The organism is Nitrospirota bacterium (assembly GCA_040757335.1).
GTDB lineage: Bacteria > Nitrospirota > Nitrospiria > 2-01-FULL-66-17 > 2-01-FULL-66-17 > JBFLXB01.
Genome location: JBFLXB010000001.1, coordinates 345686 through 403356, shown reverse-complemented (window position 1 = coordinate 403356; position 57671 = coordinate 345686). Strand labels below are relative to the sequence as shown.

The window sequence follows — 57671 nt, the reverse complement described above, 5'->3', positions numbered from 1 at the left end:
CGTCACCCTTTTTCTCCAGGAAGGTGTTCTCGACCTCCAACGCCCGAACGCGGTTCGCGTTCGTGACCCGCACGCGGCGGGGCGAGGACAAGAACCTGAACCGCATCATAGTTCCGCTGACGGCGGGATCGCATTTTTTGAATTCTCCGACCATGTCGGTCAGGATCTGATCGGGATGCTGGCCCACCGCTTCCAAGCGCGCGCGGATCCGCGAGAACTCGCGGGCCAGGGCGTCTTTGTCGATGTTGGCGCAGACGGAGTGCATTTCTTTGGGGTTGTACTTTCGCTCGGCCGGGCCTCGGCGGACGACGGCGGTGACTTCCCGCACCTTCTTGTAACGGATCAACCAGTGCGCAATGTCGACCATCACGTCCCCGATTCCGATCACGCAGACCCGCTCGCCCACGTCGAAGGGACGTTGGGAGAAACCCGGAAGCTGATTGTAATGGTAGACGAGGTCTTTTGCGTGGAAGACGCCTGCGGCGCCGTCACCGTCGACGCCGATGGTCTTGGTCCCCTGGGCGCCGGTGGCGAACACGATGGCGTCGGGACCGAGCGCGAGCAGTTCGTCCACTGTCAGGTCTTTGTCTCGGCCCACGCTGGCGTTGCCGAAATAGACCACGTTGGGCCGAGAGAGGATCTCTCGGTAGGTTTTCTGAAGACCGGTACGGAGACGGTGTTTGCTGGGGAAAATGCCGTATTCCGCGAGGCCGCCAACCTTGCAGTCTCGGTTCAGGATCACGACTTGGGAGCCGTTTTTGGAAAATTGGGCCGCCGCCGACATCCCGGCCGGTCCGGCCCCGACGACGACAATACAATACCCGTGTTGGGGGTGACTCATGGAAACGCTCCGCTGGCACAATCAGGACAACGACAGAGTGCCCATCGTATCTGAGGGGCCTTCGGGAAGTCAACGGGAAACATCCTGCACCGGGCTAGAAGACCCGGTGAGTCAGAGGGCAGATGGGCCTTTCGGCCTAGCGCGAAGCGATTTCAGGGGCCGGTGTACCGGCTGACGCCGCCGTACGTGCCGAACCACTTGGCCCCGGTTCCGTCGACGGCGACCGCGTACACCGCGTCGTGATAAAGTCCGTCCAACGTGGTGAAGGTGGTGAAACGGCACGTCAGCGACGGCCTCGATCCGGGTGAACGGCTCTCGCGCTTGGCCGCTGAACAGTCGCGGGGATCCACGCGACTCACGCCCGCGTCGGTGCCGATCCACAGGACGCCGCGGCGGTCGAACGCGAGCGCGTTGACCACGTTGCCCGCGAGGCCGTCGGTGGCGGTAAAGGTCACCCATTGCGCGCCGTCGAAGCGCGAGAGTCCGCCGCCCCACGTCCCGAACCATTTGTTCTGGGCGCCGTCGATCGCCGTCGCCAGCACGTAGTTGGGGTTGTAGTCGGAGATCGCTTTTTCGGATTGTCCGTGGTGCGGGCTCGGCGCATATGGTCCGGGACCGTCCGCAGCGCGCGGAATCTCCGCGCCCAACCCGTCGCGGTGCGTCCAACTGGTCCACTTGCGTCCGTCGTACATCGTGACTCCGCCCTCGGTCCCGAACCAGAACCGCCCGTCCCGGTCGACCGCCATGGAGTACACCCACTTGTCGACCAACCCGTCGCCGGTCGAGTAGGTGGTGAACGTCTTTCCGTTAAAGCGGCTGGCGCCTTTCCAGGTGGCCGCCCACATCGTTCCGTTCGGTAGAAACAAGGTCTGATACACCCACAGGTCCCCCAACCCGTCGCCGGGTTTGTACCGGACGTACGAGGATCGGTAGTCGCCGGTCGCGCCGACGCCGTAGGGCGTGTACGTGGTCCACCGGTCCTTGCCGTCGAAGCGGGTCAGTCCCCCGCCGTACGTGCCGATCCAGGTTGCGTTGTCGGGCGCGATCGTGATCCCGAGGACGACATTGCTCAGCAGTCCGTGCTTGGTGGTGTAGACCGTGTGGCGCTCGGTGGGGATGTGAAACTTCATCACGCCGTTGGTGGTGCCGATCCAGATCGATTCGCCTTGGACCGCGAGCGCGCGCACCAACGCACCAACCCGCCAACTCGTCCACAGGGTATCGGGCTGGGCGAAAGCGGGAAGGGCGGCAGCGGCACACGCGACAGCCCCGAGCGCCGTCGCGAGGTAAGTCAGCCTTCTCCCCACTTCAATTTTTCCCGGAGGATCGCGTAGAAGTTCTTTTCCGGCGCGCGGATCAGCGTGATCTTGTGTTCCGCGGCCTTGATTTCGATGACGTCGTCGGGCCGCAGCGTGAAGGCCACTTGGCCGTCGAACGTCACCATCGCGCCGTCTTCCCGGCTCTTGACGGTGACGTTGACGGTGGCGCTGCTCGGGATCACGATCGGCCGGTTGGTCAAGGTGTGGGGGCAGATCGGCGTGAACACGATGGCGTCCACGCTCGGGTTGATGATCGGCCCGCCGGCCGACAGTGAATACGCCGTGGAGCCGGTCGGGGTCGAGAGGATCAACCCGTCCCCCCGCAACCCGGTCACAAACTGGCCGTTGATCGCGACCTCCAGCCGGATCATTCGCGCCATCACACCCTTGCTGATCACCGTGTCGTTGAGACAATACGACGACACCACGCGCTCGCCCTGGCGGAACACTTGGGCCCGGATCATGAGCCGGTTATCGGGCGTGAATTCGGCCTTGAAGATCTTTTCGAGTGTGACGAACAACTCGTCGAGCGTGACCTCGGTCAGAAACCCAAGCCCTCCCAGGTTCACGCCCAAGATCGGCACGTCGCGGTTTTCAATGAGTCGTGCCACGCTCAACAGCGTGCCATCGCCCCCGAGCACGATCATGAGGTCCACCATCGGCGGGATTTTGGGTTTGGGCAGGCCCGTCTTCGCGCCGACCAAGCTCGCGGTATCGGTGTCCAGGTACACTTCTTTGTTGTGTTGAGTCAGCCAGGAAATGATCTGCTCGACGATGGGTTTTGCGTCGTTGTGGTGGTGTTTGGCGATGATGCCGACGGTTTTCACGAGGGTTGACGTTCCAACGTGGGACCTCATTGCTGCGCCATGTGCACAGAGGCCTTCGGCGCTATTGCCAGCGCAAATGACGCGGAGCACATTGCTGCGCCATGTGCGCGGAGGCCTTCGGCGCTATTGCCAGCGCAAATGACGCGGAGCACATTGTAATTCCGTGGAGTAGGCCTGTCAATTCAGGGCGGTCCGTGCGGCGCCTACGTGGTCAGGCGTTTGTACAGACGAGGCAGACGCTCGGGCAGCGCCTCTATATTGTCGATGACCGTGTACCGGACGTCGCCGTACAGACGCTCGATATAGCGGTCCGCCGCGGTGTCCACGGTCACACAAAAGGCATGGATCCCGGCGTTCCGGGCTTCCCGCAGGGCAGCGCGCGTGTCGTCGATCGCGTAGTCTCCTGCGTAATCATCGTCCAGGGGCCGGCCGTCCGACAGCAAGATCAGGAGCTTGACCGCGGCTTCCCGGGCCTGCAGACGCCGGCTTACGTGCCGGATCGCTGCGCCGTCCCGGTTCTGGCCGGCGGGTGCCAGGCCGCTGATCCGCGCGAGCACCGGGGGGCCGAAACGTTCGTCGAACGCCTTCACCACCCGGCAATTTACGTTGTTCCGCGACTGCCCCGAAAATGCGTACAGGGCGAACTGATCGCCCAGCGCGTCCAGCGAAGAGCCGAGCAAGGCGAGGCTCTCCCGCGCGATGTCGATCACGCGACGGACCCGTCGGGAAGGCCCGCCGATCTGGCGTCCGGTGGACCCGCTCGTGTCGATGAGCAGGGCAACGGCCACGTCGCGGACGCGCTTGTCCCGCCGAACATAGAGGCGATCGGACGGCGTCAGTCGGGCTCTGCGGTCGACCGCCGCCGCGGTGGCGGCGTCGAGGTCGATCTCGTCGCCTTCGGGTTGGCGTTTGGCTTTGCGAAAGGCTTCCGGGCGAATTACCGCGAAATAGCGTCGCAACGAGGCTCCGATGCCGCGGGTTTCCGCCAGCAGGGCCTCGACTTCATCGGGCGAACCGGGCGCAACCGGTTGTTCCTGGACGCGGCACCAGCGCGGGCGGTACTCCAACGCGGTGTGGTCCCACTCGTCGTACCAGAAGGATCCGTCCGCGGCGGGTGCCCCCTGCGCGGCTGCGCCGCCACCCTCGGGTTCAGGGCGGGGGGCTCCGGCCTCCCGGGGTTCAACGGCTTCCCGGCGTGTGGTGGTTTCCGGCGGGGTTGGGCCTTGCGGCCCGCCGTGTTGCCCCATGGTCACCTGCGGGGCCTGGAGCGCGTCGCGAAACGCGAACGACCCGATCAGGCCGTGGCCCATGGCGAGTTGGTCGAACTCGGATCTGGGTTCAGGGATGGGCTCCGCCTTCGAGGCGGGCGCCGGCCCCTCTTCAAAGCCTTCCGCCACGATCGGGTAGAGATCCACCACGGCGTGCAGAACGTCGAGCACTGTGGCGTCCGATCGTCGAAGCCGCTTGATCACTTCGTATCCCTGTGTCACCGACTCCAATACCGGCAGTGGGACATCGGCGGAGTCCGCGACCGAGAGTTGAAGTAATGCTTCAAGGATGGATTCGCGGCGCTGCAACGTCTCTATCTTGGGCCGCCCCCGCAACTGCTCGAAGAGCACGCGGTCCATGTCGGCGCGAAGCCCGGGATAGCGGTGCCGGAGCAGAAAGTCGATGCGCGCCTCCTCCGCGATAGTCCACAGGTTCTGAGCGAGGCCAGGGTCCGGGAAACGTCCCATCCACGAGGTCGCCCCTTCCGGAGCCCTCGTTGCACCGGAAGCCCCGAACCAACCAGCGACCTCTTCGGGCAGCGGCTCATAGGTCCCGAACTCCAAGTGGCCAGCCTCGTGGTAGGTGAGCACGCGGTAGAAGCGGAGGTTGTCCTCCGGCGTGGGATAGACCGTGATCTTCTCGGGGAGCGTGATGACCCCTCCGCGCTCCGTCAGCGCGCTCGACGCGCCGGGGCCGGGCCTGATCTCGACGGCGCGGCCGCACAATGCCTCGGCCACGTACGTCAGCGTGGCTTTGATGTCGCGAAGAAAGATCCCCCTGGACAGCCGCTGCGCCACCTCGACCGCCTGTTTGGAACGCAGCGAAAAGTACGCTTCCGCGCGCTCGCGGTGCGTGTCGGCGATCCCAAGGCCTTCCGCGACCCATTCCTGGAATCGGCCGACCGATCCCTCGACCAGTCGGACCACGTCGGGCGCGTGACGGAGGAACGTTTCAATCAGCGCGGGCGCGCGTTCCGCCACGCTCATTCCCGAGGCCAAAAACGCGTGCCGGGTCTCGGCGGACGGCAGGGCGTCGAGCAGCGTGGACAGATACTGCAGGACATCGAGCGCCACCTGGCCAGGGCGACGCGACGTCCCTGATGGGAAGTCGGCCGCCGCGACACGGCCGGCCAGGGCGAGGGCAGGCGGGCGAAGGCCGGGGTCGGTGATCGCGCGGAGCCAGTCGGCGCTCGATCGAAAATAGTTCAAGGCCAGGAAGTCCTTGACCGACCGATCCGCTCTCGACAAGAGCACTCCGACGTCGCCCCACAGGGAGAACACATCCGTGGGGATCACGCCCGCGAGGGCGGGGCTCTCTTTCACGTACTCGATCGCCGTATCATAGTCCTGTTCCGCGATCGTCGCGCCGATTCGACCCCACTGGGCGAGCTCGACGTCGTCGAGTCGTTCGACCAGCGGGACGGAGTGCCGCAAGAACTCCAGCGCCGTGTTGGGTTCACGCCGCGCGAGGGATCGAGCGACCTGCAGGACCCCCGGCCGCCGCTCGGCGGGCAGACGCTCCAGCAGCGACGGGCTTTCACGGAAGAATTTCACGGCGGCGACGGCCGATCCGATGGCGATCGCGCAACCGAGATCGACCCACGCGGTCAGATCGTCGGTGGTGAGGAGCCGTTCGACGGAGGCCACCGCGTCGTCGAACGCCGACGCGGCTTTGGAGGAGACCGTGTCGATGCGCATCCGCAGGGCGAGTCGGTCAGGTGAGGACGGCCTCTCGCTGTCCGGGTCCGCGGACGATTCCGAAGACACGCTCATGTGCGCTTGATCCTGTACAACGCGAGGAAATATCCTCCGCCGGAAAGCGGCTGGACAGCGACAAGCTCGAGGGACATTGGCGGCGTTCCAGGCTCCAAGAGCCTCGCTTGCTCCGACCGAGAGTCGGCATAGACGCTTCGGTCAACGACGAGGTAATCGACGTGCCGTTCGCGGGCCAGGCTGAGCACACCGTCGATGGTGGCGGGCGTGTAATACCAAGTCGCACGCGCGAAATACGGCACATAGGGTTTGCGGGACATCACCGAGAGCGGGCCGCGAAGTTGGTCGTGCATCCACAGCCCAAGAAGCCGCTGGGGAGAGGGGGGCGTCGGTCGCCACACCGCGAAGAAATATAGTCCGGGAACTGAAGATATCTGGACCCAGAAGGAAAAAACCAAGGCGCACACGGCACCGCCGATCACCAAGCCTCGTGCCCGACCGACTCGTTCGGCGATGTAGGCGATCCCTCCGCAAGCCAAGATGAGGATGAATGGCACCACTGGAGCCGAATACCGAGCCATCTCTCCGCGATACGACACGGTTCCCACCAGCAGGAGCGCGATCAAGTAAGTGCCGACGACCGTGGCCAGATAGAAGCGCCCGTATGCAGGGAGGGTTGCGTTTCGTGGCGGCGCCAGGACGGACACGACGGCGAACGCAAGGCTGATCGAGGAGAGCGTCCATACCATGGAGGCGTAGCCGCCGAGATCAAGGAAGAAATTGCTCGCGGTCGCAAAAAGCCCCCGGTGTGCCGCTCGCCCCGCTTCGCCCGACACCGGAATTCCGCCGCGAACAAGTTGTTCGACGATGCTCCCGTAAGAACCTGTTACGGACCAGACTCCAAGGTTCAAGCGGAGATACGCCCAGTAGGGGATGGAGACGGCCAGAAACCCGGCGATGAACAACGAAACCGTCAGCATCCGCCGGGAGTCCGGCTGCGCATCGAGGCGGGCAGCTCCGGTCGGCCGTATCATCCACAACCCGATGGCGGGAATCAAAATGAGACCGATAACCCGGGTGAGGTATGCAAGCCCGCAGAGGAGTCCGGCCACCAAGGCCCAAGACGGCCGCTGTGTCTGGGTCGCGCGCCACCCGGCTGCGACGGCGGCCACGGCGATGGAGATAAATAGCGCCTCGGTGAGCATGTGCCCCGACCAGTGGACAAGTATTGGACTGGTGGCGACAAGGCACCCGGCGAGCCAAGCAGCGCCTGCCCCAAAGATCGTTCGAGCCAGCCACCATGCCGGCACCACGATCGCTGCCCCGGAGACGGCCGAGACCAGGACTGCTGCCCATTCGTAGGCGGCTCCGGTGAATCGCCCCACTACGCCGGAAACGACGGCCGTCAGTCCTGGGTAGAGTGGAGGCAGGAATGTCTCTCCCCCTTCACGGAACGTTGTCGACAATTTGCCCTCTTCGACCACTGCACGGCTTATTGAGAGATAGGTGGATGAATCCGGGAAAATGGGTTCCGGCTGGACGAACGCCAGCCGAAGCGCGAGCGCGCCGACGGTCAAGGCGAGTACTCCTGAGTAGGTGCCGATCCATTCCCTTGCGGGGTACATGGCGGGACGCTCCAGGCGTTAAACAAAAACCCGTCTCCGTGTGATGAGATAGACCGTAATCAGGGTCAGCGACACGATGAAGATCATCCGAATCCGGCCGAACCCGAACGTGGCCAGGTTCACCAGCGCGCTGGACAATCCGAACGCGGCGTACGCCATATACAGCCAGTATCCCCAGCGTTGCCGCCGGAGAAACCCGTACCCGAGCAGGCCGTGCAGAATGGGTGACTGGATTTTGGCGATCCATCCCCAGATGCCGGTGAAGGTCGCGCCGAACAGGGGCAACGCGTACTGCGGGTTCTGAACGATCAACCAGGTATCCATCGCCACGTTCAACACGAAGATGACGCCGATCGCATAGATGTCGTAGGGCGGTCTCGCGTCGGTCGCCGAAGGGGCCGCTAGTCGCGAAGCGGCTGACACGTGGTCGAGCGGGGCATCCATTACCAGGCCGCGAAGGGTGACGCTATTGTAGGGATTTCGCGTCGTGAAGACAACGCACCGGACGTGCGCGTGCTACGGCAGGACGGGCAACGCGGTTGTCGGGGGCGGGGGATACGGCAGCGCGGTGATGACCGGGAGTCCGGGCCACGTGAACGTGTACGTCACAGTGTCTGCGGACGCCGGAGCTGGATGGCCGCAATTCAAGCAGGACAAGAGATATCCCTCGACCTCCTGCTCATACAGGAACGTGAATCCCGTTTCGTGCCCCACACCGGATTCGCGGCACGCCTCGTCGCACGGCTGCCCGTCAAAGAACTCGAACCCCTGGCCAAAGTCTAAAGTGAACGATCCGTCGGAGCTCAGAGTCAGGTCCGGGTCCAGCACGCCGTCACCGTTCAAGTCGACCCCTGTTCTGACGATGGCTTTGCCCCAGAACGGGTCCACGGTCGGGTTGGTCATGCCGTCGCAGGTCACGCCTCCGAGTGGAGGTATACACTCGTCAACGGGAACCGCAGGGTCTTGGGTAAAGCCGCGACGTCTGGCCTCGGCGGTGTGCTGGATGAGGAAGGTGTAGGGATAGGTGTCGGTACCCGAGTCGCTCTGCGCCATGCGCCACTCGTTCTGGTAAATGGCTTCTCCGAGATCATCGGTGTCGGGCGCGGCCTTGAACCCGTACGTCACCAGCCAGCTTTGCGCAAAGTCCTGCTCCGGTGTGACCGACGCGGTGTACTTGACCACGCGTTGGTCGATCCACGAGTCGCGACGCGCGAACGGATCGGTGAGCGGATCGAGTCCCTCGCCATCGGGGCGGAGTTGGCTGTGCAAGGGGTCGAAACTTCCGGGGCTGGGCGCTGTCACCGGAAACGACGCGTAGAACCAGAGGCAGTTATCGAGGGCCCGCTGCGCCGCGACAGGGTCGAGGCCGGAATAGAGAGGGTCGAGGCCGGCAAACCGGTCGGGATCACATTTCCCAAAGATCGCCGCATCGTCGCCCGGACCCGGAACGGTGATAGCGGCGTCAAGGCACGCCGGATTCGCGACGTCCCCGTCGCACTCCGCCGCCGGGTCAAGAGCAGCGTCGCCGAGCGCCAATCGCACGCGCATACGTGAAATGCCGGGAGGCGAGACATTGCCTTGAACCAAGCTCAGGTCCGCGAGTTCCCTCATGACGGAGGTCAGGCCCCACGCGAACTGTTCGGCCCGCGTTCGATCCACCTCGCCGTTCTCAACGACTCCATTGAAGTTTGAGTCGATCCAGGTATCGTCCCACACGCCATCGCCGTTTTCGTCGATGTGGGAGATCACGTCACCGCGAAGCAGATTCCCGCACCATGGACGGTTGCACGATGCGGGGATCCAACTCGCGCCGATGTTCGTGTTGATGGCGGCGGCCATGTCGCCGGGTCCGATGGGGTCCGCGGTTCCGTTGAGCAGGATGCGTTGGGCTCCGCTGGGAAGAACGGCTTCCGCCTCCACGGCATCGCTCCAACGGGCGCCGTCGTAGTAACCTTGCGCCCAATCCAGCGCGGCTTGGGCGGCGCGCAGCGAACAGTCGCCGACTGCACCGGCGCCGGCTGGGCCGGGAACGCCGGTACAGGTCCCCGGCGGAGTGGCGAGCAAGGTACCGGATACCCCTTGGCCGTCCGAGCTATTGACCGTGAAAAGATTCGCCGCGTGGGCAGGCAGGCACCAACTACCGAGTACAAACAGAACGACTACGGGTCCTCGTCGGAACCACATGAGCGCTGCAACCCCTCCTGGGAGAGCGTTCCGGATCGATTGGCTGAGATCGAGTCCGTGCTCTCAGATCTGCAATTGCCATTGAAATTAGAGCAATTTCTGTGCCGCTAAGATTGCAAATATCTGACATGAGTTCGACCCCCCAAAAGGCAAAGCCGGACCAAATCAATGGGGACATCATCCTCATGTGAGGAGAATTGAGAAAACTTGTCGCTGTAAAGACCACCCTCGGGCTGGACTTTCTAAGAAGTCCGCGCTCGCGTTTGGGTGGTTGTGGTGTGTCTACGACGAGACGAGAATGGTGGATGCCAGTTCCAGAATCGCCCGCTGCATGTCCCGGTCGTCGGTGAGTGGTTGGGCGATGGCGACTTGGCACGCGGTGGCGGGCTCGACGCCGTCGCGAATCAGCGTGCCCGCGTACACGAGCAGGCGGGTGCTCACGCCTTCGTCCAGCCCGTGGTGTTTGAGGTTCCGGATTTTCTCGGCAAGCTTCACGAGCGCGGTGGCGGTGGCTTCCCCCACGCCGGCCTCGTGTTGCACGATGTGGCGCTCGGTCTCGGCGGGAGGATAATCAAATTCGAGCGCTAAAAACCGCTGTTTCGTGCTGGGCTTTAATTCCTTCAGGAGACTTTGGTAGCCGGGGTTGTAAGATATCACCAATTGAAAATCGTCGTGAGCGCGAACGACTTCCCCCGTCTTCTCGATCGGGAGGATGCGTCGCGTATCGCACAGAGGGTGGATGACCACGGTGGTGTCCTTGCGGGCTTCGACCACCTCGTCGAGATAACAGATCGCGCCGTGCCGGACCGCCAGTGAGAGCGGCCCGTCGACCCAGAGAGTCTCTTCGCCCTTCAAGAGATAGCGGCCGACCAAGTCCGAGGCCGTGAGGTCCTCGTGACACGCCACGGTGACGAGCGGCCGTTGGAGGCGATACGCCATGTGTTCCACGAACCGGGTCTTGCCGCAGCCGGTGGGGCCCTTGAGCATCACGGGCGTGTGCGTGCGCGCCGCGAGGTCAAACAGCCGCACTTCATCTCGAACCGGCACGTAATACGGCTCTTTGGCGATAAGATACTGTTCGATCGAAGGTCCCGTCATCCCTGGCCTGGCTCCGTGATCAGTGGCGGCATGGCTTCGCCATGTGCAAGGGACCGAGCACACTGGCTTGTGCCTGCGGCGCGATGCACATTGTAACGGGTCGGAAGAGGGGGCGCAACGCCTACTTGGCGGGACGTGACGGGTCTCTTATAATGACCGAGCGTTTCTCGTATTCCGAGGAGAGATGAGGATGGCCGTTGCCCGCCTGCTGGTGTCTTGCCCTGATCGGCCCGGAATCGTGGCCGCGATCGCGCAGGCGATCTTCAAGCTGGGCGGCAACATCACGCAGTCGGATCAGCACACGACCGATCCCGCGGGCGGGTTGTTCTTCATGCGGGTGGAATTCACGCTGCCGGATCCGGCCGACCGCGCCGCGCTGGCCGCCACGGTGGACCGGCTCACGCACGAGTTCGGCATGCAGATCATCGTCAGATTCGCCGAGGAGCAGAAGCGGGTCGCGATTTTCGTCTCACGCCTCGAGCACTGCATGGTGGATCTGCTCTGGCGCTGGAAGACCGGCGAGCTTCCCATGACCATCACCGCGGTGGTGAGCAACCACCCCGACCTTGCCTCGATCGTTGAACCGTTTGGGTTGCCGTTCGCGGTCTTTCCCGTCACCCCCGACACCAAACACGAACAGGAACGGGAGATCCTCGCGTGTCTTGACGGCCAGGCGGACCTCATCATCCTCGCCAGATACATGCAGATTCTCACCCCGACCTTTGTCTCGGCGTACCCGTCACGCATCATCAACATCCACCACAGCTTCCTGCCGGCGTTCGTCGGTGGGCGTCCCTACGAGCAGGCGGCCAAACGCGGGGTCAAGATCATCGGCGCCACTGCGCACTACGTGACCGAAGGACTCGACGAAGGCCCGATTATCGAGCAGGACATCGTCCGCGTCAGTCATCGCGACGGAGTGGCTGATTTGATCCGGAAGGGGAAAGACATCGAGAAAGCCGTGTTGTCGCGGGCTGTTCGATGGCACCTAGAGGATCGCGTGCTGGTGTGGGGCAACCGCACGGTCGTGTTCGCGTGACCGGACGACTCGGTCGGGGAGTCGTCATCGCGGCGGCACTGGCGTGGGCCGCGGTGGCGTCGGCGGCAGACCCGAGCGACGAAGACCGCGCCTATGCCCTGAATCGAGAGGGGATGATCGCGATGTCGGAGGCCCGGTTCGAAGACGCGATCGCGGCGTTTGCACGCGCCGCCCAGGTGGCCGATGACTACGCCATCTCGGGAAAGCCCTTGATGTATACACCCGTCTTCATGACCGGATGGGCGTCGGAAAAGATCGGTCGCACGCGCGAGGCCTGCGCCGCGTACCGCCACTACCTCCGCCTCGCCGTCGAACATCCCGTCGAACCGACCAAAGTCGACCACGCCAGCGCCTACGTCTCAACCAATTGCCGAGACGCCAACCGACAGGAACCTTAAACGCTTGTCCCGGTTACGGACAAGCGAGCCCGCTCAGAAGCGGATCAGATGCCCCCTTCGGGACTTCCGAGATTGCGATTTTTGAAGGTGGGTCGCAAGGCGGAGCGAGCACCGCAGCCGTAGGGGCGTATTGCAATACGCCCCTACCAAGACGTGAGGAGCGGACGCGCAGCGACAATCCGCATTGCTCCGGAGGAGCAACTGGAAATCTCCCTCCCTGCGGATGGCGAAGCAACGCCGCAGATGGCCACTTCTCAGCGGGCTCTACGGGTTACTCTTCGGCGGGAGGCGGAGGCGGCGGCGTCAACTGATACTGAATACCCTGAAACAAATCCGCCGCACTGACTCCCGCGTGTTCTTTCGACGGATCGCCGTCCACCCAGCCCTTGGCCTTCTTGTCGAACCTCTCGAACTTTCGCTCGACTCTGACCTTGGTCAGGTCTACCGGCTTGTCGGGAGGAAGCGGAGCCACGCCGGGAACCGGCGGGTTGGGGGGTGGCGGACCCTTGGGCAGGCCGGTCACGGTTACGGTGTAGGTGTCCCGGTAGTCCTGCTGGCGCGGGGGAAAGGTGGCGGAGGAGATCTTGAAATAGCGATGGGGCAGTGTGGCGATCACACCCTTGGGAGCGTCTTTGGCCGCCTCGGGATCCTTTTCCGCGCTACCGATGGGGATCGGCAGCGGACGGGTCTTCAAGAACGTCTGCGCCGCGGACCAGACCTCGTCGAACTTGGCCGCGAAGACGTGTTCCGCGGCCGCGGGCGCGGCATCCTGCGCGCCTGCCGCGGACGGAAGACCGAGGCTGATCGCGAACACCGCGAACGCCGCCCACTGCCTCAAACCGATTATACGAATCATCGAACTCCTTCCGGCTCGGACACGCGATTGTCGAGGAGCCAGGGCCTGACCCGCTTGGCGGGGCGGTCCGGGCGGAGGACAGCCGGCGGCCGTCCTCAAGACAGCCTAACATAGCCCATCCCCTTCCGGCGTGTCAAGGCACCGGACGGCTCTGCAAGCCGAATGCATTGACCGCGCCGGGCCGCGCAGGTAGGATGGCTCCGGCCTTTGGCCGAGCGGAAGGACGGGAGACCTGCCGGCAACTTGGGGGTGATGCCCACTCGACTGTTCACGGACCTGCTGTTTTGCGCTCATCGCGTGGCTCTGGTGCGCCTCCGTCGGCCCGATGAGCACCCGTGGGCGATCGACGCGGCGTTCGACGGGCTTGAAGAGGCGTTGACCGCGGCGGGGCGCGTAGTGGTGTATCGGGTGTGGCAACGCCGTCGGGCTCCTGCTGCGGCCACGTATCTCGGACGGGGCAAGGCGCTGCAACTTCGGGCCTTGTGCGACCTGGGCGGGGTCGAGGCGGTGGTGCTGGACGGGACACCCACGCGCGCGCAGCGGACCAAGCTCGAAGGCCTGTTGGATCGCCCGGTGGTGGATCGTTCGGTGTGGGCGCCGTCCGGCGTGACGGCTCAGGCCATCTCGCGGACCCGGACGTTGCACCGACGAGCCCGGCGGGTTCGCGGCACGCGTACCGTGGTGCTGGTCGGGTGCGCACGTGCGGGGAAATCCATGTTGTTCGGCGCGCTGACCCGCGCCCCCCGGCCCGCAGCCGCCTCCTGGCCGGCCTGCCCGGATCCAGGCCAGCCGGTCGTGATCACCAGGCGGCTGCGCGGCGCGCCGGGGAGTCGTTCGGTGCTGGTGACTGATACCCCGGGCCTTGTGTGGAATCCGGAGCGAGGATCGTGGAGCGTCCCCGCCGAGGCGCAGACGGAATGGCGCGAGGCGGATCTCGTGCTTCACGTGATCGACGCGTCCCACCCCGAGGCCGCGCGGCGGGCGTCCCAGGTCGCGCGGCTGTTGGCGGCCCATGGCGCGGCGCGAGCCGCGAGGGTCATTCCGGTCTGGACCCAGGCCGATCGGGCTGCGGATCCCTTCCGCGACGACCGGGCGCCGTGGATCGTGTCGGGTCGGACCGGGGCGGGGTGCGAAGAGTTGATCGCGTATCTGAGAAGCGCGGCATCGTCGTGAGCGAGGCGTCGAGCCGCTCTGCGCGGGCGCGTGCGGCCACAGGAACGGTCCCGGCCACGGTCCGACACCGGTATTTGTGATATAGTGTGGTCCGCGCGCCCGGAATGACGAGACGGATGGCTGTTCGGTGGATGGCATGGAGAACCCTCCCGCTCTGGGTGGGAATCGTCGGGGCGCTGGCCGTGCTGGGCTTCATCTTGGCAACGGAATTGCGCATTCAGGGGAAAGCCAGAACCGCTCCGCCGTCCAGAGTGGAGGGAGATCACATCCTCACGGGTTTCCGGTTGTCCACGCTCCGCGACGGCGAGCAGGAGTGGGAAGTTTCGGCCGTTCGGGCCCGGTTGTTTGAACGCGACCATCATGCATTGCTCGACACCGTGCGCGGCACCGTGCGGATGGACGACGGGTCGACCGTGGAATTCGAAGGGGAGACCGCGCTGTTCGATACCGTCAGCCGCGATCTCCGCATCACGGGCGAGCGCGGCGGCGCGGTGGTCCGGCTGCCCAGCGGGTACGTGCTCCGAACCGACCGGCTGGATTGGGTGCAGTCGCGGGGCGAGTTGGTGTCGGACGACGCGGTGTTGTTGAACGGTCCGCGTCTGGCCATCCAGGGCGTCGGGGTGCGTATCCGGCCCGCAACGCAGGAACTGACGATTCTCAACGGTGTACGAGCCGATGTGTCGTAGCGTGTGGACCGCGTTGGGCGGGGTGGCGGTTGCGCTGTCGTGGCTCGCGTGGGCTGCGGCGAGCGAACCCGCGGTCGCGCCGGAGCAGCCGCCCAAACCCATGTCCATCACCTCCCGCAGCATGACGGTCAAGAATCTCGAACAACGGGTGGTATTCGATCAGGACGTGACCATCAGCAACGGCGATATGGATCTCAGCGCCGATCGCGTCGAGGTGATTCTCGTGCGGTCGGCCGATGCCGGGAAGAGCATGCCGCCGTTTGCGGGAGGAGCGGGACCGAATCTCTTGGCCGAGGAGAACATCGAACGGATCGAGGCGGAGGGTCGGGTCAAGGTCGTGCAAGGCAAGAAGACCGCGACCGCGGATCACGCCGTGTACCGGCGGGCCGACGAGACGGTGGTGCTGACCGGAAATCCGGAGACCTGGGAGGAAGGCGTCAGGATCCAGGGGGCCAAGATCACGATCCTGCTCAAAGAGCAGCGCAGCATCGTGGAAGAGAGCCGCGTGGTCATTTATCCCGAGGCGCAGGGCGACGCCGCCACGCCACCGACGCCGCAAGCCGATGGCGGGTAAGCCGAACAACGGCATGTCGGATTCAACAACCGGCGGCGCGCTCGCGGCGGTCGGCGTGGAAAAGACGTTCCGCCGACGCCGGGTGGTCAAGGGCGTGACGGTGAACATCAAGCCCGGCGAGGTGGTCGGGCTGCTGGGCCCCAACGGCGCGGGAAAAACCACGGTCTTCAACATGATCGTGGGGCTGCTGGCTCCCGACCGGGGGGAGATCTTCCTCAACGGTCGCGCGATCACGTCGTTGCCGATGCACGGTCGAGCGCGCCTGGGCATCAGCTACCTGCCCCAGGAAGCCTCGGTGTTCCGCAAACTCAGCGTGGCCGACAACGTGATGGCCATTCTGGAGACCCTTCCGCTCTCGAAAGAAGAGCGACAAGCACGGCTCTGGCAACTGCTGGAGGAACTGGGCGTGGCCCACCTGGCTGGCCAAATGGCGTACACGCTCTCCGGCGGCGAACGGCGGCGGCTGGAGATCGCCCGCGCGTTGGTGCTCTCGCCCCAGTTCATCCTGTTGGACGAACCCTTCGCCGGGATCGATCCGTTGGCGGTGATCGACGTGCAAAAGGTGGTGGCCCATTTGCGCGCCCGCGGCATCGGCGTGCTCATCACCGATCACAACGTGCAGGAGACGCTGGCCATTACCCAGCGAGCCTATATCATTAACCAAGGTGAGATTTTGCAAGAGGGCACGCCGATGGCCATCGCCAACAGCCCGATCGTGAAAACGCTCTATCTGGGCGAACATTTTGCGTGGCAGGGGCAACCGGCATCGCAGGAGACCACTCCATGAAGCCGCGCCTGGAGCTACGGCTCCAGCAAAAGCTGATCATGACCCCGCAGTTGCAGCAGGCGATCCGTTTGCTGCAGCTCTCGCGCCTGGAGTTGAGTCAAACCATCAGCGGTGAGCTCATGGAGAACCCGGTCCTGGAAGAAGAGGTTTCCCCCGAAACCTCGGAGGACGAGGGGGCCACCGGCGACGAGGTTCCGGCGCCGAAGGCGACAACGGACGCCGAGGCGGAATCGATCGAACCCGGGGAGGCGGCCGAGGGATCGCTCGACAAACTGGAGTTCAACTGGGACAACTACTTCGATCAAGACGATTTCGGGCGGTCGGGCGAATCGGAATACGCGAAGGCGTCGTCCGAAGAGCTCCCTTCGTACGAACAGACCCTCACCAAACCCGTTTCGCTGGAAGAACACCTGTTGTGGCAACTGCGCTTGTCCAATGTCGCCGAAGATGACCGGAAGGTGGGCGAGGTCATCATCGGCAACCTCGACGACGACGGATACCTTCGTCTCGATCTCGACGAGCTGGCCCGCATCGCGGAATGTCCTCGGGCCAAGGTCGAACAAGTCCTGGGGTTCATCCAAGGGTTCGACCCGGTGGGCGTGGGAGCGCGCGACCTCCGCGAGTGTCTGATGATCCAGATCCGCCAACTCGGACTGCAGGGGTCCCTGGTGGAGTCAATCATCACCCAGCACCTGCCGGATCTCGAGAAGAAGCGGTACGCGACGATCGCCAAGGCCCTGAACGTTCCGGCGGAAGAGGTGTTCCAGGCGGCCAAGGTCATCGAACATCTCGAACCCAAACCCGGACGGCCCTTCGGAGCCACGGACAACGTCTACATCATCCCGGACGTGTTCGTGGTGAAGATCGAGGGGAAATACGCCGTGCTGCTGAACGACGACGGCCTGCCGCGGCTGAGGATCAACCAATACTACCGGCGCCTCCTCAAGGCCAAGACCGCCGGGGTGGATCCCACCAAGACGTATTTGGAAGACAAGCTGCGGTCCGCGTTGTGGTTGATTCGGAGCATCGAGCAGCGGAACCGCACGATCGTGCGGGTGGCCGACAGCATCGTCAGGTTCCAATACGATTTTGTGGAGAAGGGCATCAACTATCTCAAGCCCTTGATCCTCAAACAGGTCGCCGAAGACATCGGCATGCACGAGTCCACCATCAGCCGGGTCACGACCAACAAGTACATGTATACGCCGCAAGGCATCTTTGAGCTCAAGTTTTTCTTCAACAGCGGGATCAGTCGCGTCAACGGCGCCGGGGAAGACTTGTCGTCCGTGACGGTGCGCGAGCGGATCAGGTTATTGGTAGCGGGCGAAGACCCTCGACATCCCTTGACCGACCACGAGCTCGTCGAGCGGTTGTCGACGGAGCAGATCGCCATCGCGCGCCGAACCGTCGCCAAATACCGAGGGTGGTTGCGCATTCCGCCGGCGAACAAACGCAAGCGCGCGTTCTGAAGCACCAGGAGGCGGCTCACACGATGAAAACCACGGTCACGGGGCGGCACGTCGAGATCACTCCGGCCCTTCGGGCGCACGTTGAAGAGCGCTTGGACCATCTCGCGCGGTACTCGGGTCGCCCGACCGAGGCGTCGGTGGTCCTGACCGTGGAAAAGTACCGCCATCAGGCGGAGGTGACATTGAACATGGACGGGGTCCTGATCCAAGCCAAGGATGAAACGTCGGAAATGTACGCGTCGATCGACCAAGCCGTCGCCAAGATCGAACGACAGATCAAGAAGTACAAAGATCGTCAGCACGGTCGCCGCCAACGCCTCTCGCCCCCACCCCTGAACGGCGAGGCCCTCGAGACGGCAACGACGGCGGTTCCGCTGGCGGTTGAGCGCCCGACGCTCGATGCGATGACGCCCGAACAGGCGGCGACCGCGCTGGGCAACGGCCACGCGACGCTCCTCGTGTTTCGCCGGACCGGAACGGACGAGGTGAACGTCGTGTATCGGAAGGCCGACGGATCCGTGGCATGGATCGACCCCGCGCGGTAACCGACCCCGGCGCCGGAACAGCAGCCCGCCCCTCCGCCGGCGCAGCTCCCTCCCTGCAGATCGTCATTGTCAGCGGCCTCTCTGGCGCGGGGAAAAGCCACGTCTTACACTGTTTCGAGGACGTGGGGTTTTTCTGCGTGGACAATCTTCCTCCGCCCCTGATCCCCACGTTCATCCACCTGTACACCCAGAGCGAACCCAACAATCATCGCATTGCGCTGGGAATCGACATTCGCGGCCGGGAGTTCCTCGCGCAAAGCTTCGCCACCATCGAGCGGCTCAAGCGGTCGGGGTTCCGCGTCGAAATCGTGTTTCTGGAGGCGCGGGACGACGTGTTGATTCGCCGGTTCTCCGAAACCAGACGGCCGCATCCGTTGGCCCGCGCCCGCCCGGTGATCGAGGGCATCGCACAGGAGCGTGACGAACTGCAGGAGCTCCGCAGCCGCGCCGACCTCATCATCGACACCTCGGACTACACCGTTCACCAACTCAAAGCGTTCATTGCGGAGCGATACCTGGAGCGGCGCCAAGGCTTGGCCGTGACCTTGTGTTCGTTCGGTTACAAGTTCGGCCTTCCGCACGAAGCGGACTTGGTGTTCGACGTGCGCTTTCTGAAGAACCCCAATTTCGTGGAAACGCTGCGCCCGTTGTCGGGCCAGGACCCGCCGGTGGCAGCCTACGTGATGGACCAGCCCGAAACCGCGGACTTCCTGTCGCGACTGGAGGACCTGATCGAATTTCTGCTCCCGCTGTTCGAAACCGAGGGGCGCTCGTATCTCACCATCGGCATCGGCTGTACGGGCGGGCGGCATCGTTCGGTCGCGGTGGTCGAGCGGTTGGCGCAGTTCTTCCAGCAGCGGGGCGTGAAGCCCACTATTCGGCATCGGGACATGGACCGCCAGATCGCAAACTAACAGAACGAGCTGAGACAATGGCATCTTACACAGTGGCGATGACGGGGGCGAGCGGGGCCATTTATGGCCTCACGCTGGTGGAGCGCTTGGCCGAGGCGGGGCATGACGTGGCGTTGGTCGTGTCGCCCGACGGCGTGACCGTGCTCAAGGAAGAAACCGGCGTGGATTGGTCGGGGAAGGCTTCCGCGGTGCAGAAGGCGTTGGACCGACGATTCAACGGGCGGGTGACGTGGTGGGAATCAACCAATTATTACTCGCCGATCGCGAGCGGGTCGCACTTGAACGACGGCATGATCATCGCGCCCTGTTCGATGAAGACCGCCGCGGCCGTGGCGCACGGGCTGTCGGCGTCGTTGATCGAACGCGCCGCAGACGTGACACTCAAGGAGCGCCGGCCGCTGATCGTGGTGCCCCGCGAGACCCCGCTCTCAGCCATCCACCTGGAAAATCTGCTAACCTTGTCCCGCGCGGGCGCGCACGTGGTGGCGGCCATGCCCGCGTTTTATCATCACCCCAAGGCGATCGAGGACCTGGTGGCTTTCGTGGTCGGGCGGGTGCTCGATCATCTTGGAGTTACGCACGATCTGGTTCCCCGGTGGGGAGCTGATCGTCCGAAACGGAGGAACTCGTGAGCGCTGACCCTGCCAAACCGCTTGAACCGGCCGAACCATCTCAGCAGCCGGAGCCGGGTCAAATGGCCCAGGCCGCCGAGCCCGCCGCGACGGAAAGCGAGCCCGAGCGTGAATTGACCGTGTTTCAGCAAGTGCAGCGCATGAACGTGGCTGAAAAGGTCAAATTTGCGTTCAGGACCGACAAGGAGGGCCGCGCCTTGTTGCTCAAGGACTCCAGCAAGCTGGTGGTCATGGCCGTGCTCAATTCGCCCAAGATCACCGAACAGGAGATCGAAGGCGTGGCCAAGTCGCGCAACGTGTCGGAGGACGTGCTGCGAGCCATCGCCCGCAAGAAGGAGTGGATGGCGAACTACACCATCAAGCTCGGGCTCGCGGGCAACCCCAAGACCCCGGTCGGGATTGCGTTGAGCCAGCTCCCGTTGCTCAAGACCCGCGACCTCGGATTTCTCGGCAAGGATCGCGGGGTGCCGGAAGCAGTGAGAAACGCGGCCCAACGACTGGTTCGGCAGCGCCTGGAGAAGGCCTGATCGGCGCGAGCCGTCACGGTGAACCGGACTGGGACTCTGCGCGACACCGCTGGGTGAGCGCGGCCCACTCGTCCGGGGATCCAAAGGAAACGCGAGGCGGACCGGCGCCATCGGCCAAGTGCCGAATCCGCTCCACTCGGTCCGCGGTGGCGGGATGGGTGGAAAGGTATTGCATCGAGCGGGGGAGAGCCGGGCCCTCGCGCGCCAGCACCTCGTAGAACGCGATCATTCCGGACGGATCGATCCCCGCGGCCACCATCATCCGCATTCCCGCCTCATCCGCCTCGTCCTCGTTTCCACGGCTGTACCGTAACAATCCGAGATTGCGCGCGGCATCCAGCCCGAACGCCGCCACCCCGCTCACGTCTCCGGTCAACGCCGCGACCAGCACCCCGGCCGACGCGTGGTGCAGAATCGCGCGCGTTGAGTGACGTTGGACGATGTGTTGAATCTCGTGTGCGATCACGCCGGCCAATTCTTCGGGCCTGGTGGTCCGCTTGAGCAACCCCGTGAGAATGACGATGGTTCCTCCCGGCGCCGCGAACGCGTTCAACGCGTCGTCGTCCGCGACGAGCAGCTTGAAGTCGTACGGCGAGGCTGCGCCCGCCGTCAGCGCGGCCAACACGTCGTCCAAGCGCTGCTGCAGGACCGGATCGTCGCACCGCTGTTCCGCGGGCACCAAGTGTTTGACCACCGCGTCGCCGAGTCGGACTTCCCATGAGACCGGCACCCATCGGGCGACCAGCGCGGCAAACGACGGAAGGCCCCAGCGAAAGACCGCCACCACCATACCGATGGCCGCCGCCGCGGCGAGCGCGGTCCAAACGATTCGGTGCGTGCGACGGGCGGGATCATGGATGCCGGACGCGAGACGGGGCGCCAGCTCGCGAAGACCCGAGAGGAACGCGGCGTCTTCGATGAACAGGACTTCGGCGATCGGGCCGCCGCGTTCCAGTCTCACCTGTTCGCCGCGATACAGGCCTTGCGTGACGCGAATCGCGTCGTAGGGCCAGGCCAGGGTCAGACCCTGTTCCGTCGCGATGTAGAGGCCGTTGGGCAGCAGCCGGACGGTGGCGCGTTGCCGGGAAGCGGCGCGGCCGTCCAAGTACCAGGCGCTCCACTCGCGCGGCATCAACAGCCCTTACTCGCCGAATCGCGCGCCGCCGACCACCCCATAGCTCTTAAAAAGGTTCCGAGTCATACGGGTCAGGAGCCCGTTCAGGGAAGGCCAGATGCCCCCTTCGGGGACTTCCGACGTTTCGATTCCTGAAGGTGGGTCGCAAGGCGCCGCGAGAACCGGCCGTAGGGGCGTATTGCAATACGCCCCTACCAAGACGTGAGGACCGGAAGCGCAGCGGCAACGCAGCAGATGGCCTTCCCTGGACGGGCTCCTAGCCGGTGGCGAGCCCGGTGTCCATGTCGAGCAGCAGGTCGAGGCCTTCTCCGGTTGCACTCGCGTCCCGCGCGTCCTGGTGGATCGCGGCCAGGTCCAACGCTCCGTCGAGGGCGAGGTTGTCGAATTCGAACCGCGCGCGCCACACCGTCACCCACGCCCATCCCAATCCCAGGGTGAGGACGAGCAACAGCAGGTTCCCGGCGTGAAGGCGGAGCAGCCGCCAGCCGGTGACCGTTGAGCGGAACCGCGCCGCGCCAAAGGAGGTGTGATCCCACCAATACCGTTGGCGGCGAGCCGCAAACCACACCCAGCTCAGGCCCAGGGTGGGAATCGTCAGGAGCAGCGCCAGGAGGAAGGGGAGAAACAGCGCGCGGCCTCGGCCGTCAAACCCGAACGCCTGATTGCCGAAGTGGGAGTGCGACACCATGAAGGCCTGTCGCGCGGTGGCCCAAAACGGATAGTAGAACCCCAGCGTCAAACCGGTGAGCAACAGGCCGCCCGCAAAAATCGGAATGAACGCTTTGGCGCGTCCCTGGAACGAGAACCGGATATTCCGCCAGGAGATGCGGCTCAGGCGGTACCGGCGCGCGCCGACCATCGCGATCGGAATCAACATCAACAGGAGTGCGTAGGCGCCGATCATCACGCCGGCTTGGACCGGAACGCCGCCGGGCAGAAAGGGCACGGAGTTGAAGAGCGCCATGATGGTCCCGAACACCAGACCGCCTTTCAGGAATCCGATCAACAATTCTTTGCCGGTGCCGTGGTACGCGAATCGGTCCCCCTCGAATTCGCTCTGGCTCAAGAGGAACGCGCGCACGCGCACCTTGCCCCAGAAGTGGTACACGCCCAGCGTGATCAACGTCCGAAACACGTTGACAACGTGGATGCCGAACAGCGTGCCGCCGCTGCCGAAGAACGTCAGACGACGGGAGTCGCCGGAACCCGTGTCCAGGTCGTGCGGCTCGGCGACCCGCGGCGCGGTCGGCGCGTGTACGGTCTCGGACCGCTGCGGCGGCGGGGGCGCGGGGCGCGTCGGACGCGAAGACGGGATGTTCGCGGTCTGCACGCCCGCGGCGCCGCACGACTTGCAGGTCGGGGCCGTGCGCTGTGTGAGGCCACACTTCTTGCATCGCATCGAATCGAGCATCGCGACTCCTCTCCTCTCGGATGGCGGCTCAAGTGTAGCAGATCGTGGCGGGAGCGACACCTGCAGATGGGGCGGCCAATTCTTGACATTGACCCGTCGCTTTGCTACGGTTGGTTCTCCTTTCCCCCCGGAATCGCGGCGAATTTCTCGTGAAGGCGTTGAGTTTCCAAGACATTATCCTGAGCTTGCAGCAGTACTGGGGCGCACGCGGATGCCTCATCGTCCAGCCCTACGACACCGAGGTGGGCGCGGGCACGTTCCATCCCGCCACGTTCCTGCGCGCGCTCGGTCCGGAACCCTGGGCCGCGGCGTACGTGCAGCCGTCGCGACGGCCGACGGACGGTCGGTACGGAGAGAACCCCAACCGGTTGCAACACTATTATCAGTTCCAGGTCATCATCAAACCGTCGCCCGAGGACATTCAAGCGCAGTATCTGGACAGCCTGGCGGCGCTGGGGCTCAAGGTGTCGGACCACGACATCCGATTCGTGCAGGACGACTGGGAGTCGCCGTCGCTGGGCGCGTGGGGCCTCGGGTGGGAAGTCCGGCTGGACGGGATGGAGATCACGCAATTCACCTATTTTCAAGAGATCGGCGGCATCGAATTGAACCCCATCTCGGTCGAGATCACGTACGGCCTGGAGCGTATCGCCATGTACCTGCAGCAGGTGGACAGCGTGTTCGACCTGCAATGGTCCGACCGCATCTTTTACCAGGACGTGCACCACGAAACCGAGGTCCAGTTCTCGCGATACAACTTCGACCGCGCGCACGTCGAAACCCTGCTGACCCTGTTCGACCTGCACGAGCGCGAAGCCAAGCGGCTGCTCGACGACGGCTTGGTGCTGCCGGCCTACGATCAATGCATGAAGACCTCGCACTTGTTCAACGTCCTCGACGCGCGCGGCGCCGTCAGCGTGACCGAACGCGCCACATACATCGGTCGCGTCCGTTCCCTCGCTCGGCAGTGTGCGGAAGGCTGGCTCAAGCAACGCGAGGAAAAGGGATTTCCCTTGCTGCACCGATCTGCAACAGGTCGTCGGACAAGAGCAAGGGCTACGCGCTAGGCCGTGCATCAACCCTTCGAGAGAAGAGCCTGTTCAGGAGCGCGCCAGATGCAAGGCGCCGCGAGCACCGGAGCGGAGCGTACTGAGTGCGTACGTGAGCACCGGACGCGCAGCGGCAACGCCGCAGATGGCCGCTCATGGACAGGCTCATAGAGCGACAGTGGCCTCACGGGAACCCGCAACCGCCGACCTCCTCTTCGAAATCGGCACCGAAGAACTGCCAGCCCCGGTAATTCGCCACGCCATGGCCCAGTTGGAGACGCGGGCTCGCGAAGCGCTGGAAGGCGCGCGTTTGCTGGCCGCGTCCGTCCACGTGTACGGCACGCCCCGGCGTCTGGTCCTGGTCGGCGAGGGCGTGGCCACTCGCCAGGCCGAAGCCACGACCCGGGTCATCGGACCGCCGGCTGCGGCCGCGTTCGCGGCGGACGGCGCGCCGACCAAGGCCGCCGAGGGGTTTGCCAAATCGCAGGGCGTGGCGGTCGCGGAGCTGACCGTGGTCACCACGGAGAAAGGTCGCTATGCCGCCGTGGTAAGGTCTGAAACCCGCCGTCCCGCGAGCGTGTTGTTGCGTGAACTGCTCCCCGGTCTGGTGAAGGACCTCACGTTTCCCCGCGCCATGCGCTGGGAGCCGAGCGGCGCGCGGTTTGCGCGGCCCATCCGGTGGCTGGTGGCGTGGTTCGACGGGAAGCCCGTTTCCTTCCGCCACGGGGACGTGGTCTCGGGCGTCATGACCCGCGGGCATCGGCTGGTGACCGCGAAGCCGTTTCGCGCGCCGGCGCGGTGGCCGGCGTTCAGCCAGGCGCTGCAGCGCAAGGGCGTGATCGTGGACCACGACCAGCGGCGGCGGGTGATTGCGGCCCAACTCGCGGACGCGGCTCGGGGGGCCGGCGGGCGGGTGGTGGAGGATGACGACCTGCTGGAGCAGGCCGCGTTCCTGACCGAGTGGCCCTACGCCGTGGCGGGCGCGTTCGACCGCCGGTACCTCGCGCTGCCCCGCGAGGTCATCGTCACCGTGATGAAGGAGCACCAAGGGTATTTCTCCCTGGTCGATGAGCAAGGCGCGATGTTGCCGGGCTTCGTCGCGGTCAGCAACGTCAAGCCCGCGGGCCGGGCCATGGCCGCGATCCGGGCGGGGTACGAGCGCGTGGTTCGCGCGCGCCTGGACGACGCCAATTTCTACTTCGAGCAGGATCAGAAAGAGCGGCTGGGCGATCGGGTGGATCGGCTCAAGGGCGTGGTGTTCCAAGAGCGGCTCGGCACGGTGTACGAGAAGGTCGAGCGAATCGTCGCGCTGGCGGGCTCGCTGGCCGCGGCCTTCGGGGTGGAGCGGGCGGCGGCCGAGCGGGCCGGCCGCCTGTGCAAGGCGGACCTGACCACCGGGATGGTGCGTGAATTCCCCGAGCTGCAGGGCATCATGGGTCGAGAATACGCGCGGCGCCAGCACGAATCGGACGTCGTGGCGCAAGCGATCGGGGAGCACTACCGGCCGCGATTCGCCGGAGACGCGGTGCCCTCGTCTCCATTGGGCCAGCTCATCGCCGCGGCCGACAAAGTCGACACGATCACCCGCTGTTTCGGCGCGGGCCTCGTGCCCACCGGATCGCAGGATCCCTACGCGCTGCGTCGCCAGGCGCTGGGCATCGTGCAGATCCTTCGCGAGCGACCGGCCGTCACGTTGTCGGCGCTGATCGCGCTCGCCGCGCAGCCGGGAACCGATCAGGGCCCGATCCATGAATTCTTCTGCCAGCGCGTCGAATCCCAAGCCAAAGCCGAAGGCTTCCGCAGCGATCTGATCAACGCGGTCCTCGCGGTGCCGGCTGCGGCGGATGATCCGCGGCTGGCGTTCCGTCGGTTGCGGGCGTTGAGCGAGTTCTCGCAACGGCCGGCGTTCGATTCGCTCATGACCGCGTGCAAGCGGGTGATGAACATCCTTCCCGCAGACGTGTCGCCCGTGGTCGATCCCGCCAAGTTCGGGCACGACGCCGAGCGCACGCTGTACGACGAGACCATGAAGGTCGCGCAGGCCGTGGAGTCGTACGAAGCCAAAGGCCGCGACGAAGCGGTGCTGGAAGCGTTCGAATCGCTGAAACCCACGATCGACCAATTTTTTCAGGACGTGATGGTAATGGCGGAGGACCCGCAAGTGCGGTCCACGCGGTTGGGATTGCTCAAGAACGTGAACGACCTGCTCGCGCGGTTCGCGGACTTTCGCGCCGTAGCGACGGAATCCCCCCACCCATCCCTCCCCCGCAAGGGGGGAGGGTGAGGGAGGGGGCGTACCTTCCGACTCTTTAGGGAGAACGGTGATGGCACGAACGGCCCGTAAATGGGTGTACAACTTCGGGGACGGTCGCGCGGACGGCAAGGCCGGGATGAAAGACCTGCTCGGCGGCAAGGGCGCGGGCCTGGCGGAGATGACCAACCTCAAGATCCCGGTGCCGCCCGGTTTCACGATTACGACCGAAGCCTGCATCGAGTACTTCAACTCTAAGAAAGCGTTCCCCAAGGGGATGTGGGAGCAGACCCTGGCGGGCATGAAGAAGGTCGAGCACTCGATGCGGCTCGGATTCGGCGATCCCCAACACCCGCTGCTGGTCTCGGTTCGCTCCGGCGCCAAAGCCTCCATGCCCGGCATGATGGACACGGTGCTGAACCTGGGATTGAACGAGCGCACCCTGCACGGACTGATCAAGAAAACGGGGAATGCGCGGTTCGGATACGACGCGTACCGGCGGTTCATCACCATGTTCGGGGCGATCGTGCTGGGCGTGAAACGGGAGAAGTTCGAGCGGTTGCTGGAAGACGCCAAGGACGAACGCCGCGTGCGGCACGACACCGATCTGGACGAACACGCGCTCAAGACGCTCGTGACCGACTACCAGCGCTTGGTGAAGGCGGAGACCGGTAAGCCGTTCCCCGAAGATCCGATGGAGCAGCTCACGCTCGCGATCAAGGCGGTGTTCGACTCCTGGTACGGCGCGCGCGCCGTCACCTATCGCAAACTCAACAACATCCCCGAGTCCTGGGGCACCGCGGTGAACGTGGTGGCGATGGTGTTCGGGAACATGGGGGAGACCAGCGGGACCGGCGTGGCGTTCACGCGCGACCCCTCCACCGGCGAACGCAAGTTTTTCGGCGAATGCCTGCTCAACGCGCAGGGTGAAGACGTGGTGGCCGGCATCCGCACGCCCATGCCGATCGCATCGCTCAAAGACACCATCCCGGGCGCGTATCGCGAATTGCTCCGGGTCTACAAGACCCTCGAACACCACTACCGCGACATGCTGGATCTGGAGTTCACGATCCAGGAAGGCAAGCTCTACATGCTGCAGACGCGCGTGGGCAAACGCACTGCGGCCGCGGCGATCCGCATCGCTACCGAGATGACCAAGGAGCGACTGATCGACCGCGAGACCGCGATCCTACGGGTAGACCCCGAACAGCTCGACCAACTCCTGCACCCCACCATCGACCCGAACGCCAAGGTTACCGTCGTGTCCCGGGGGCTGCCCGCGTCGCCGGGGGCCGCGGTCGGCAAAGTCGTGTTCACCGCCGAGGACGCGGAGCGGATGGCGGCCAAAGACGAAAAGGTCATCCTGGTGCGCACCGAAACCTCGCCCGAGGACATCGGTGGCATGAACGCGGCGCAGGGAATCCTGACCGCGCGGGGCGGCATGACCTCGCACGCCGCGGTGGTGGCGCGCGGCATGGGCAAGTGCTGCGTGGTCGGGTGCAGCGCGGTGCAGATCAACGAAGCCGGGGACGCGTTTTCGGTCAACAGCCACGTGGTGCACCGCGGAGACTGGATCACGCTGAACGGATCCACCGGCGACGTGATCCTGGGTGAAGCGCCTTTGATCCAACCGAAACTCGGGAAAGACTTCAGCGTCTTAATGGGCTGGGTGGATCAGGTCCGCCGCCTGCGCGTGCGCGCCAACGCCGACACCCCGCAAGACGCCAAAGTCGCACGCGGCTTCGGCGCCGAGGGCATCGGGCTCTGCCGCACTGAACACATGTTCTTCGAAGGCGACCGCATCCGCGCGGTGCGAGAAATGATCCTTGCGGAGGAGGTGGAAGGGCGGCAAAGCGGCCTGGACAAACTGCTGCCCATGCAGAAGAGCGATTTCCTGGGCATCTTCAAAGAAATGGCGGGCCTGCCGGTCACGATCCGCCTGCTGGATCCGCCGTTGCACGAGTTCCTGCCCCAGACCGAAGAAGAATTGACCGAACTGGCGACCGACATGGGCGTGTCGGTCGAAGCGCTGCGCGCCAAGAACAAGAGTCTGCACGAATTCAACCCGATGCTGGGGTGGCGCGGCTGCCGCCTGGGCATGACCTACCCCGAAATCTACGAGATGCAGGTGCGGGCGATCTTCGAGGCGGCCTGCGAACTGGCCAAGCAGAAAGTTAAAGTGATTCCTGAAGTCATGATCCCGTTGGTCGCGCACGTAAAGGAATTGGCGCGCATGAAGGAATTATTGATCCGCGTCGCCGAAGAGACCATGAAACGCTACGGCAAAAAAGTCGCCTACACCATCGGCACCATGATCGAACTGCCGCGCGCCGCGCTGGTGGCCGATGAAATCGCCAAAGAAGCCGAGTTCTTCTCCTTCGGCACCAACGACCTCACCCAAACCACCTTCGGCCTCTCCCGCGACGACGCCGGAAAATTCCTGCCCTTCTACGTCGAACAAGGCATCCTACCCCGCGACCCCTTCGTGGCCATCGACCAGGACGGCGTGGGCGCCCTCATGCGCATGGGCGCAGAAAAAGGCCGCTCAGTGCGGCCCAAGTTGAAGGTCGGCATCTGCGGCGAACACGGCGGCGAGCCCTCGTCCGTGGAGTTCTGCCACCGCATTGGCTTCGACTACGTGAGCTGCTCCCCGTACCGCGTCCCCATCGCGCGGCTCGCCGCCGCGCAGGCGGCGCTGAAGGACAGCAAGAAGAAGCGGGCGGTGTCGGATACGCGGTAAGTGCCCCGCGACTGGCCGTCAACGATATGTCTGACCAAGAACTAGGAAAGAAGCTCGTGGAGGAAATGGAGTTCGAGCCGTTCCCGGACGAGTACAGACGTATCACCGGACTGAGGCTGAGACAGATCAGCCGCAGCGAACGACCAGACATCGTGTGTCTGCGATCTGACGGAATTGAAGTCGGAATTGAGCTTACCAAGGTGATGGAAGATCCCGAGTCCCGAATGTGGGGGCGAATCCTGAATCGCTCGGATTATGCCGATCCGGTTGACGCCGCGATTCGGCTGCAAGAAGTTGTCTATCGAAAAGAGGCGAAACGATCGGGCGGCAGATGGCACCTTCCTGATAACATCATGCTTGTACTTCAACTGATGGATGTCCCAATCGAGGACGTTGCGCCTCATCTGGACGAAGAGATCATTGATGAGATGTCTGGAACTGGTTTCTTCGAGATCTGGGTCGCCGACTACACGGTTCAAGAGGCTTACGGGACAGTTCAACTCTTCGGCATTAAGCCACGCCAGTGGCGCGGACTCCACAATCATGCTTGGTCGGGCATGAAACCTTATGGGTAGGTGCTCTCAGCTCCGGTAGGCCCCTTACGAGGGGATGGAAATTCGCAGCAGCTTGGCCCCATTACCACAGCTGTTAGATGTCGGAGGATACCTGTGGACACCTTTGGGTTCACACCAGATACGTGGCGAACAGCCAAACGGCAGGCTAACGAGAGTAATCGGGGTCAGAGTACTTTTTGATTGACACTTAGCTTGGTCCGAGCCTAAGGGATTGAAAAGGTGTCAGACACCTTCCTGCCGTCCGGGAGATGAATACCGGAATAGCCACTTGGTACGCCGACGGGTCGCTGTACAGTCGCGTGGTACTTCGTGGGCCCTTGGTCCGGGGTCGGACCTGTGCAATGTGTTGAAAAGTCATCAGCCTTTGGTCAAAATGAGGCCGCTGGAGGACTTAGCACGCTCGTTTGAGGGCCCAAACCACGCTTCAGGAGGACGCGTCATGCCGCGCGCCCATCGCTATTTTCTTCCCCATCACATCTGGCATATCATGCACCGGTGTCATCAACGTGCGTTTCTCCTGAAATTCGCGCGTGACCGCCGGCGCTGGCGGCAGTGGCTGTTTGAGGCCACGAAGCGGTTTCGGCTGTGTGTGCTCAATTACGTCGTCGCGTGCAACCATATTCATCTCTTGGCCGTATTCTCCCCTCTCCTGGGAAGGGCACCATGCGAGGCCATCCGCTTGTTATATTCCTGGTAGGTTCCCTCCTCCCTCAGTGCGACCCGCATCGCGAAATCCGGCCCGGGATTCACCCGGCGACTTGGACCGAGGCGGTACAGGTCGCGCCACATCGCGAGGTGGATCAGGACAGCGAATCGATCACACTGGCTGTCGATGAGACGGGCAACGCTATTGCGGTCTGGGCGACTCACCCGGAAGGGGGCGGCGTGATCCGAGCGGCGCATTACCGGGCGGGACGAGGGTGGGATCCACAGCGTCCGGTGCTCTCAGAACGCAAGGGAGCGGTGTCGAGGATCGAGGGCTCTTCCGAAACCGTGGTTTGGAACCAAGGTGGCGGGCTCTACACGACTCGCTACACTCAAGATTATGGGTGGGCCGTTCCGGTGCGCATCGATCGAAACGCAGGCACTGCCTCACTCCTGCGCCTCACGAGCGATGGACCGGACCGAAGCCTGGCGGCATGGGTCGTGGTCAACGGTCGCTCTCACGACGTCGTGGTCCGAGAGGAAAACGCAGGAGACTGGCAGCCTTCGACCGTAGTTGATGCAGGCTCCGGCGTCGTTATTGGTCTGGACGTGGCGGCGGACCGCCGCGGAGGGGTCGTGGTTGTGTGGTCTCGTTGGGAAGAAACTGGCTATCGCGTGGTGGTACGGCGTTCTGCAATAAATGGGTGGGAGGAGGCGTGGCGGCTCGACGATGGCTTGGGCGACGCGATCGAACCGCATGTCGCGGCGTTACCTGACGGGTCAGCGGTCGTCATCTGGCGCCAGTTCGATGGTTCGGCATACAGCCTCTACGCCACCCACTACGATCCGGCCACGGGCTGGGGCTCACCAAAACCGATCGAAAGTCATCACGACGATGCTGTGTATCCCGATCTGTGTGGAGACGGAAAGGGGAACGCCCTGGCGGTCTGGCTCGAACGCAGGTGCATAGAGCGGCGCTGCGTCGAGTCGAATGGCAGGATCGCTCGCTACGATGCAGGGGCGGAGGGATGGAGTCGAGCCGTTCGCCTCGTTCCGGGCGCGAGCGATATCAAAACTGCGTGCGACGCCACCGGGCGTGCCATCGTGATCTGGGTCCAGAACGGCGCCTTCGGGCTTCCCCATATCTGGAGTAACCGCTATGACCCTGTCCAAGGGTGGGGTACACCACGCCCCATGAAACCGGACAGGCGAAGCTCCGCTCATCCCGCCGTGGCAATGAACGCCCAGGGCGCGGCGGTCGCCGTCTGGGAACATTTCGATCTCTTCAGCCGCCGGAGCCTCTACGGTAGTTGGTCTGCGCCCCAACCGAACTGAATCAGGTTTTGCCATGGAGCGCGGTATGCTGGAGTTGACGGCAGTATCGGAGCCCAGACCATGAGCCATCACCGTGTTGCGGGTCAAGAATTGGGGTCAGTGTACTAATTCCTCAGAGTGGAACGCCCTCCAGGGTGACGCTATGTGTAGAAGCATCAAGACACTCTTCAACTTTGAACCGCCAGCGGCGGACGAAGAAATTCATACGGCCGCGATGCAGTTCGTTAGAAAGGTGAGTGGCTTTAACCAGCCCGTCGAAAGCCAACGAAGGGGTATTTCTTACGGCGGTTGACGAAATAACGGCCATCTCCAGAAATCTCCTGAGCTCGCTTGAGACGAGTGCGCCGCCGCGGAACCGCGAAGTCGAGGCTGCCAAGGCGCGAGCGTGCGCCGCTCAGCGGCGCACGGTGTAGGACCAGCACGGCCTCGCGTATATGACACCCATACGTTGGCGCTACGCGACCATTACTTGGTCCGGGGTCGGACCTGTGCAATGTGTTGAAAAGTCATCAGCCTTTGGTCAAAATGAGGTCGCTGGAGGTCTTAGAGCGCACGTTTGAGGGCCCAACCTGCGCTTCACGGAGGACGTGTCATGCCGCGCGCCCATCGCTATTTTCTTCCCAATCACATCTGGCATATCACGCACCGGTATCATCAACGCGCGTTTCTCCTGACATTCGCGCGTGACCGCCGGCGCTGCGCGAACCGCCGACCCTCTACGGTGCTTTTTGACGGGCAAAAAGGCCGCGCTAAAGGCTAAACGGCCCGCCGTGGCGGACCAAAATATCGAGACATCAATCGATTGCGCTGGTCCGACCCCGAACGAGTACCCGGGGAAATCAAACTAAAGTACGATTGTTTTTCTAGAATTTCTCTCGGTATAGTAAAAGCCTCATTGGAAGTTCTTCCCGGAACGGAATTCTCCGAGTCCAACAAACCTGCTCGTTCGTGAATTAGTCCTGCGGTTGGTCCTAGCGCAGGTGTCCAGGTAATCGTCACGATGGGGGAATCATGGAGCGAAGCATTCCTAGGGCATCTGACGGTGCTATCAGACCAGCGCGTTGGGTTGGGTCGCCTCCGGGGTGCAGCCCGGCGAAGATTCTGATCGTCGAAGACAACACATTCACCCGCCACGAGATCATCAGCATTCTCGGCGCCTCGAACCTGACCGTTGAGATCATCGAGGCCTCCGACGGAATGGAAGCGCTCGGGTTGCTCCTTGATCAAGAGGACGTTGATCTGATCATTACCGATCTAGGCATGCCGAGAGTTGACGGGTTGAATCTGCTTCCGGCGGTGCGAGGCGAGGAGCGGTTCGCGCACATTCCAGTGATCATCGTCGCATCGAAGACGGAGATCCAGGGGAAATTACCGACTTTCGAGCGCGGCGCCCACGACTTTCTGACCCAACCGTTCTATCCCGCTGAACTGATCGCTCGCGTCCGGGTCATGCTGGAGCTGCGCACCCACATGCTCGCCCTCCAGCAACGGTCGATCATCGACGCCCTGACTGGTCTGTATAGCCAGGCCTATCTCTGGGAGGCGTTAGGCCGTGAGATCAAACGCGGCCAGCGATACGGCCTCAATCTCTCGTGTTTGATGATCGATGTCGATGACTTTAAATCAATCAACGATACGATGGGACACTTGGTGGGAGACGACGTGCTGCGGACCATGGGGCGTCTGTTGCGGTCGACCTTGCGGGAGTACAACGTGACGGTCCGATACGGCGGCGACGAATTCGTGGTGTTGATGCAGAGCACCGCTGATGGCGCGCGAATGGTCGCCTCGCGGATACGCGAGGCAGTGGCCGTCCATCGGTTTTTCCCCCAGGATCGTCGGCCGAACCCTGTTCATGTGACGATTGGCGTCGCCTGCGCTCCGGCCTCATCCATCGACGATCCGCACGTGCTCGTCGAGGCCGCCGACCGTGCCCTCTACCGAGCGAAACGTGCGGGTAAGGATCGAGTCAACGTCACAGAGTTTCTTAACAGCAGAGGATATCAACGGTCCAGTGACTCACTTCCGTAAGTGGCTGAAAGAAACGATCGCTGTCATCGCAGCAGGTAGTGCACCCCCTCCTCAGCAACACATAAGTCGAAGCACGGACTATACCCGGTAAACTTGCTTCCCTCGCTGTCTGCGGGCTAGTGTAGAGGCCCGGGAGCCGCAGCCGGTGACGACGGACGCGTGAGCGTGCCGGCTGTGTATCCAAGCGGACCTGCTCAAGAAAATTTATCGGCCGGTTGTCGATTTCGGGCGTCACCGAACGACTATAAGGCGTAGACGGCAATTCACGAAGCGACTCATTCACAGCCCGGCCGGGGCATGCCCACCAAAGGAGGAGCCTCCATGAAAATGAATCCGGTCGTCCATTTTGAAATGCCGGCTGAGGACAAGCAACGCATGGCGGGTTTTTATACAAAAGTGTTCGGATGGAAGACCCTGCAGTTGGGTCCTGAAATGGGAAATTATGTCTTGGCCACCACCACCGAGACCGACGAAAATCGGATGGTGAAGACACCCGGCGCGATCAACGGTGGTTTCTATGAAAAGACGAAATCGGACCAGCATACGAGGATTACAATCGCTGTGGACGATGTCAGGGCGGCAATGAGAAAAGTCGAAGCAGCGGGCGGTAAGGTACTTGGCGGAATGCAAAAGCCGGGAGAACCGGACGAGATCCCCGGCGTGGGGCTGTATGCGACGTTCGTAGACACCGAAGGCAATACAGTCAGTATGTTGCAGCCGACCAATATGTAGATCATGTGGACGCCGATCGTCGAGCAATCGGCCCCTAACGCGTTCGTATAATGGCCGATCCGTGAAACACAGGCGCATCATCGTGACTCACTATGGCGGGCCCGATGCACTTCAGGTGCTCGAAGAAGAGCGCCCCGGGCCGAAGAGTGGTGAAGCGCGGGTGAGCGTGCTGGCCGCGGGTGTGTCCTTGCCCGACGTGATGATGCGCGAGGGCATTCATCCCGAGACGCCCCCGCTGCCCTTCACGCCGGGGTGGGACCTGGTCGGCGTGGTGGATCGGCTCGGAGACGGCGTCTCCGGACTCGAACCAGGCCGGATCGTTGCCGCGCTGCCGATCAGCGGTGCGTATGCGGAGTTCGTCTGCCTGCCGCAACGCGAACTGGTTCCGGTGCCATCCGGGTTGGACGCGGCCGAGGCTGTCAGCCTCGTGCTGAACTACGTGACGGCGTACCAGATGATGCATCGCTCCGCCAAGGTCAGACCGGGCCAGCGCGTGCTGATCCACGGCGCGGCCGGCGGGGTCGGCACGGCGCTCTTGCAGCTTGGGCGCCTTGCCGGGCTGGAGATGTACGGTACCTGTTCATCGCAAAGCGCGTCGGCCGTTGCCGACCTGGGCGGTATCCCGATTGATTATCAGCATCAAGACTTCGTGAACGAAATTCTCCGCCTCACGGGTGAGGGCGTCGACGTTGTCTTCGAGAGCATCGGTGGCACCCATATCTGGCGTTCCCGCAAGGCGCTCCGTCCCGGCGGAACGGTCGTGGCCTACGGCCTCACCGGCTCGCTCCGTGGGGGGCGATTGGCTTCGGGGCGTTCAGGTCGTCGTCATCGCTTTCGTGCTATCGCCATCTTCGGCGTGTACATCGCCGGCGGCTGGCTTCTCCCGGGCCGGAAACGGGTGGTCCCCTACAGCATCCAGTGGCTCAAACGGCTGAGGCCGACACTGTTTCGACAGGATTTGATCGCCCTGTTCGACCTCCTTCAGCAGCAGAAGATCAAGCCACTCATCGCGCGGCGATTTCCTCTTGCCGAGGCAAGGCAGGCGCACGAGTTGCTCGGGAAAGGAGGCGTGACGGGCAAGATCGTGCTCGTATCCAACAACAGGTCATAAGGACTATCCAGAAAAATTGGGGTCAGTGTACTGATTCCTCAGAGTGGAACGCCATCCAGGGTGACGCTATGTGTAGAAGCATCAAGATACTCTTCAACTTTGAACCGCCGGCGGCGGACGAAGAAATTCGTTTGGCCGCGATGCAGTTCGTTAGAAAGGTGAGTGGCTTTAACAAGCCGTCGAAAGCCAACGAAGGGGTATTTCTCAGGGCGGTTGACGAAATAACGGCCATCTCCAGAAATCTCTTGAAGTCGCTTGAGACGAATGCGCCGCCACGGAACCGCGAAGTCGAGGCTGCGAAGGCGCGAGCGCGCGCTGCTCAGCGGCGCACGGTGTAGGACCAGCACGGCCTCGCGTAGCGATGATATGGAGGAGCCATGAAGGCTTCTAGTTCAAGTTATAGCCTTAACCGGCTGGATTATTTGATCGACCTGCGTTAATTATTGGTCGCGATACCAAGCAGTTAGGACGCAGTTCTTGTCGTAGTTGCAGAATTCATTCGGACTTCGAATTTTCGTCAGACCGCCAAACGGGGGATCGATGACTTCATCCGGGAGCGGCGCAGACTCTAGTTCTAATCATGATGGAGGAGCAACATGACGAAGATCGCAAAGAACACGATTTGCCTTTGGTACGAACGCGATGCCGAGGAGGCGGCGCGGTTCTACGCCAAGACCTTTCCCGATTCGTCCGTCGGCGCGGTGCATCGCGCACCAGGAGACTTCCCGTCGGGCAAGCAAGGGGACGTGTTGACAGTCGAGTTCACCGTGATGGGCATCCCCTGCCTGGGGCTTAACGGTGGGCCCGAGTTCAAGCACAATGAAGCGTTCTCGTTCCAAGTTGCCACCGAAGATCAGGCCGAGACCGATCGTTATTGGAACGCGATCGTCGGCAACGGCGGCCAAGAGAGCGAGTGCGGTTGGTGCAAAGACAAGTGGGGCGTCTCCTGGCAGATTACACCAATCGCGTTGACCAAGGCGTATACCAGCCCCGATCGCTCCGCCGCCAAGCGGGCGTTCGATGCAATGATGACGATGAAAAAAATCGACATAGCCGTGATCGAGGCGGCGGTTCGTGGCTAGAAGCCGGCGGTCTAATTTTCGTTAGGCGTCATCCAGCCGTCGCACTGTCGATTTCGCAGAGTCTCGTTCGACTCCCTGTTCAACAGCGTGCCTAAGCACGTGGCCACGCATCGATCCGATACGCTGGACTGGCAGAACAGTCATGCGCTCGAGGGCGACCTTGCCGACGCGGCACGCGCGCTTAAGCAGCAGGACGGCGCCAACTTATTGACGTGGGGCAGCGGCGACATGGTGCGCCAACTGCTTGCAGCCGGGTTGGTGGACGAGCTTCGGCTTATGATATATCCCGTCGTACTTGGGCGCGGTAAGCGCTTGTTCGGCGACAACGCACAACCGGCGGCCTTCACCCTGGCGCACTCGATCAGCACGCCTGGCGGCGTGCTGATCGCCCGCTATGTGCGCAGCGGCGAGGTGCGCACAGGAACGTTTGAAGACGTTGAGTAGGAAAAGCCAGTGACGCCTAACAAGCGGTTCCAGGCGATGCCCTCGCGCTGTGCGCTCGGGCGTGCCTGAACCGCGGCGTTAGACTGCCCTATGATTATGATTATAGGTACTCTTGCGTAATGCGACCCCTTCGGTATTCCATCAACGTCACATTGGACGGGTGCTGCGATCACCGTGCAATCCTCCCGGACGAAGAGTTGCATCGTCACCATGCCGACAACATCGCCCAGGCCGATGCCCTCCTCTTTGGCCGGGTGACTTACGAAATGATGGAGGCAGCGTGGCGGGCGCCGGCGCGGACGGGAGCGAGGCCTGATTGGATGCAACCCTGGATGGAACCCTTCGCCCGGACGATCGACGCGGCGAAGAAGTACGTCGTGTCTAGCACCTGGACCGGGTCGATTGGAACGCAGAACTCGTGCGCGGGGATCTGAGGCAGGCCGTTCAGCAACTCAAGCGGGAGTCGGGAAAGGGATTGTTCGTGGCAGGGGTGAAGCTCGCGCTGGCGTTGACGGAGCTCGGGTTGATCGATGAGTACGAGTTCGTGGTGCAGCCCAGGCTAGCGGGCCATGGGCCGACATTGTTCGCGGGGCTATCGAAGCATGTCGACTTGAAGCTCGTGAGCCGGCTGGAGTTCAGCTCGGGAGCGGTGGTAATACGGTATGAACCGAGAAGGTAGTAGAAAGACCTCGTGGCGGTGAAATGGGGGCCGCCTAACAAGCGGTTGCAGGCGCGGCGTTAGGCCGCCAATCGAAGCGGAGAACATGAGGGAAAGTCGGCAGACCAATGAACAAGCCGAATGAGCTGAAGGGGTGCCCGCTTCTGGCAGGGATTTCACCAGAAGACCTCCGTCGCGACTGTCCGACGGCTCGGATTGTGGCGATTCGGCACCGCGGCATGATCTACCGGCAAGGCGAGCCCGGGCGAACTGTCTTTTGCGTGCTCGATGGTCAGGTGACCATCGCGAGGATCAGCTATGACGGCGCGACTCTCACACGGCGGCATTGGGGGCGGGGGACTTCTTCGGCCCCGCGCTGCGTGGCGCCACTGAAGCCGAAGACACGGCGAGGGCAAAGGGAGCTGTTACCATATGGCGAGCGCCGATCGACGAGTGGCGGCGCCTGTTGCTGCACCACCCCGCAGTCGCGTGGGAATTTGTCTCGCTTCTCGCGCTGCGCCAGGGCCAGATGGAACGCAGGCTCGAAAGCTTCGCGTTCAAACGAACCGAGGCACGACTAGCCCAGACTTTCCGAGACTTGTCAGGAGGGTTCGCCACTCGCTGCATCCATGGCTTCGGACAACACCTTCGCCTCACGCAACAGGAGTTGGCCGACCTCGTGGGAGCGAGCAGACCGGTTGTGAGTACGATCCTCAACAAACTCCGTAACAAGGGAGTGCTCGCATACAACCGTGAATATGTGTGCGTTCGCCGGATCGAGGAGATCGCGAAACTGATCGATTCTTGAAAATGCTGCGGCACTGTCATCTAGAGAACAGCGAAGTGCCGTTCGACCTGTCAGATTGTAGGCACGCTCCCATTGCGGGAGCGTCGGCGCGGCGATTCCGCGCGAACTGACAGGAGGCCAACATGAACAACGCATATCTCGAGATCACGATGAAAGTGCCCGCGAAGGATCGTGTGAAGGCCGGTGCAGTTTACTCGAAGTACAAACAGCCGTTTCTCGCGACGATTCCCGGCGCGGAATCCAAGGAGCTCCTCCTACGTGAAGAAGATGTACAGGTGCTTCACGGATTCGATTCACGAGCCTCAGCAGAGGGCTACCTGAAGAGCGCGCTCTTCGGCAACGATGTCGTGAGAGCGTTGAAGCCCTACCTCTCGGCGGACCCAGAGATCCGGATTTACGAACGCCAATAGAACGCTGTCTTCGAGAATACGGCCTAACAACCGGTCGCAGCGGACGGCGCTGTGCGCCGCAGCTGAACCGGGCGTTGGGCATCACAACGAGTTGGAGAACGAACCGTGGCGCTAAAACCAAAGGCGAAGCCGAAGGCCAATCCAGGTGCGGAAGCGAAGCGCGCGACTGAGAAGGCGGCCTCTCGTCTCATCGACCAGCGGATCCGGTCTCTGGGTGGCTGGCGCGCCGAGACCCTGGCGGAGGTTCGCCGCGTCGTCCACGAGGCGGATCCGGATATCATGGAGGAGCGCAAATGGATCAAGCCCAGCAATCCATTAGGGGTGCCCGTATGGTCCCACGCTGGGATCGTCTGCACCGGAGAGGCCTACAAACAGGTGGTCAAGCTGACCTTCGCCCGGGGTGCCTCCTTGACGGACCCTCGGGGGCTCTTCAACTCCAGCCTCGAGGGAAACACGCGTCGCGCCATCGACATCAGGGAGGGAGAGGTGCTCGATGCTGAGGCCTTCAAGGCCTTGATCCAGGCCGCGGTCGCGGAGAACTTCCGGTCCAGCGCCCTGAAGTCCAAGTCCCCGCTGAAGGCAGGCGCGAAGGCCAAGCCAGGTGTGACTGAGGCCAAGCCGGTGAAACTGCTTTCAGGCGGCAATCCACAAATTGCGAAGGCCGACGGCGACGCGCCCGTGCAGGATTACATCGCAGCCATGCCGAGCTGGAAACGCGACATTGGGAAGCGCCTCGACGCGCTCATCGTGCGCAACGTGCCCAACGTGCGCAAGGCCGTGAAGTGGAACTCGCCGTTCTACGGCATCGAGGGCCAGGGCTGGTTCCTGTCGTTCCACGTCTTCACCCGCTACGTCAAGGTGACCTTCTTCCGGGGTACGTCGCTGCGACCCCTTCCGCCCGGAGGCACGGGTAAGGACGCGCGCTGGATCGACATCCACGAGAACGATCTCGACGAGGCGCGGATGGCGACGTGGGTGAAGCAAGCGGCTGCGTTGCCCGGCTGGGTTCCGTAACGGGGTCATCCAGCGTGGCCACAATCGACCTTCTGCGGTTCCCCAGTTCGGTCAAGCGAGATCCGGCTATCGACGTCTGGATGCATGAGCATTCGGGCGAATTGGGGGCGATCGCGCAGCGCTGGTTTGAGGTCATGCGCACCTGCGGAGACGATGTTCGAGAGTTGTTGCATGACGGCCATCCCACCGCGTGCGTCGGTGATGCGGCATTCGCCTACGTCAACGCCTTCAAAGCTCACGTCAACGTCGGGTTCTTTCGTGGCGCCGAGATTGCCGATCCGGAGGGCCTGTTGGAAGGCACTGGCAAGTTCATGCGCCATGTGAAACTCAGGCCCGAACGTGACGTCGATGCCACGACTCTCATGAAGCTAATCAAAACTGCATTCACTGATATGAAGAGGCGCCTGAAGGCGGAGTAGTGTGCCCGAGTTAAGGGGGGCTTGGCCGTTGCGCAACCTGGTCAGGTCTGCGGCTGCCTGGCTGCTCATCATGGTGCTGGCCATTCTGAACGGCATCTTCCGTGAGGCCGTGCTCCTTCCAGGTCTGGGCAAGCCCGTGGCGTTTCTGCTGAGCGGTTTCCTCCTGTGCTTATTCATTCTGGCCGTGGCCGTCGCGCTTGCGCGCTGGCTGCAACTTACCAGCCCTTCGCGATGCCTGACGGTCGGGGCGCTCTGGCTGGGTCTCACCCTCATCTTCGAATTCGGCTTCGGCATGGTGCAAGGCCAATCCTGGACGGAGATGCTCCAGGCGTACACATTCAAGGATGGCAACATCTGGCCCCTCGTGCTGGTGGCCACGTTCGTCGCCCCGCTGGTCGCAGCTCGCGTTCGCATGCCATAGCAAGGCGGGGCTGGATCTGATAGAGTGCGCCGAGTACGCCCATGCGCCGATGAAGTCGTCGGAGCGTTGGACTGCGCGAGACTCGAGCTATATCGCCGTGAGGCGGCGCCCTACGAGGATCAGAAACGCAACGAATACCGGAGATGTTTATCGTTCGTCGTCGTAGAAGGAAAGGAGCTCATCATGCCGACAAACACCATTCGACTTCACCGTGTGCTCCGTACTCCGCCTGAGCGGATTTATCGCGCGTTCCTCGACGCGGACGCGATGGTCAAATGGCTTCCGCCGAACGGATTCACGGGCAAGGTTCATCGGCTGGACGCCAAAGTCGGCGGAACATACAAAATGTCGTTCACGAACTTCAGCACCGGCAAGAGCCACTCCTTTGGCGGCAAATACCTTGAACTGGTGCCCGGCGAACGCATTCGTCACACGGACGCATTCGACGATCCCGGCCTGCCCGGCGAAATGCAGACGACAATCTCCCTGAAGAAAGTCTCCTGCGGGACCGAGGTCAGCATCGTGCAGGAAGGGGTGCCGGAGGTCATTCCGCCTGAGGCGCGTTATCTCGGTTGGCAGGAATCTCTCACCCTGCTTGCTCAACTGGTCGAGGCGGAAATTCCCGAGTAGTCCGGTGACCCCACGCTTTGGATCTTGATCAGATGGATGCCGCCAAGGTTCTGGAACGGGTGAAGGCGATCGCCGGGACGTTTGCGGCCGAGCGGTCGGTGCGCCAAGAGCGTCGGTTTCTGGCTCCTCCGGACTTTGCTGCGCTCCGCGAGGCTGGATTCCTCCTGACAGGAGTTCCGGCGGAGTTTGGCGGCCTGTGGACGGACGCGGCGCGCTCGACTCGGTCCGTCTGCGAGATACTGCGCGCGCTGGCTCGTGGTGATTCCTCGGTCGCGTTGGTGTGCTCGATGCATCCGGCCGTGCTGTCGTTCTGGCTGGCCACACCGGCGGTTCCTCAGGAGCACGCGAACGCTTGGGCCGGCCAGCGCAGATCAGTGTTTGAGGCCGCGGCTGGCCAGTGGTGGGGGACGATCACCTCCGAACCCGGCTCGGGTGGGGATGTGGCGCGCACCAAAGCGGTGGCGGGTTGTGAAAACGGGGCCTATCACCTGACCGGCGCTAAACACTTCGGATCAGGGTCCGGCATCACCTCGTATATGCTTACCACGGCCGTGCCGGATGGGGAGAGCGATCCTGATTGGTTCTTCGTCGACGTGCGCGGCGTGCCGTGGGACGGGTCGAAGGGACTGCGCCTGCTCGCCGAATGGGACGGCCACGGGATGGCCGCGACGCAAAGCCACGCCATGGCCTTTGAGCGCTTTCCCGCCACTCGCTTTGCGTGGCCTGGGCACTGGCGCGCGCTCGCCGAAGCCGCCGGCCCGGTCATCGGGTGCCTCTTCACCGCGGTCGTGCTCGGCGTGCTCGACACCGCGGTGGAGACGGCTCGCGCTTCGATCGCCAAACGCCCGGGCGACCTTCGGCCCTACGAACAGGTCGAGTGGACGCGCGCAGAGTCCGAAGCGTGGCTGGCCGTGCAGGCCTACGAGGGCATGCTCCGCGCCGTGGAAACAAGTTCGTCGCCGTTGCGCCAAGTCCTTCTGGGAAAACAATCCGTGGCCGAGCTCGCCGAGTCATGCCTGCTGCGGATCTGTCGCGTGCTCGGAGGCGGGACGTTTTCTCGACGCTCTCCGTACGGTCACTGGTTCGAGGATGTGCGCGCCCTGGGCTTCCTGCGTCCGCCCTGGGGCCTTGCGTACGACCTGCTCTTTAGCACGGTCTCAAAGGAGAGCGCCGCCACCGACGTCGGCTCCAGTCCGCGTTAGGCCGCAGCCAGATCGGTTCTTGGGCACGTAGTGACACGAACGGTGGAGGAACTGAGATGCCCAAGCGTGATCCCCGAGTGAACGAGTACATCCAGGAGTGCGCTCCGCTTGCGCGCCCGATCCTTAGGCATCTGCGGAAGGAAGAACGACTCCGCGCGTTCATCGCAGAATTCCTTTTGAGAAATACGCTCCCGAGGATGTTCAGCGTCTGGCCGATCACATTGCACGCTTTTCTCTCGCCGCTCTCCGTTCGTTTCAAGCAGGAACCGGTCGGTAATCGGTGAAGACCCAGTACTACACGGCGGCCAGCCTCGACGGGTTCATCGCCACCGTAGACGATTCGCTGGAGTGGCTTTTCCCGCTCGGGGACATCGAGGCCACGAGCTACCCCGCCTTCATCCGCGAGGTCGGCGCGCTCGCCATGGGCTCGATGACTTACGAGTGGATGCTGCGGCACGTGGTGGGCCCTGAGGCCAAGGAGCCGCAGCCGTGGCCGTACGAGCAGCCGACCTGGGTGTTCACCTCCCGCTCGCTCTCCCCGGTGCCCGGCGCCGACATTCGCTTCGTGCGCGGCGACGTCCGTCCGGTGCACGAACAGATGGTTGCGGCGGCGGGCGGCAAGAACGTCTGGATCGTCGGCGGCGGGGACCTCGCGGGCCAGTTCTACGATCACGGCCTGCTCGACGAGCTGTTCGTGCAGATCGGGTCGGTGACGTTGGGGGCCGGGAAGCCGCTGTTGCCGCGGGCCATTACCAACCCGGCGCTCCGTCTGGTCTCGGTGCGCGCCGTGGGTACCGGATTCGCCGAACTGCACTACGAAGTCCCGCGCCGGCGATGAGGGGCGAGGGCCCGCCAGATCACCGGCCCACCGTGACCCGCGCAGAAGGTAGGCGAATGACGCCGGTCACGGTGCTCCTGCGGGCCGCAAATAGCGGGGACGTCGTCAGCTCGCGTTGACCACGGCGCGCGCGGCGGGCAGGCCCCTGCCCGCCGCGGGTGGCAGATAGGGTGCCTTCCCCAAGGCGTGGATGATCCGCTGCTCCGATCCCCAGTCGCTCCATTCCACCCCGCGAACGGGTAGGACCAGGAGTAATGGGGATCGATGGCCGGGGATCGACGCGAGGATTGTCCGGGAGAAGTTCACGGGTTGAAGGTTCTGGTAGACCTCCTCCACCACGCTGTTTTCGAGCGGCGTGCCGATCGCCCGCCGGATCCGATCGAAGGCCCGCCTCAGCGCGGGCGCGATGCGGGCGACCACGTTCCACCAATTCCCTCGCTGAATCGACCGTTGGTTTTTCGACGAATCTGAGAACCCGCCGCGTGCCGGACAGGGAAGAAATCAGCGCATCAATCGCAAAGAAATGCATGCATGGGCCTCCCTGAGGTTCATGAAGATCAAGACACGGTTAGAGACACATCACTCGAAGCGGCGATATTTCCAAATAGGCAAATAGGAATGGGCTGCTAGAATTACATTGCTCATTTCGTGATGTTTTGGACAAGGGAGGGAGAGATGAAGCCGACCACCGCCGCTTCCGCATCAAGGACTCTGGCACTTTCCACGAGTATCCTGCTGTTGGGCCTCTGCGCAATGACATCGATGGGCTGCTCGATCGGCATCAATCTGACGCAACCGGCTCGGAAAGACTTGAGCGTGTTTCAGCCCGGTACTCCGCGGGAGAACATCGTCGCGGAGATCGGAGAGCCGGCGTGGAGCGGGGAGCGGCAGAATCAAACGAAAGAAATCTTCGCGTTCAAGCCAGGACGTTACGCCCTCGATAAGGCTGGCAGGACGTTCGTGTACCTCGTGTGGGATCTGGGGACGTTGGGCATCGCTGAAATCTTCACCACCCCGGCCGAGGTGGCTACGCGCAGCCGAATCCGAAAGATGGAGGTGATTTACGATCCAGAGATGCGCGTGTTGACCTCCGAGTGGCTGAACTGACGATATCCCCAGGATAGTGAGCAGCACGCGTTGGGACGTCGATCCGTCCTAATCATCGTTCGATCATAGACGTCGGATTCCGGCCCGTGGCGCACGTTACGGAGCCGTCATCGACCCCACACCCTGAAAGCGAGTCACTCCCTCGGCCTTTACCCGCGTTCGGAAACCATGTTATAAGCGCCGCATCGTGCGGTTCCTCGTCGGAATGATCCCGCCGACCGTGCCTGAAACGTGAGCGGCTCCAAGCCCCGACTGTATTGTTATGAGTTGCCGGGCTCCTGGACCGTGCTCGCCGGCGCTACGGACGAAGACAACGATTATTTGAGCACCGAGCTGGCCAAGCCCGGTGACTGGTGGTTTCACGCCGAAGGCGTGCCTGGAAGCCACGTGATCCTGCGCGCCCGGACCGGGGAGGAGCCGAGCCGGGACACGATCCAGCAGGCCGCGGCCGTGGCGGCGTATCATAGTAAGAGTCGCGGAGCAGGCACGGTCCGCGTGTACTGCACGCGCGCGAGGTACGTGACCAAGCCTCGCGGCGCCAAGGTCGGGACGGTTCACGTGGCGAAGGGAAAAGTGTTGAAAGTTCGGTCAGACATCAGCTTCGCGATCCGCGTGCCGGGTGGGGCGGCATTGTGAGGATCCGCATCGTCCTGGCGCTGGTGCTCGCGCTCGCTGTCTGCGGATGCGCGACCATGCGGGACACCATCGAAGGCCGCGAGTCCGGCACCTCGCGAATACTGGAGGTGCCGTTCGACTCCACGTGGGCCGCGGCCGTCGAGGTGATGCGGCCGTATCAGACCGCGGAGATCGACAAGACCCACGGCGTACTCGTCACCGACTGGGTCGAACGCCTGGTCGAACCAGACGCGTTTGCACAGCAGGGGATCTTGAAAGAACGCACGCGGTTCGAGATTGCCATTGCTGCACGCGACGGGGGCAGTCGGGTCGCCGTGCGTCGGACCGTCGAACTCCTTGCCCCGGTCTTCGTACACCCCGCGGCGGCGAGCCCAAAGCCTGTTTGCGAAGATCCCTTTTGCGGGCCGGAAAACCCCTGGGAAAGGCCGCAAGGTAGTCCGGTCTATGTGTGGCAGAATATCGCGCAGGTTCAAAACGCGCCTGAATCGAGCTCCAGTCAGAGGGAGCTGGAGATCCTGGATGCCATCGAAGCCGCGGCAAAGGGGATGTCCGAGCAAGGCAATGCATCCGGAGCTGCGGGGACAAAATGAGTAAAGTTCGGCGTAGTTTGATCGTCGGCCAGTTGGCCGCGCTGTTCCTGTGTGTCTCAGCGGATGCCGCGACGGACACGAAGCTCGGCGTGCCCAGTCCGATCACGATTGGTCTGGCCGACTATGCGTTTCAGGGCGCTGATGCCGCGGTCAAGGCATGGGTCAAGGGCAGCGCGAGGGAGGGGAGCCCCGAGGCCATCATACAGGTCAACTACCTGAGACAGGTCGAGTCCATGTACGGCAAGTTCCAAAGTTATCACCTGGTCCAGGTCCACGCGTTATCTCCGTTGAGCTTTATCGTGTACCTCACCATCAACTACGAGAAGGGGCCGCTGTTCGCCCGGTTCCTGGCTTACCGGATCAGGAACGACTGGGTTCTGCCCGATTTCACCTTCGACACCAAGCCTGAGGCGATCTTTCCGCCCGAACTCCTGGCAGACTAGCAGACTGCTGCACCCTTCGGTATCCCGCTAGGCGAACGGCCTCAGCCCACACGGAGCACCAGTTTGCCGCGGGTGTGGCCGGCCTCGCTGGCCGCGTGCGCTTGCGCGGCTTGTGCGAGCGGGAAGAGGCGTTCGATCTGCGGCTTGACGCGCCCGGCTTCGATCAGGTCGCGTAGCTGATCCAGATCTTCGCCCCGCGCCCGAAGGAAGAAGATGCGCGCGCGACGGCCCAGGGGAATCGCGCTGGTGACGGCGTGGAGAACGCTCGAGGCGCTGGGCAACGTCCTGACGTACGTGCCCTGCGGGGTGAGGATGGACTTGCAGCGGCCGAATGACGACGAGGAGACGGTGTCGAAGACCACGGCGTAGCGGTCATTTGACCGGGTGAAATCTTCGCGCTGATAATCCACGACCCGATCAGCCCCCAATGTCTTGATCCACTCGGCGTTTTTGCCGCTTGTCACGGCCGTCACCGTGCCGCCGAGCGCTTTCGCGACCTGCAGGGCGAACGACCCCACCCCGCCCGAGGCGCCGTTGATGAGCACGCGATCTCCCGGCTTCAACCGGCCGTAGTCGCGGAGCGCCTGCAGGGCCGTGAGGCCGGCGACCGGCACCGCGGCGGCCGCTTGGTAGTCGAGGTTCACGGGCTTGCGTGCGGCCTGTTGTTCGGGCACGGCCGCGAATTCGGCGTACGCCCCACCCGTGAACGGGGAGAGCATGGCGTACACCGCGTCACCGGGTTGAAAGCGCGTCACCGAGGCGCCCACACGAACAACCTCGCCCGCAAGGTCTGATCCAGGGATCACGGGAAATCGCTGCCACGGCGGTCTGACCCGCATCGCGCGCATCTTGCAATCGACGGGATTGACGCCGGCCGCGCGCACGCGAACCAGCAGTTGCCGCGGCTTGATTCTGGGCTCCGGCAGCTCGCCGACCTCCAACACGTCCGGCGGACCCGCACGACGATAGAACACCGCGTTCATGTTTCGCACCGGAAGTACACGATGGCCAGCGGCGGGAGGGTGAGCGACACGGAATGTTGGCGGTTGTTGGCGGGAACGGGCTCGGAGTGCGTGCCGCCCAGACTCCCCAGACCGCTCCCGCCGTATTCGCGGGCGTCGCTGTTCAACACTTCGCGCCAGAACCCGGGCCGGGGCACGCCGACCCGGTAGTGCGTGCGCGGTTGCGGGGTGAAGTTGCACACGACCAGCACGGCGTCGTCGCGGTCGCGTCCCTTGCGCAGGAACGAGATCAAACTGTTCTCCCAGTCGCGGTCGTCCACCCATTCGAACCCGTCGGAGTCGAAGTCACGCTCGTAGAGCGCGGGGGTCCGGCGATACACGTGGTTCAAGTCCTTGACCCACTGCTGGATCCCCTGATGCGCGGGAAGGCCCAGGAGATGCCAGTCCAGGCTTCGTTCGTGGTGCCATTCGTCCGGTTGGCCGAACTCTCCGCCCATGAACAGGAGTTTTTTCCCGGGATGCGCGTAGAAGTAGCCGAACAGCAAACGGAGCTGGGCGCGTTTCTGCCACTCATCGCCGGGCATCCGGTGGATCAACGACCCCTTGCCGTACACCACCTCGTCGTGCGACAGGGGCAGGACGAAGTTTTCAGTGAATGCGTACCACACGCTGAAGGTGAGCTGGTTCTGGTGGTACTTGCGGTAGATGGGATCTTTGGAAAAGTAGTCCAGCGTGTCGTGCATCCACCCCATGTTCCACTTCAGGCCGAAACCCAAGCCTCCCACGTCGACGGGACGGGACACCATGGGCCAGGCCGTAGACTCCTCGGCAATGGTCTGCGTGCCGGGGTGGTCGCGGTACAGGGTTCGGTTCATATCCCGGAGGAACGAGATGGCCGCCAGGTTTTCCCTGCCGCCGTATTCGTTGGGGATCCATTCGCCGGCGGGCCGCGCATAGTCCAGATACAGCATCGAAGCCACGGCATCCACGCGGAGAGCGTCCGCGTGGTACCGGTCCAGCCAGAACGCGGCGCTGCTTCCCAGGAACGCGCGGACTTCGTGGCGGCCGTAGTTGAAGATGCAACTCTTCCACTCGGGATGAAAACCTTGGCGGGGGTCGGCGTGTTCGTAGAGGTGGCTGCCGTCGAAAAACACCAGACCGTGCTCGTCGTTCGGGAAATGCGACGGCACCCAGTCCAGGATCACGCCGATGCCGTGTTGGTGGAGCTGGTCGATCAAGTACATGAAATCCTGCGGCGTCCCGTATCGAGCCGTGGGCGCGAAAAATCCCGTCACCTGATACCCCCACGAGCCGTAGAACGGGTGTTCCATCACGGGAAGGAACTCCACGTGGGTGAAGCCCATGTCAACGACGTACCGGGTGAGGTCGTGGGCCAACTCGCGGTAGGTCAGGGAGCGATTGCCCCCCTCGATCGACCGACGCCACGAACCCAGGTGGACCTCGTAAACCGACATGGGCGCGGACAAGTCATTGGCGCGGGGACGGCTTGCCATCCATTCCTGATCACCCCATGCGTACGCCGGGTCCCACACCACGGACGCGGTTCGCGGCGGCAATTCGGTTCGAAAGGCAAAGGGGTCGGCTTTCTCGACCGCGTAGGGGAGGAGGGAGGACTCGATGCGGTACTTGTAGATCGTCCCGCTTTCAACACCGGGGACAAAGCCTTCCCAAATACCCGATTCATCGTACCGGACCGCGAGCGGGGAGGCGTCTCGGTTCCAGGCGTTGAAATCGCCGATCACCGACACGCGTTGCGCGCCCGGCGCCCAGACCGCGAAGCGCGTGCCCCGAACCCCGTTCTCGATCCCGACGTGCGCGCCCAGTCGCTCGTAGAGCCGGAAATGCGTGCCTTGTTTGAACAGGTAGACGTCGTAATCAGTCAACATGCCGGTTGCGGGTGCTCCCGACGGCGCTGAAACGCGCGTGAAAACTTCCCGGCAATTACCCGACCGGACGGCCGGCAACTGCCATCGATGCTACTCGACGCCCGAGTAGTAGCGGACGATGTCGGAGATCGAAATGATGCCGACGATGGTTTCGTTCTTCGTGACCGCCAGATGCCGGATGCCGTGTTCCTTCATGAGTTTGACGGCCTCGACGATCGGCTCGTTGTCCTCGATCGACACGATCTTCCGGCTCATCACGGCCTTGACCAGGGTCGTGTTGGGGTCGAGGCCTTTGGCCACCGCGTTGCGGCTCAGCCCCGATTCGGTGATCACGCCGACGTAGCGCCGGTCGTCGTCCACGAACAGCAGACCGATCTTGTACTTCTGCAGGAGCTTGCCGGCCTCCTTGAGCGTGGCATCCCAACGCACGCTGCGCACCTCTTCGGTCATGTACTCCGACACCCGCGCCTCGGTCGTAGACCATCCCTGTGTTCGCATGCGCTCCTCGTGGACTGGTGGCGTCGGCGTCGCACTGCCGACAGAATCATCCGTGACGAGCGAAGTGTACCAGATCAGCGGCGAGGATGGCAGGGGTGACGTGACGCTCGCGCGGCAGCGCGAGGTGACACCCTGATTCGCCATGTGATATAAAATCCTGCTGTTGTCCGCATCGGCGCGCTCTCGCCCCTGTAGCTCAGTTGGATAGAGCAGCGGTTTCCTAAACCGTGTGTCGCGTGTTCAATTCACGCCAGGGGCACCATTTTTCAAGGGCTTGCAGGGTGGGCCTAGTCGAGAAACTGTGAACTATGCCCAAGCTGTGCCCTCCGAGTCCCATCAAATTTCCCAACAGGTACCGGGTCGGGATAAGTTGACGAGGTGATCGGCCTCGCCGTATTAGGGTAGGCGTTATCCCCAGCCATATCAGGAGATCCACCATGAATGACCGGACATCCTGTCCCGCCTGCAAAACTGCTGTTAGGCCAGCAGGCATTGCTACCACCCGTGAACGAATTCCGGTCGATTGCCCGAACTGTGGCCGTTACCAACTGACTCGGCAAGCTGAGCTGGGAGCAAGGCCTCGTCTTGCCAGCGATCCAGAATTTGCGATGATCCTTGCCCACGCTATTCGACGGATGCAACGAAACAACGAGTGGCCGGTCGTTAACTCTGACCTAATAGAGCGGATCGAGAGGGAGGGGCGTCTCCCAGATCCGGCGGAGCAGGCCGACAACTTGGTGATTTGGATTGGAGACATGCAGCGGCATCCGGGTGAAATGATCCCCCTGGACTACGATAACTCCAGGGCCGTGGTTGGCGCGTTCGATGCACCCGGAGTGCGATTTATCGCAAAGTCGCTTTATGGAGCAGGACTCGTGGAATTCACCAATACTGATCTGCTGGGACGGATTGGTCTGACCTTTGCTGGATGGCAACGCTATCATCTGATGAGACGGCAATCGACCACCAGCCCGCGAGCGTTCATGGCGATGAAGTACAACGACCCGATCCTGGACCAGAAGATCTACCCGAAGTTCAAGGAAGCGACAAGAGAGGCCGGATTCGATCTTGTGAGGCTGGACGACGCGCCCAGAGCCGGACTGATCGACGAGCAGCTTCGCGTCGAAATACGACGCGCCCGCTTCCTGGTGGCCGATCTCACCCACGATAACTCTGGCGCATACTGGGAGGCGGGGTTCGCGGAGGGACTGGGCAAACCGGTGATCTATACGTGCGAGACGGGGATTTTTGAATCGAGGGGTACACACTTCGATACGAATCACTCCCACACGATCCGGTGGGTGGAGAATGATCCCGTTGACGCGGCACGCCGGTTAAAGGCGACGATCCGGGCCACATTTCCAGAGGAAGCGCGGATTGAGGATTGACTCGGCGATCCGGACTTTGAGGTAGACGAGATGGATGATCGCGAAGTCAAAGAATTTGCCAAGGAGGCACTTCGACACTTCGGGCTACAGGTCGAGGATATTCCGCCGCAACCGGGCCGAAAAACGCCTGATCTATTAGGTCGATTCGCCGAAGGAGAGACATTTCTCTTTGAGGTGAAGGCGAAACGTGACGACCCGGACCAAGTCGAGGAAGAGGAAAGAGCGTTAGACCAAGGAGAAGCCTATTCGCGCTCCATACCCACGGGGAGCCGAAATACCCTGTCAGGAATCATTAGCGACGGCGTAGAGCAACTGGTCTCATATCTGGAGGTCGGTGACGCTTTTCGCCTCCTGTGGTTACAGTGCGAAGGCAGGGAGGCCGCGGATCACCGACGGCGATTTCAGTCCACACTGTTTGGAATCCAGGAAATCATCGACATGGATGACGCGACTCATGATTCTCGATATTGTTATTATTTCGGTAATAGCGAGTTCTTCAGGCACCGGGAAACTCTTGATGGTGCCATTATCTTCGCGAATGATGAGATCCAACTCTGCGTCAACACGCTTTCACCTCGAGTCGAGGGATTCAGGAGGTCGAAGCTCGTACAGGTGCTTGCCGCTGGGCTATGTGATCCCGACGCGCTCGAAGCACGAGGAGAGGGATACATTGTTGACGGTGACATCGACCGCAGGGACAAGAATTTGGTGATCGGGCACCTTGCAGCGAAGTATAATCGGCCACGTCTGATCTTCATCGACATGAAGCACCACACAGTCAAGATGAGGGTGCCACGATCTGAGTAGCTCTCGGTACGCCATGAATCTGGCCTTCTCCAACCGAGTCGTTTTGGTACTGGGCGACGAGGGAGTACGCCCGGCCCCGGAATCTTTGGCGCGGACCTAACGGGTCGAGGTAGTGTTGGGCGCAATACTTGATTTGGTGATAGGCGTTATCCCCGAGCACTTGCTTCCTGCTTGGGTAGAGCGGAGGCGTCTCCGCCTGCTGGTCCATAGAGCATCGTTTGTCGCCACGGGCCAGGAGTGTTTCTTTATCAACGCGACGAACCTGTCCCGGTCTCGTGATGTCGTAGTCACACACGTTTGGATTGACATGCAACCAGAAATACATGTATTGAACCCACAGCGCCCGCTCCCAGTAAGGCTCCCGCCAGACGAGACCTGGGAGACGTGGGTGCCCGTTGCTGCTGTTCCCAACGCGATTCACTCCCAAGTCGCTATACTCGTTCGGGCGCGTCTTTCGACGGGGACAGTGATTCGATCGCGGGCAAATCGTTCTGTTCCGGCCGTGGGCACCGTACCGGGGGGGCCGATTCAGCACACTCCATAGGAGAAGGGCGGGACCGCATGAGCGTTATCGAAACGACAAAGGAATTGATGGCGCTGGTTCAAAAGCTCGACAACGTCGACCTGATCAAGAAGCTCGTCGACCTCGCGGAGCAGTGCCGTGATCTCGTTCTCGAGAACGGTGCACTGAAGGAGAGGGTCGGTACCCTTGAACAGGCCCTCGCCACTCAGCAGACGCTGCAATATCGCAACAACGCCTATTGGCTGACCGACAAAGACGACGAGCAGAGCGGCCCGTTCTGTTCCACCTGCTGGGATGCGAAACGCCTCACGATTCGGATGGTTCGGGGCATTAAGGGATATGGGCACTGCAATAACTGCGACAAGACCGTCCAATACGGAGAGACCGATCCCCCTCCAGCCCGTGTACCAGGGCGCAACTGGGTGAGGGGCTACTGAGGTCATGCGCGATCCCCACGTAGAGCGGCTCCACTACACCATCGAGTCTCAAGAGGGGGTGGCCTACGAGAATCCTCCGCCGCTTTCTCAATCACATGCGTTTGGTGAATTTCGCCTGCAGGATGGGCGGTTGACGGTGACGCTCCGCGACCACTTCGCCGATGAACTCGCCGCGCGCGAAGCCGTCGATCCTGTCCTACGGGATTGGGCAATCGGAACTGACCTCCGGTTGGGTATCGGCACGATTCGATTCACGTTCGACAAGGCCGATGTCGTTGATCGTAACCCACCTCCTCCAGGAACGGTGTACCGGTTTGTTTCAGGTGTCGCCACCCTGACGGCGGGGTCCGCTACCCTGAAGGGGGTCGGACGAGCGGTACACAGCAAGTACCCAGACCTACTGACGTCGTTCCAGGCGACACCTGAGGTGATGAAGTGGCATAAGCGATGGACGAATCTTCAAAAAGGACGGGAGCCGCTCTCGACGTTCGCCTATGCGCTATTGAGCCACTTGGAGGCTCGCACCGGAGAGAAGCGTCGAGTCCGGGAAAAGGCCGCGGAGATGTTCAAGATCGACCTCGCAGTCCTCGACAAGCTCGGCAACTTAAGCGGTGAGAGTCGGGGCGATCTGGTGACGGGTCGAAAGTTCAAAGCGGGGACACCGATGAAGCCGCTCGATCCGAGTGAAGAAATCTGGCTCAAGGAAACCGTGCGTCGCGTAATTTTTCGCCTGGGTGAGCACGCGGTGGGTGGTCCGCTGACTCCCATTACGCTGGGCGATCTCCCACGGATATGGGAGACGGTGGGGATTGACTGGACGGCATTGAAGCCCGTTCCGACAAGGAATCCTTCGCACTAAAACGAAACTAAAACGGTCTCAGCTCTTTTCAGCCCTCCTCGACCCCCGTCGGCCCTCGCTGACTCGGCGGGCCGATTTTGTTGATTCCCCACGGGAATGCTCGTAACTTCACGCCTTCCGACCGAAGTGCCCCGCGGCGCGAAAACCGGTTCCTAAACCGCGTGTCGCGAAATCACGCCAGGGGCACCATTTCCCAAAATTGCCTCTTAGCCTTAGGCCACGTAGCGGGTCTTCTTTCTTCGGTGTTCATCGAACACGCGATCGATGAACCGGTGCAAACACTTGTCCGAACCGCAAATGTAGTCCCGGGGGAAGACGACCGGCGATGACGGATCCCGATCGGGAGGCACGGCCTGAAATACCGCGCCAGGAAACCGATTGCTTGTCGGTCTGTTGCAGATCGTGCATCTCGGATTGGGTACACTGTTTCTATCGTTCGCCATAATTGCACTCCGTCTGGGGGATATTCTGTTGCCAATATTAGCTCAGAAGAGATAAACCGGCAGGTGCTGTTCTGCCACGCCGCGTGCCGCGGTCCCTGTCAGCTGGTCGGCCAGTCTCCTCCATAATTTCTTGACACCCGCGTCTGCATTGTGTTCAGTTGACCCAACGCGTTGGGCATCAGCGCGCCAAGGTGCGGCTGAGAGAGGCGGGGTGATGAGACGGGACGTGTTCGCGGTGTTCGGCTTGGTCGTGATAGTGGCGGGGATTCTCGGGGGATGTGCCAGTGATGATGGCCCCACCGGCGATCCGTCCTTGACCGCCCTGGCAGTTGATCTGGGGCCGTTCAACGAGACGTTTGATTCCAGCGTGACCGCGTACACGGTCAGCACGGTTTTTCTCACCACTCAAACTACGGTCACGGCCACTGCAACTGAAGCGGACGCGACGATCACCGTCAACGGCGGGACCCTTACGGACCCCGTCAGCCTGGTGGAAGGTCGCAATGTCTTGAGTGTTCGAGTGGTCACCACCGGCGGCGCGGCGAGGGTGTATACCATCGAAGTGACGCGCGGCACCGAGGTCAACTTCGCGCAGCAGGCGTACGCCAAAGCCTCGAACACCGGAGCTGACGACCACTTCGGCTATAGCGTGGCCTTGAACGGCGACACCATGGTCGTGGGCGCGCCTTCGGAGGACAGTGCGGCGACCGGGGTGGATGGAGATGGCACGAGCAACAACGCGGCGAACTCCGGGGCGGTGTACGTGTTCGTGCGCAGCGGGACGACCTGGAGCCAGCAGGCGTATCTCAAAGCCTCGAACACCGGCGCTGGAGATCAGTTCGGCTGGAGCGTGTCGCTGGAGGGCGAGACCTTGGTAGTCGGGGCTCCCTCGGAAGACAGCACGGCCGTTGGGATCGACGGGGACCAGGCGGACGACAGCGCGTCGAATGCCGGGGCCGTGTACGTGTTCGTGCGCAGCGGAACGACCTGGACCCAGCAGGCGTACCTCAAAGCGTCGAACACGGGCGCCGGGGATCGATTCGGTTGGCGGGTGGCGTTGAGCGGAGAGACCGTAACAGTGGGCGCGCTCGGAGAAGACAGCGTAGCGACCGGCATCGACGGGGACCAGGCGGACGACAGCGCGTCGAATGCCGGGGCGGTGTACGTGTTCACCCGCAGCGGGACGATCTGGAGCCAGGAAGCCTACGTCAAAGCATCCAATACCGATGCCGGAGACGTGTTCGGGGTGAGCGTGGCGCTCAGCGGTGACACGCTGGCGGCGGGCGCGGCCGGGGAGAGCAGCATTGCCACGGGCATCGACGGCACTCCCCAGACCAGCAACGGCGCGACCAGCTCTGGCGCGGTGTACGTGTTCACCCGCGCCGGCACCGCGTGGGCACAACAGGCCTACCTCAAAGCCTCCAACACCGGGGCGGCCGACGCGTTCGGCACGAGCCTGGCATTGGAGGGCGACACCCTGGCAGTCGGCGCGCCGTTGGAAGACAGTGCGACCACGGGAATCGACAGCGTAGGCAACAACAGCGCGATCGATACCGGCGCGGTGTATGTGTTCTTCCGCAGCGGCGGGATCACCGGAACGTGGGCGCAACAGGCGTACGTGAAGGCGTCCAATACGAACGCGGGCGACCTGTTCGGGTGGAGAGTGGCGCTGAGCGGCGATACCCTGGCAATCGGGGCGCCGTCCGAGGACAGCGCGGCCACCGGCGTCGACGCGACCGGGGTGGGGCAACCCGACAACAGCGCTGCGACCGCCGGGGCGGTCTATGTGTTCTCCCGCAGCGGCACAACCTGGAGCCAGCTCGACTACGTGAAGGCCTCCAACACCGCCGGCCTCGACGGCTTTGGCGGGAGCGTGGCGGTGAGCATAGATACCGTGGCGGTCGGGGCGATCGGCGAAGACAGCAACGCGATGGGCATCGACGGCGATCAGGCCAACAACATCGCAACCACTGCGGGGGCTGTTTACGTCCTGCAATGAGCTTGCCCTGACCAGACCTCCAGCACGCAGGTGCCCGCTTTCCCGGCGCTCTGCTGACCTCAACGCGCACAGAACCTCTCCGCCCCCGGCACCGGGGTGGGGAGTTTCTGAAGCTCAAGCAGAAGGGCTTCGGAAGACTCTCCCTTGCTCGGTTGTCTTCTGTGTGACGGCGGGATGGAGCTCGATGTGCCTCACTTATCGCTGACACGACTGGGACGGATCGGCACGGCCGTCTCAGCGGCCCTGATCATGGTTTCATGCGGCGGAGGCGGGAGCGTCACGGACATCGGTGGTTTGTCGGTGCGATTCACGCCGGATCAAACCGTGCTGCCGGCGGACAGCGTTTCCCTGCGGGAAGGACCGAGCCTGGGCGACACCATGACCCTGGAGGTCTGGGGCGAGGACATTGCACTGCCCACGTTCATTGCCACGTTCGGTATCCGGTTCGAGCCCGCGGTGGTTGAGTTTGTGGATTTCGAACCCGGTGACTTCTTCGAGCAGCAGGCCCCTTCGACCAACGTGGAGTACACGGTTCCAACGCCCCTTCCAGGGGCGGGCCGGCTCAACGTGGAGATCAAGAAGTTCGGGACACCGCTGGGCTCGCAGCAAGATGGCGTCTTGGTGAAACTTCGGTTTCGCGTGGTGATGGCGGGCGCGACCGGCCTCGAATTTGCCGATGCAATTCTGGCGAGTGAGAATGGCGGCGCGGCCCAGGGCGTGACGTGGCTGGGCGGACGTTTAGAAGGATTCTAAACACCCGGCGCCGGCCCAAGTGTACAGGATTGTCCGACCGGCTGCTTTGGAATTTCCAGCCGCCGACTGCGGTTCCTCCCCCAGGTCCGTCCGTGGCGAAGAACGGAGGAGCGGCCATGAACCAGACCCAGTCGGTTGAGCAGAGACCACACGTTCGTCTCCCTTTTTCCGGGCCGGCCACGATTCGGTCCGGGTCGACCTTCCTGAGCGGGACGATCCGGAACCTGAGCTTCTCGGGGTGTTTCATCGAGGTCCCTCCGCGCTTCGAGATCGGCACCTCCATGAACATCACCTTCTCGCTGGACCCGCACGAGACCCAATTCGTCACCACCAACGGTCGGATCGTCCGACGCGCGCCGCACGGCATCGGCGTGCGGTTCGCGTACATCGACGCCCGCACGCCCGGCGTGGTCAGACAATGGATTGAATCCCGCCGTCAGGTTCCCTGATGCGCGTTCCCCGGCTGGTTGAGAGGCGGCGGATACGCGCCTCCGATCCGTCCCCTCCGGTCGTCCTCGTCTCATCCCGTGCGGCTTCTCCGCGCGCGGCTCAACGCGCGGAGCGATCACCATGGCTTCGGCGCGCCTACACCTTGTGGGCGCCGTTTTACGACGCCGCGGTGGCGTCGGCGCTGCGCGAGAGTCGGCGAAAGAGTCTGGGGACGCTCGGCGACGTGTCGGGCCAACGAATTCTCCTGGTCGGCGTGGGGACCGGACTCGACATCCCGTGGCTCAAGCCGGGCGCAACCTACGTGGGAGTCGACCTGACCGCTGCGATGATCGGACGGGCCAAAGCCAAAGCCCGCGAATACGACGCGCCGATCCGTCTGGTCCGCGGCGACGGCATGGAGCTGCCGCTTCGCGACGGTTCGTTCGATCGCGCCGTGCTGCACTTGATCGTTGC

General features: G+C 62.9%; 56 protein-coding genes, 1 tRNA gene and 5 pseudogenes (2 of these 62 running past the window's edge). 47 read left to right on the top strand and 15 right to left on the bottom strand.

Going from position 1 to position 57671, the window contains the following annotated elements:
- From AB1451_01920 to AB1451_01885, 8 genes are all read right to left on the bottom strand, one after another.
- Window positions 1-841, bottom strand: the 5' portion of a protein-coding gene (locus AB1451_01920) for an FAD-dependent oxidoreductase (protein ID MEW6681666.1). It extends 548 nt beyond the left edge of the window; the window shows 841 of its 1389 coding nt (coding positions 1-841); the start codon lies at window positions 839-841; its stop codon lies off the left edge, out of view.
- Between the two features lie 152 nt (window positions 842-993).
- A complete protein-coding gene (locus AB1451_01915; protein MEW6681665.1) occupies window positions 994-2148 on the bottom strand; it encodes a two-component regulator propeller domain-containing protein in 1155 nt (384 codons plus the stop codon).
- Complete coding sequence (locus AB1451_01910) at window positions 2133-3017, bottom strand: NAD(+)/NADH kinase (protein MEW6681664.1); 885 nt, start codon at window positions 3015-3017, stop codon at window positions 2133-2135. The genes AB1451_01915 and AB1451_01910 overlap by 16 nt, the downstream gene beginning before the upstream one ends.
- 173 nt (window positions 3018-3190) lie before the next feature.
- Entirely contained in the window at window positions 3191-6028 is a 2838-nt protein-coding gene (locus tag AB1451_01905) for a VWA domain-containing protein (protein MEW6681663.1), read from the bottom strand.
- Entirely contained in the window at window positions 6025-7593 is a 1569-nt protein-coding gene (locus tag AB1451_01900; protein ID MEW6681662.1) for a glycosyltransferase family 39 protein, read from the bottom strand. Before AB1451_01900 ends, AB1451_01905 begins: the two co-directional genes overlap by 4 nt.
- An 18-nt stretch (window positions 7594-7611) precedes the next feature.
- Complete coding sequence (locus tag AB1451_01895) at window positions 7612-8037, bottom strand: hypothetical protein (GenBank protein MEW6681661.1); 426 nt, start codon at window positions 8035-8037, stop codon at window positions 7612-7614.
- Between the two features lie 72 nt (window positions 8038-8109).
- A complete protein-coding gene (locus AB1451_01890) occupies window positions 8110-9777 on the bottom strand; it encodes a hypothetical protein (protein ID MEW6681660.1) in 1668 nt (555 codons plus the stop codon).
- A 282-nt stretch (window positions 9778-10059) separates the two neighbouring features.
- The gene (locus AB1451_01885; protein MEW6681659.1) at window positions 10060-10875 is read right to left on the bottom strand and encodes an AAA family ATPase; all 816 of its coding nucleotides are present in this window, start codon (window positions 10873-10875) and stop codon (window positions 10060-10062) included.
- 190 nt (window positions 10876-11065) lie between these two features.
- Here AB1451_01885 and purU point away from each other — a divergent pair, with 190 nt between their 5' ends.
- Together purU and AB1451_01875 are read left to right on the top strand one after the other, a co-directional pair.
- Window positions 11066-11914 carry a formyltetrahydrofolate deformylase gene (purU, locus tag AB1451_01880; GenBank protein ID MEW6681658.1) on the top strand — a complete coding sequence of 283 codons (849 nt, stop codon included), beginning with the start codon at window positions 11066-11068 and terminating at the stop codon, window positions 11912-11914.
- Window positions 11911-12312 (top strand): hypothetical protein, encoded by a 402-nt coding sequence (locus AB1451_01875; GenBank protein MEW6681657.1) that lies wholly within the window; start codon window positions 11911-11913, stop codon window positions 12310-12312. The genes purU and AB1451_01875 overlap by 4 nt, the downstream gene beginning before the upstream one ends.
- Before the next feature lie 271 nt (window positions 12313-12583).
- On the opposite strand, the gene AB1451_01870 is transcribed toward AB1451_01875, so the two are convergent.
- Entirely contained in the window at window positions 12584-13168 is a 585-nt protein-coding gene (locus tag AB1451_01870) for a hypothetical protein (protein MEW6681656.1), read from the bottom strand.
- 252 nt (window positions 13169-13420) lie between these two features.
- Between AB1451_01870 and AB1451_01865 the strand changes: the two genes are divergently transcribed.
- From AB1451_01865 to AB1451_01825, 9 genes are all read left to right on the top strand, one after another.
- Window positions 13421-14341, top strand: coding sequence for a GTPase (locus AB1451_01865; GenBank protein MEW6681655.1), 921 nt, complete (start codon window positions 13421-13423; stop codon window positions 14339-14341).
- 131 nt (window positions 14342-14472) lie between these two features.
- Entirely contained in the window at window positions 14473-15027 is a 555-nt protein-coding gene (lptC, locus tag AB1451_01860; GenBank protein ID MEW6681654.1) for an LPS export ABC transporter periplasmic protein LptC, read from the top strand.
- Window positions 15017-15601 carry an LptA/OstA family protein gene (locus AB1451_01855; GenBank protein ID MEW6681653.1) on the top strand — a complete coding sequence of 195 codons (585 nt, stop codon included), beginning with the start codon at window positions 15017-15019 and terminating at the stop codon, window positions 15599-15601. The genes lptC and AB1451_01855 overlap by 11 nt, the downstream gene beginning before the upstream one ends.
- Window positions 15602-15614: 13 nt before the next feature.
- On the top strand, window positions 15615-16388 hold the full coding sequence (gene lptB, locus AB1451_01850; GenBank protein ID MEW6681652.1) for an LPS export ABC transporter ATP-binding protein: 774 nt from the start codon (window positions 15615-15617) through the stop codon (window positions 16386-16388).
- On the top strand, window positions 16385-17857 hold the full coding sequence (gene rpoN, locus AB1451_01845) for an RNA polymerase factor sigma-54 (protein ID MEW6681651.1): 1473 nt from the start codon (window positions 16385-16387) through the stop codon (window positions 17855-17857). Before lptB ends, rpoN begins: the two co-directional genes overlap by 4 nt.
- 23 nt (window positions 17858-17880) lie before the next feature.
- A complete protein-coding gene (gene raiA / locus AB1451_01840; GenBank protein ID MEW6681650.1) occupies window positions 17881-18402 on the top strand; it encodes a ribosome-associated translation inhibitor RaiA in 522 nt (173 codons plus the stop codon).
- Between the two features lie 53 nt (window positions 18403-18455).
- Entirely contained in the window at window positions 18456-19316 is an 861-nt protein-coding gene (gene rapZ, locus AB1451_01835) for an RNase adapter RapZ (GenBank protein ID MEW6681649.1), read from the top strand.
- Window positions 19317-19333: 17 nt separating this feature from the next.
- Window positions 19334-19948 carry a flavin prenyltransferase UbiX gene (locus AB1451_01830; protein ID MEW6681648.1) on the top strand — a complete coding sequence of 205 codons (615 nt, stop codon included), beginning with the start codon at window positions 19334-19336 and terminating at the stop codon, window positions 19946-19948.
- Window positions 19945-20475 (top strand): hypothetical protein, encoded by a 531-nt coding sequence (locus AB1451_01825; GenBank protein MEW6681647.1) that lies wholly within the window; start codon window positions 19945-19947, stop codon window positions 20473-20475. The genes AB1451_01830 and AB1451_01825 overlap by 4 nt, the downstream gene beginning before the upstream one ends.
- A gap of 13 nt (window positions 20476-20488) precedes the next feature.
- On the opposite strand, the gene AB1451_01820 is transcribed toward AB1451_01825, so the two are convergent.
- Both AB1451_01820 and AB1451_01815 read right to left on the bottom strand, forming a co-directional pair.
- Complete coding sequence (locus AB1451_01820; GenBank protein MEW6681646.1) at window positions 20489-21607, bottom strand: M48 family metallopeptidase; 1119 nt, start codon at window positions 21605-21607, stop codon at window positions 20489-20491.
- 259 nt (window positions 21608-21866) lie between these two features.
- Window positions 21867-23021 (bottom strand): DUF898 family protein, encoded by a 1155-nt coding sequence (locus AB1451_01815; protein MEW6681645.1) that lies wholly within the window; start codon window positions 23019-23021, stop codon window positions 21867-21869.
- Window positions 23022-23179: 158 nt separating this feature from the next.
- On the opposite strand from AB1451_01815, the gene AB1451_01810 reads away from it, so the two are divergent.
- From AB1451_01810 to AB1451_01700, 23 genes and pseudogenes are all read left to right on the top strand, one after another.
- Window positions 23180-24088, top strand: a complete 909-nt coding sequence (locus AB1451_01810) for a glycine--tRNA ligase subunit alpha (protein MEW6681644.1) — start codon at window positions 23180-23182, stop codon at window positions 24086-24088.
- 160 nt (window positions 24089-24248) lie between these two features.
- A complete protein-coding gene (glyS, locus tag AB1451_01805) occupies window positions 24249-26354 on the top strand; it encodes a glycine--tRNA ligase subunit beta (GenBank protein MEW6681643.1) in 2106 nt (701 codons plus the stop codon).
- Window positions 26355-26394: 40 nt separating this feature from the next.
- Entirely contained in the window at window positions 26395-29061 is a 2667-nt protein-coding gene (gene ppdK / locus AB1451_01800; protein ID MEW6681642.1) for a pyruvate, phosphate dikinase, read from the top strand.
- A gap of 26 nt (window positions 29062-29087) precedes the next feature.
- Window positions 29088-29636, top strand: coding sequence for a hypothetical protein (locus AB1451_01795; protein ID MEW6681641.1), 549 nt, complete (start codon window positions 29088-29090; stop codon window positions 29634-29636).
- Between the two features lie 439 nt (window positions 29637-30075).
- Window positions 30076-30267: pseudogene (locus tag AB1451_01790) on the top strand (transposase).
- Window positions 30268-30521: 254 nt separating this feature from the next.
- A complete protein-coding gene (locus AB1451_01785; GenBank protein MEW6681640.1) occupies window positions 30522-31616 on the top strand; it encodes a hypothetical protein in 1095 nt (364 codons plus the stop codon).
- Between the two features lie 142 nt (window positions 31617-31758).
- A pseudogene (locus AB1451_01780) lies at window positions 31759-32029 on the top strand (DUF2277 domain-containing protein).
- 179 nt (window positions 32030-32208) lie between these two features.
- Window positions 32209-32310, top strand: a pseudogene (locus tag AB1451_01775) (transposase).
- Between the two features lie 317 nt (window positions 32311-32627).
- Window positions 32628-33647 (top strand): diguanylate cyclase, encoded by a 1020-nt coding sequence (locus tag AB1451_01770; protein MEW6681639.1) that lies wholly within the window; start codon window positions 32628-32630, stop codon window positions 33645-33647.
- 321 nt (window positions 33648-33968) lie between these two features.
- Window positions 33969-34379 (top strand): VOC family protein, encoded by a 411-nt coding sequence (locus tag AB1451_01765; GenBank protein ID MEW6681638.1) that lies wholly within the window; start codon window positions 33969-33971, stop codon window positions 34377-34379.
- 61 nt (window positions 34380-34440) lie between these two features.
- Window positions 34441-35490 (top strand): medium chain dehydrogenase/reductase family protein, encoded by a 1050-nt coding sequence (locus AB1451_01760; GenBank protein MEW6681637.1) that lies wholly within the window; start codon window positions 34441-34443, stop codon window positions 35488-35490.
- A 68-nt stretch (window positions 35491-35558) separates the two neighbouring features.
- Window positions 35559-35828 (top strand): DUF2277 domain-containing protein, encoded by a 270-nt coding sequence (locus AB1451_01755; protein ID MEW6681636.1) that lies wholly within the window; start codon window positions 35559-35561, stop codon window positions 35826-35828.
- A gap of 258 nt (window positions 35829-36086) precedes the next feature.
- Window positions 36087-36572, top strand: coding sequence for a VOC family protein (locus AB1451_01750; protein MEW6681635.1), 486 nt, complete (start codon window positions 36087-36089; stop codon window positions 36570-36572).
- Window positions 36573-36647: 75 nt separating this feature from the next.
- Window positions 36648-37016 (top strand): annotated as a pseudogene (locus AB1451_01745) (dihydrofolate reductase family protein).
- Window positions 37017-37135: 119 nt separating this feature from the next.
- Window positions 37136-37695, top strand: a pseudogene (locus AB1451_01740) (dihydrofolate reductase family protein).
- Window positions 37696-38203: 508 nt separating this feature from the next.
- Entirely contained in the window at window positions 38204-38482 is a 279-nt protein-coding gene (locus AB1451_01735) for a helix-turn-helix domain-containing protein (protein ID MEW6681634.1), read from the top strand.
- A gap of 122 nt (window positions 38483-38604) precedes the next feature.
- The gene (locus AB1451_01730) at window positions 38605-38892 is read left to right on the top strand and encodes a hypothetical protein (GenBank protein ID MEW6681633.1); all 288 of its coding nucleotides are present in this window, start codon (window positions 38605-38607) and stop codon (window positions 38890-38892) included.
- Window positions 38893-38997: 105 nt separating this feature from the next.
- Window positions 38998-39906 (top strand): DUF1801 domain-containing protein, encoded by a 909-nt coding sequence (locus tag AB1451_01725; protein ID MEW6681632.1) that lies wholly within the window; start codon window positions 38998-39000, stop codon window positions 39904-39906.
- Between the two features lie 80 nt (window positions 39907-39986).
- Window positions 39987-40325 (top strand): DUF1801 domain-containing protein, encoded by a 339-nt coding sequence (locus AB1451_01720; GenBank protein ID MEW6681631.1) that lies wholly within the window; start codon window positions 39987-39989, stop codon window positions 40323-40325.
- Between the two features lies 1 nt (window position 40326).
- Window positions 40327-40746, top strand: a complete 420-nt coding sequence (locus AB1451_01715; GenBank protein MEW6681630.1) for a hypothetical protein — start codon at window positions 40327-40329, stop codon at window positions 40744-40746.
- A gap of 183 nt (window positions 40747-40929) precedes the next feature.
- Window positions 40930-41376: an SRPBCC family protein gene (locus tag AB1451_01710; GenBank protein ID MEW6681629.1), complete on the top strand. Its 447-nt coding sequence runs from the start codon at window positions 40930-40932 to the stop codon at window positions 41374-41376.
- Window positions 41377-41408: 32 nt separating this feature from the next.
- Window positions 41409-42578, top strand: coding sequence for an acyl-CoA dehydrogenase family protein (locus AB1451_01705; protein ID MEW6681628.1), 1170 nt, complete (start codon window positions 41409-41411; stop codon window positions 42576-42578).
- A gap of 280 nt (window positions 42579-42858) precedes the next feature.
- Window positions 42859-43416 carry a dihydrofolate reductase family protein gene (locus tag AB1451_01700; GenBank protein MEW6681627.1) on the top strand — a complete coding sequence of 186 codons (558 nt, stop codon included), beginning with the start codon at window positions 42859-42861 and terminating at the stop codon, window positions 43414-43416.
- Window positions 43417-43521: 105 nt separating this feature from the next.
- Here AB1451_01700 and AB1451_01695 read toward each other — a convergent pair whose 3' ends face one another.
- Window positions 43522-43836: a hypothetical protein gene (locus AB1451_01695; GenBank protein ID MEW6681626.1), complete on the bottom strand. Its 315-nt coding sequence runs from the start codon at window positions 43834-43836 to the stop codon at window positions 43522-43524.
- A 255-nt stretch (window positions 43837-44091) separates the two neighbouring features.
- On the opposite strand from AB1451_01695, the gene AB1451_01690 reads away from it, so the two are divergent.
- From AB1451_01690 to AB1451_01675, 4 genes are all read left to right on the top strand, one after another.
- Window positions 44092-44523, top strand: a complete 432-nt coding sequence (locus tag AB1451_01690) for a hypothetical protein (GenBank protein ID MEW6681625.1) — start codon at window positions 44092-44094, stop codon at window positions 44521-44523.
- 231 nt (window positions 44524-44754) lie between these two features.
- Window positions 44755-45159: an NFACT RNA binding domain-containing protein gene (locus AB1451_01685; GenBank protein ID MEW6681624.1), complete on the top strand. Its 405-nt coding sequence runs from the start codon at window positions 44755-44757 to the stop codon at window positions 45157-45159.
- Window positions 45156-45749 (top strand): hypothetical protein, encoded by a 594-nt coding sequence (locus AB1451_01680; protein ID MEW6681623.1) that lies wholly within the window; start codon window positions 45156-45158, stop codon window positions 45747-45749. Before AB1451_01685 ends, AB1451_01680 begins: the two co-directional genes overlap by 4 nt.
- Window positions 45746-46192 (top strand): hypothetical protein, encoded by a 447-nt coding sequence (locus tag AB1451_01675; protein MEW6681622.1) that lies wholly within the window; start codon window positions 45746-45748, stop codon window positions 46190-46192. The genes AB1451_01680 and AB1451_01675 overlap by 4 nt, the downstream gene beginning before the upstream one ends.
- Before the next feature lie 41 nt (window positions 46193-46233).
- Here AB1451_01675 and AB1451_01670 read toward each other — a convergent pair whose 3' ends face one another.
- The 3 genes from AB1451_01670 to AB1451_01660 all read right to left on the bottom strand — a co-directional run bounded on the left by AB1451_01670 (window position 46234) and on the right by AB1451_01660 (window position 49559).
- The gene (locus AB1451_01670; protein ID MEW6681621.1) at window positions 46234-47175 is read right to left on the bottom strand and encodes an NAD(P)-dependent alcohol dehydrogenase; all 942 of its coding nucleotides are present in this window, start codon (window positions 47173-47175) and stop codon (window positions 46234-46236) included.
- Window positions 47172-49061, bottom strand: a complete 1890-nt coding sequence (gene glgB / locus AB1451_01665; protein ID MEW6681620.1) for a 1,4-alpha-glucan branching protein GlgB — start codon at window positions 49059-49061, stop codon at window positions 47172-47174. The genes AB1451_01670 and glgB overlap by 4 nt, the downstream gene beginning before the upstream one ends.
- 90 nt (window positions 49062-49151) lie before the next feature.
- Window positions 49152-49559, bottom strand: coding sequence for a CBS domain-containing protein (locus tag AB1451_01660; protein ID MEW6681619.1), 408 nt, complete (start codon window positions 49557-49559; stop codon window positions 49152-49154).
- Between the two features lie 185 nt (window positions 49560-49744).
- Between AB1451_01660 and AB1451_01655 the strand changes: the two genes are divergently transcribed.
- The 9 genes from AB1451_01655 to AB1451_01615 form a co-directional block, all read left to right on the top strand.
- Window positions 49745-49821, top strand: a tRNA-Arg gene (locus tag AB1451_01655).
- Window positions 49822-49996: 175 nt separating this feature from the next.
- Window positions 49997-50947 (top strand): hypothetical protein, encoded by a 951-nt coding sequence (locus AB1451_01650; protein ID MEW6681618.1) that lies wholly within the window; start codon window positions 49997-49999, stop codon window positions 50945-50947.
- Window positions 50948-50977: 30 nt separating this feature from the next.
- The gene (locus AB1451_01645; protein MEW6681617.1) at window positions 50978-51754 is read left to right on the top strand and encodes a hypothetical protein; all 777 of its coding nucleotides are present in this window, start codon (window positions 50978-50980) and stop codon (window positions 51752-51754) included.
- A 561-nt stretch (window positions 51755-52315) separates the two neighbouring features.
- A complete protein-coding gene (locus tag AB1451_01640) occupies window positions 52316-52714 on the top strand; it encodes a hypothetical protein (GenBank protein MEW6681616.1) in 399 nt (132 codons plus the stop codon).
- Window positions 52715-52718: 4 nt separating this feature from the next.
- Window positions 52719-53573, top strand: a complete 855-nt coding sequence (locus AB1451_01635; protein ID MEW6681615.1) for a hypothetical protein — start codon at window positions 52719-52721, stop codon at window positions 53571-53573.
- A 657-nt stretch (window positions 53574-54230) separates the two neighbouring features.
- Window positions 54231-56015: a cadherin-like beta sandwich domain-containing protein gene (locus AB1451_01630; protein MEW6681614.1), complete on the top strand. Its 1785-nt coding sequence runs from the start codon at window positions 54231-54233 to the stop codon at window positions 56013-56015.
- A gap of 186 nt (window positions 56016-56201) precedes the next feature.
- Window positions 56202-56768: a hypothetical protein gene (locus AB1451_01625; protein ID MEW6681613.1), complete on the top strand. Its 567-nt coding sequence runs from the start codon at window positions 56202-56204 to the stop codon at window positions 56766-56768.
- A gap of 116 nt (window positions 56769-56884) precedes the next feature.
- Window positions 56885-57217: a PilZ domain-containing protein gene (locus AB1451_01620; GenBank protein MEW6681612.1), complete on the top strand. Its 333-nt coding sequence runs from the start codon at window positions 56885-56887 to the stop codon at window positions 57215-57217.
- A protein-coding gene (locus AB1451_01615) for a class I SAM-dependent methyltransferase (protein ID MEW6681611.1) crosses the window boundary here: on the top strand, window positions 57217-57671 show its 5' portion. The gene runs 271 nt beyond the window's last position; the window shows 455 of its 726 coding nt (coding positions 1-455); it begins with the start codon at window positions 57217-57219; its stop codon lies beyond the right edge, outside the window. Before AB1451_01620 ends, AB1451_01615 begins: the two co-directional genes overlap by 1 nt.

Excerpts from the sequence above, each read along its gene's own strand:
- AB1451_01910 (MEW6681664.1), bottom strand. The coding sequence starts at position 3,017 with ATGAGGTCCCACGTTGGAACGTCAACCCTCGTGAAAACCGTCGGCATC.
- AB1451_01905 (MEW6681663.1), bottom strand. The coding sequence starts at position 6,028 with ATGAGCGTGTCTTCGGAATCGTCCGCGGACCCGGACAGCGAGAGGCCG.
- AB1451_01900 (MEW6681662.1), bottom strand. The coding sequence starts at position 7,593 with ATGTACCCCGCAAGGGAATGGATCGGCACCTACTCAGGAGTACTCGCC.
- AB1451_01895 (MEW6681661.1), bottom strand. The coding sequence starts at position 8,037 with ATGGATGCCCCGCTCGACCACGTGTCAGCCGCTTCGCGACTAGCGGCC.
- AB1451_01890 (MEW6681660.1), bottom strand. The coding sequence starts at position 9,777 with ATGTGGTTCCGACGAGGACCCGTAGTCGTTCTGTTTGTACTCGGTAGT.
- AB1451_01885 (MEW6681659.1), bottom strand. The coding sequence starts at position 10,875 with ATGACGGGACCTTCGATCGAACAGTATCTTATCGCCAAAGAGCCGTAT.
- purU (MEW6681658.1), top strand. The coding sequence starts at position 11,066 with ATGGCCGTTGCCCGCCTGCTGGTGTCTTGCCCTGATCGGCCCGGAATC.
- AB1451_01870 (MEW6681656.1), bottom strand. The coding sequence starts at position 13,168 with ATGATTCGTATAATCGGTTTGAGGCAGTGGGCGGCGTTCGCGGTGTTC.
- AB1451_01865 (MEW6681655.1), top strand. The coding sequence starts at position 13,421 with ATGCCCACTCGACTGTTCACGGACCTGCTGTTTTGCGCTCATCGCGTG.
- lptC (MEW6681654.1), top strand. The coding sequence starts at position 14,473 with ATGGCATGGAGAACCCTCCCGCTCTGGGTGGGAATCGTCGGGGCGCTG.
- AB1451_01855 (MEW6681653.1), top strand. The coding sequence starts at position 15,017 with ATGTGTCGTAGCGTGTGGACCGCGTTGGGCGGGGTGGCGGTTGCGCTG.
- lptB (MEW6681652.1), top strand. The coding sequence starts at position 15,615 with ATGTCGGATTCAACAACCGGCGGCGCGCTCGCGGCGGTCGGCGTGGAA.
- rpoN (MEW6681651.1), top strand. The coding sequence starts at position 16,385 with ATGAAGCCGCGCCTGGAGCTACGGCTCCAGCAAAAGCTGATCATGACC.
- raiA (MEW6681650.1), top strand. The coding sequence starts at position 17,881 with ATGAAAACCACGGTCACGGGGCGGCACGTCGAGATCACTCCGGCCCTT.
- AB1451_01830 (MEW6681648.1), top strand. The coding sequence starts at position 19,334 with ATGGCATCTTACACAGTGGCGATGACGGGGGCGAGCGGGGCCATTTAT.
- AB1451_01820 (MEW6681646.1), bottom strand. The coding sequence starts at position 21,607 with ATGCCGCGCGAGTGGAGCGCCTGGTACTTGGACGGCCGCGCCGCTTCC.
- AB1451_01815 (MEW6681645.1), bottom strand. The coding sequence starts at position 23,021 with ATGCTCGATTCGATGCGATGCAAGAAGTGTGGCCTCACACAGCGCACG.
- ppdK (MEW6681642.1), top strand. The coding sequence starts at position 26,395 with ATGGCACGAACGGCCCGTAAATGGGTGTACAACTTCGGGGACGGTCGC.
- AB1451_01795 (MEW6681641.1), top strand. The coding sequence starts at position 29,088 with ATGTCTGACCAAGAACTAGGAAAGAAGCTCGTGGAGGAAATGGAGTTC.
- AB1451_01770 (MEW6681639.1), top strand. The coding sequence starts at position 32,628 with ATGGAGCGAAGCATTCCTAGGGCATCTGACGGTGCTATCAGACCAGCG.
- AB1451_01765 (MEW6681638.1), top strand. The coding sequence starts at position 33,969 with ATGAAAATGAATCCGGTCGTCCATTTTGAAATGCCGGCTGAGGACAAG.
- AB1451_01755 (MEW6681636.1), top strand. The coding sequence starts at position 35,559 with ATGTGTAGAAGCATCAAGATACTCTTCAACTTTGAACCGCCGGCGGCG.
- AB1451_01750 (MEW6681635.1), top strand. The coding sequence starts at position 36,087 with ATGACGAAGATCGCAAAGAACACGATTTGCCTTTGGTACGAACGCGAT.
- AB1451_01735 (MEW6681634.1), top strand. The coding sequence starts at position 38,204 with ATGGAACGCAGGCTCGAAAGCTTCGCGTTCAAACGAACCGAGGCACGA.
- AB1451_01730 (MEW6681633.1), top strand. The coding sequence starts at position 38,605 with ATGAACAACGCATATCTCGAGATCACGATGAAAGTGCCCGCGAAGGAT.
- AB1451_01720 (MEW6681631.1), top strand. The coding sequence starts at position 39,987 with ATGCATGAGCATTCGGGCGAATTGGGGGCGATCGCGCAGCGCTGGTTT.
- AB1451_01710 (MEW6681629.1), top strand. The coding sequence starts at position 40,930 with ATGCCGACAAACACCATTCGACTTCACCGTGTGCTCCGTACTCCGCCT.
- AB1451_01705 (MEW6681628.1), top strand. The coding sequence starts at position 41,409 with ATGGATGCCGCCAAGGTTCTGGAACGGGTGAAGGCGATCGCCGGGACG.
- AB1451_01690 (MEW6681625.1), top strand. The coding sequence starts at position 44,092 with ATGAAGCCGACCACCGCCGCTTCCGCATCAAGGACTCTGGCACTTTCC.
- AB1451_01675 (MEW6681622.1), top strand. The coding sequence starts at position 45,746 with ATGAGTAAAGTTCGGCGTAGTTTGATCGTCGGCCAGTTGGCCGCGCTG.
- AB1451_01670 (MEW6681621.1), bottom strand. The coding sequence starts at position 47,175 with ATGAACGCGGTGTTCTATCGTCGTGCGGGTCCGCCGGACGTGTTGGAG.
- glgB (MEW6681620.1), bottom strand. The coding sequence starts at position 49,061 with ATGTTGACTGATTACGACGTCTACCTGTTCAAACAAGGCACGCATTTC.
- AB1451_01660 (MEW6681619.1), bottom strand. The coding sequence starts at position 49,559 with ATGCGAACACAGGGATGGTCTACGACCGAGGCGCGGGTGTCGGAGTAC.
- AB1451_01650 (MEW6681618.1), top strand. The coding sequence starts at position 49,997 with ATGAATGACCGGACATCCTGTCCCGCCTGCAAAACTGCTGTTAGGCCA.
- AB1451_01645 (MEW6681617.1), top strand. The coding sequence starts at position 50,978 with ATGGATGATCGCGAAGTCAAAGAATTTGCCAAGGAGGCACTTCGACAC.
- AB1451_01640 (MEW6681616.1), top strand. The coding sequence starts at position 52,316 with ATGAGCGTTATCGAAACGACAAAGGAATTGATGGCGCTGGTTCAAAAG.
- AB1451_01635 (MEW6681615.1), top strand. The coding sequence starts at position 52,719 with ATGCGCGATCCCCACGTAGAGCGGCTCCACTACACCATCGAGTCTCAA.
- AB1451_01630 (MEW6681614.1), top strand. The coding sequence starts at position 54,231 with ATGAGACGGGACGTGTTCGCGGTGTTCGGCTTGGTCGTGATAGTGGCG.
- AB1451_01620 (MEW6681612.1), top strand. The coding sequence starts at position 56,885 with ATGAACCAGACCCAGTCGGTTGAGCAGAGACCACACGTTCGTCTCCCT.